This is a genomic window from Rosenbergiella metrosideri, assembly GCF_022602565.1.
Classification (GTDB): Bacteria; Pseudomonadota; Gammaproteobacteria; order Enterobacterales; family Enterobacteriaceae; genus Rosenbergiella; species Rosenbergiella metrosideri.
Genome location: NZ_JALBCV010000003.1, coordinates 1,273 through 58,943, shown reverse-complemented (window position 1 = coordinate 58,943; position 57,671 = coordinate 1,273). Strand labels below are relative to the sequence as shown.

56 protein-coding genes and 1 riboswitch are annotated in these 57,671 nt (G+C 48.3%); of the genes, 19 read left to right on the top strand and 37 right to left on the bottom strand.

The window, feature by feature from the left end; translation table 11 throughout:
* Nucleotides 1-98 precede the first annotated feature (98 nt).
* Nucleotides 99-362 carry a 30S ribosomal protein S20 gene (gene rpsT / locus MKR94_RS04785; RefSeq protein WP_048911476.1) on the bottom strand — a complete coding sequence of 88 codons (264 nt, stop codon included), beginning with the start codon at nt 360-362 and terminating at the stop codon, nt 99-101.
* A 50-nt stretch (nt 363-412) separates the two neighbouring features.
* Between rpsT and MKR94_RS04780 the strand changes: the two genes are divergently transcribed.
* From MKR94_RS04780 to folA, 10 genes are all read left to right on the top strand, one after another.
* Nucleotides 413-607, top strand: a complete 195-nt coding sequence (locus MKR94_RS04780) for a hypothetical protein (RefSeq protein ID WP_241645726.1) — start codon at nt 413-415, stop codon at nt 605-607.
* A gap of 73 nt (nt 608-680) precedes the next feature.
* Nucleotides 681-1,619 (top strand): bifunctional riboflavin kinase/FAD synthetase, encoded by a 939-nt coding sequence (gene ribF, locus MKR94_RS04775; protein ID WP_241646004.1) that lies wholly within the window; start codon nt 681-683, stop codon nt 1,617-1,619.
* 25 nt (nt 1,620-1,644) lie between these two features.
* Nucleotides 1,645-4,461 (top strand): isoleucine--tRNA ligase, encoded by a 2,817-nt coding sequence (gene ileS, locus MKR94_RS04770; protein ID WP_241645724.1) that lies wholly within the window; start codon nt 1,645-1,647, stop codon nt 4,459-4,461.
* Nucleotides 4,461-4,970: a signal peptidase II gene (gene lspA / locus MKR94_RS04765; RefSeq protein ID WP_048911479.1), complete on the top strand. Its 510-nt coding sequence runs from the start codon at nt 4,461-4,463 to the stop codon at nt 4,968-4,970. The genes ileS and lspA overlap by 1 nt, the downstream gene beginning before the upstream one ends.
* A complete protein-coding gene (gene fkpB / locus MKR94_RS04760; RefSeq protein WP_241645722.1) occupies nt 4,967-5,440 on the top strand; it encodes an FKBP-type peptidyl-prolyl cis-trans isomerase in 474 nt (157 codons plus the stop codon). Before lspA ends, fkpB begins: the two co-directional genes overlap by 4 nt.
* Nucleotides 5,421-6,374, top strand: coding sequence for a 4-hydroxy-3-methylbut-2-enyl diphosphate reductase (ispH, locus tag MKR94_RS04755; protein WP_241645720.1), 954 nt, complete (start codon nt 5,421-5,423; stop codon nt 6,372-6,374). The genes fkpB and ispH overlap by 20 nt, the downstream gene beginning before the upstream one ends.
* Nucleotides 6,375-6,519: 145 nt before the next feature.
* Complete coding sequence (gene dapB / locus MKR94_RS04750; protein ID WP_241645717.1) at nt 6,520-7,326, top strand: 4-hydroxy-tetrahydrodipicolinate reductase; 807 nt, start codon at nt 6,520-6,522, stop codon at nt 7,324-7,326.
* Between the two features lie 453 nt (nt 7,327-7,779).
* Nucleotides 7,780-8,928, top strand: coding sequence for a glutamine-hydrolyzing carbamoyl-phosphate synthase small subunit (gene carA / locus MKR94_RS04745; protein WP_241645714.1), 1,149 nt, complete (start codon nt 7,780-7,782; stop codon nt 8,926-8,928).
* Between the two features lie 14 nt (nt 8,929-8,942).
* Nucleotides 8,943-12,167, top strand: coding sequence for a carbamoyl-phosphate synthase large subunit (gene carB / locus MKR94_RS04740; protein WP_241645711.1), 3,225 nt, complete (start codon nt 8,943-8,945; stop codon nt 12,165-12,167).
* Nucleotides 12,168-12,295: 128 nt separating this feature from the next.
* Nucleotides 12,296-12,781 (top strand): type 3 dihydrofolate reductase, encoded by a 486-nt coding sequence (folA, locus tag MKR94_RS04735; RefSeq protein WP_241645709.1) that lies wholly within the window; start codon nt 12,296-12,298, stop codon nt 12,779-12,781.
* Nucleotides 12,782-12,793: 12 nt separating this feature from the next.
* Here folA and apaH read toward each other — a convergent pair whose 3' ends face one another.
* Genes apaH through lptD form a run of 6 tightly spaced genes read right to left on the bottom strand, consistent with a single transcriptional unit; the run spans nt 12,794 to nt 19,533 of the window.
* On the bottom strand, nt 12,794-13,621 hold the full coding sequence (gene apaH / locus MKR94_RS04730; RefSeq protein ID WP_241645705.1) for a bis(5'-nucleosyl)-tetraphosphatase (symmetrical) ApaH: 828 nt from the start codon (nt 13,619-13,621) through the stop codon (nt 12,794-12,796).
* A gap of 22 nt (nt 13,622-13,643) precedes the next feature.
* Nucleotides 13,644-14,021 (bottom strand): Co2+/Mg2+ efflux protein ApaG, encoded by a 378-nt coding sequence (gene apaG / locus MKR94_RS04725; RefSeq protein WP_241645703.1) that lies wholly within the window; start codon nt 14,019-14,021, stop codon nt 13,644-13,646.
* Nucleotides 14,021-14,848, bottom strand: a complete 828-nt coding sequence (rsmA, locus tag MKR94_RS04720) for a 16S rRNA (adenine(1518)-N(6)/adenine(1519)-N(6))-dimethyltransferase RsmA (protein WP_099823627.1) — start codon at nt 14,846-14,848, stop codon at nt 14,021-14,023. Before rsmA ends, apaG begins: the two co-directional genes overlap by 1 nt.
* Nucleotides 14,841-15,833, bottom strand: a complete 993-nt coding sequence (pdxA, locus tag MKR94_RS04715; protein ID WP_241645701.1) for a 4-hydroxythreonine-4-phosphate dehydrogenase PdxA — start codon at nt 15,831-15,833, stop codon at nt 14,841-14,843. Before pdxA ends, rsmA begins: the two co-directional genes overlap by 8 nt.
* Complete coding sequence (surA, locus tag MKR94_RS04710; RefSeq protein WP_241645698.1) at nt 15,826-17,121, bottom strand: peptidylprolyl isomerase SurA; 1,296 nt, start codon at nt 17,119-17,121, stop codon at nt 15,826-15,828. Before surA ends, pdxA begins: the two co-directional genes overlap by 8 nt.
* A 54-nt stretch (nt 17,122-17,175) precedes the next feature.
* Nucleotides 17,176-19,533: an LPS assembly protein LptD gene (lptD, locus tag MKR94_RS04705; RefSeq protein ID WP_241645696.1), complete on the bottom strand. Its 2,358-nt coding sequence runs from the start codon at nt 19,531-19,533 to the stop codon at nt 17,176-17,178.
* 181 nt (nt 19,534-19,714) lie between these two features.
* Here lptD and djlA point away from each other — a divergent pair, with 181 nt between their 5' ends.
* Entirely contained in the window at nt 19,715-20,527 is an 813-nt protein-coding gene (gene djlA / locus MKR94_RS04700) for a co-chaperone DjlA (RefSeq protein ID WP_241645694.1), read from the top strand.
* Nucleotides 20,528-20,556: 29 nt separating this feature from the next.
* Here djlA and rluA read toward each other — a convergent pair whose 3' ends face one another.
* The 3 genes from rluA to MKR94_RS04685 all read right to left on the bottom strand — a co-directional run bounded on the left by rluA (nt 20,557) and on the right by MKR94_RS04685 (nt 26,640).
* Nucleotides 20,557-21,207 (bottom strand): bifunctional tRNA pseudouridine(32) synthase/23S rRNA pseudouridine(746) synthase RluA, encoded by a 651-nt coding sequence (gene rluA / locus MKR94_RS04695; RefSeq protein ID WP_241645692.1) that lies wholly within the window; start codon nt 21,205-21,207, stop codon nt 20,557-20,559.
* A gap of 36 nt (nt 21,208-21,243) precedes the next feature.
* Nucleotides 21,244-24,150: an RNA polymerase-associated protein RapA gene (gene rapA / locus MKR94_RS04690; RefSeq protein ID WP_241645690.1), complete on the bottom strand. Its 2,907-nt coding sequence runs from the start codon at nt 24,148-24,150 to the stop codon at nt 21,244-21,246.
* Nucleotides 24,151-24,294: 144 nt separating this feature from the next.
* Complete coding sequence (locus MKR94_RS04685; protein WP_241645689.1) at nt 24,295-26,640, bottom strand: DNA polymerase II; 2,346 nt, start codon at nt 26,638-26,640, stop codon at nt 24,295-24,297.
* A 154-nt stretch (nt 26,641-26,794) separates the two neighbouring features.
* Here MKR94_RS04685 and MKR94_RS04680 point away from each other — a divergent pair, with 154 nt between their 5' ends.
* The gene (locus MKR94_RS04680) at nt 26,795-26,992 is read left to right on the top strand and encodes a hypothetical protein (RefSeq protein WP_241645687.1); all 198 of its coding nucleotides are present in this window, start codon (nt 26,795-26,797) and stop codon (nt 26,990-26,992) included.
* A gap of 158 nt (nt 26,993-27,150) precedes the next feature.
* On the opposite strand, the gene MKR94_RS04675 is transcribed toward MKR94_RS04680, so the two are convergent.
* Both MKR94_RS04675 and MKR94_RS04670 read right to left on the bottom strand, forming a co-directional pair.
* A complete protein-coding gene (locus MKR94_RS04675) occupies nt 27,151-27,987 on the bottom strand; it encodes an MBL fold metallo-hydrolase (RefSeq protein ID WP_241645685.1) in 837 nt (278 codons plus the stop codon).
* A gap of 193 nt (nt 27,988-28,180) precedes the next feature.
* On the bottom strand, nt 28,181-28,705 hold the full coding sequence (locus MKR94_RS04670) for a sugar ABC transporter (protein ID WP_241645683.1): 525 nt from the start codon (nt 28,703-28,705) through the stop codon (nt 28,181-28,183).
* Nucleotides 28,706-28,865: 160 nt separating this feature from the next.
* On the opposite strand from MKR94_RS04670, the gene MKR94_RS04665 reads away from it, so the two are divergent.
* The 3 genes from MKR94_RS04665 to MKR94_RS04655 all read left to right on the top strand — a co-directional run bounded on the left by MKR94_RS04665 (nt 28,866) and on the right by MKR94_RS04655 (nt 31,580).
* Nucleotides 28,866-29,771, top strand: a complete 906-nt coding sequence (locus MKR94_RS04665; RefSeq protein ID WP_241645681.1) for a LysR substrate-binding domain-containing protein — start codon at nt 28,866-28,868, stop codon at nt 29,769-29,771.
* A 333-nt stretch (nt 29,772-30,104) separates the two neighbouring features.
* Nucleotides 30,105-30,683: a histidine phosphatase family protein gene (locus tag MKR94_RS04660; protein WP_241645679.1), complete on the top strand. Its 579-nt coding sequence runs from the start codon at nt 30,105-30,107 to the stop codon at nt 30,681-30,683.
* A gap of 132 nt (nt 30,684-30,815) precedes the next feature.
* Nucleotides 30,816-31,580 carry a DedA family protein gene (locus tag MKR94_RS04655; RefSeq protein WP_241645677.1) on the top strand — a complete coding sequence of 255 codons (765 nt, stop codon included), beginning with the start codon at nt 30,816-30,818 and terminating at the stop codon, nt 31,578-31,580.
* On the opposite strand, the gene thiQ is transcribed toward MKR94_RS04655, so the two are convergent.
* The 5 genes from thiQ to eat all read right to left on the bottom strand — a co-directional run bounded on the left by thiQ (nt 31,570) and on the right by eat (nt 37,842).
* On the bottom strand, nt 31,570-32,277 hold the full coding sequence (gene thiQ, locus MKR94_RS04650) for a thiamine ABC transporter ATP-binding protein ThiQ (protein ID WP_241645675.1): 708 nt from the start codon (nt 32,275-32,277) through the stop codon (nt 31,570-31,572). The two genes, MKR94_RS04655 and thiQ, sit on opposite strands and share 11 nt — an antisense overlap.
* A complete protein-coding gene (gene thiP / locus MKR94_RS04645; protein ID WP_241646003.1) occupies nt 32,249-33,847 on the bottom strand; it encodes a thiamine/thiamine pyrophosphate ABC transporter permease in 1,599 nt (532 codons plus the stop codon). Before thiP ends, thiQ begins: the two co-directional genes overlap by 29 nt.
* Nucleotides 33,847-34,845: a thiamine ABC transporter substrate binding subunit gene (gene thiB / locus MKR94_RS04640; RefSeq protein WP_241645673.1), complete on the bottom strand. Its 999-nt coding sequence runs from the start codon at nt 34,843-34,845 to the stop codon at nt 33,847-33,849. Before thiB ends, thiP begins: the two co-directional genes overlap by 1 nt.
* Before the next feature lie 43 nt (nt 34,846-34,888).
* Nucleotides 34,889-34,983: riboswitch (TPP riboswitch) on the bottom strand.
* An 84-nt stretch (nt 34,984-35,067) separates the two neighbouring features.
* Complete coding sequence (locus MKR94_RS04635; RefSeq protein WP_241645672.1) at nt 35,068-36,408, bottom strand: aspartate aminotransferase family protein; 1,341 nt, start codon at nt 36,406-36,408, stop codon at nt 35,068-35,070.
* A gap of 66 nt (nt 36,409-36,474) precedes the next feature.
* Nucleotides 36,475-37,842, bottom strand: a complete 1,368-nt coding sequence (gene eat / locus MKR94_RS04630; protein WP_241645671.1) for an ethanolamine permease — start codon at nt 37,840-37,842, stop codon at nt 36,475-36,477.
* A 252-nt stretch (nt 37,843-38,094) separates the two neighbouring features.
* On the opposite strand from eat, the gene MKR94_RS04625 reads away from it, so the two are divergent.
* The 3 genes from MKR94_RS04625 to MKR94_RS04615 all read left to right on the top strand — a co-directional run bounded on the left by MKR94_RS04625 (nt 38,095) and on the right by MKR94_RS04615 (nt 41,560).
* Nucleotides 38,095-39,111 carry a phosphotransferase enzyme family protein gene (locus MKR94_RS04625; protein WP_241645669.1) on the top strand — a complete coding sequence of 339 codons (1,017 nt, stop codon included), beginning with the start codon at nt 38,095-38,097 and terminating at the stop codon, nt 39,109-39,111.
* Between the two features lie 126 nt (nt 39,112-39,237).
* Nucleotides 39,238-40,305: an AraC-like transcriptional regulator QhpR gene (qhpR, locus tag MKR94_RS04620; protein WP_241645667.1), complete on the top strand. Its 1,068-nt coding sequence runs from the start codon at nt 39,238-39,240 to the stop codon at nt 40,303-40,305.
* 70 nt (nt 40,306-40,375) lie between these two features.
* The gene (locus MKR94_RS04615) at nt 40,376-41,560 is read left to right on the top strand and encodes an MFS transporter (RefSeq protein WP_241645665.1); all 1,185 of its coding nucleotides are present in this window, start codon (nt 40,376-40,378) and stop codon (nt 41,558-41,560) included.
* Nucleotides 41,561-41,588: 28 nt separating this feature from the next.
* Here MKR94_RS04615 and MKR94_RS04610 read toward each other — a convergent pair whose 3' ends face one another.
* The 3 genes from MKR94_RS04610 to MKR94_RS04600 all read right to left on the bottom strand — a co-directional run bounded on the left by MKR94_RS04610 (nt 41,589) and on the right by MKR94_RS04600 (nt 44,268).
* Nucleotides 41,589-42,857 carry a mechanosensitive ion channel family protein gene (locus MKR94_RS04610; RefSeq protein WP_241645662.1) on the bottom strand — a complete coding sequence of 423 codons (1,269 nt, stop codon included), beginning with the start codon at nt 42,855-42,857 and terminating at the stop codon, nt 41,589-41,591.
* 111 nt (nt 42,858-42,968) lie between these two features.
* Nucleotides 42,969-43,571: a peroxiredoxin C gene (locus MKR94_RS04605; RefSeq protein WP_048911659.1), complete on the bottom strand. Its 603-nt coding sequence runs from the start codon at nt 43,569-43,571 to the stop codon at nt 42,969-42,971.
* A gap of 115 nt (nt 43,572-43,686) precedes the next feature.
* Nucleotides 43,687-44,268, bottom strand: coding sequence for an acyl carrier protein phosphodiesterase (locus MKR94_RS04600; RefSeq protein WP_241645661.1), 582 nt, complete (start codon nt 44,266-44,268; stop codon nt 43,687-43,689).
* Between the two features lie 99 nt (nt 44,269-44,367).
* On the opposite strand from MKR94_RS04600, the gene queA reads away from it, so the two are divergent.
* Nucleotides 44,368-45,438 (top strand): tRNA preQ1(34) S-adenosylmethionine ribosyltransferase-isomerase QueA, encoded by a 1,071-nt coding sequence (gene queA, locus MKR94_RS04595; RefSeq protein WP_241645659.1) that lies wholly within the window; start codon nt 44,368-44,370, stop codon nt 45,436-45,438.
* Nucleotides 45,439-45,531: 93 nt separating this feature from the next.
* Here the strand turns inward: queA and MKR94_RS04590 are convergent, their stop codons facing one another.
* The 17 genes from MKR94_RS04590 to MKR94_RS04515 form a co-directional block, all read right to left on the bottom strand.
* Nucleotides 45,532-46,590, bottom strand: coding sequence for a YncE family protein (locus MKR94_RS04590; RefSeq protein WP_241645658.1), 1,059 nt, complete (start codon nt 46,588-46,590; stop codon nt 45,532-45,534).
* Between the two features lie 71 nt (nt 46,591-46,661).
* Nucleotides 46,662-48,836, bottom strand: coding sequence for a ferric-rhodotorulic acid/ferric-coprogen receptor FhuE (fhuE, locus tag MKR94_RS04585; protein WP_241646001.1), 2,175 nt, complete (start codon nt 48,834-48,836; stop codon nt 46,662-46,664).
* 698 nt (nt 48,837-49,534) lie between these two features.
* Nucleotides 49,535-50,578, bottom strand: a complete 1,044-nt coding sequence (locus tag MKR94_RS04580; protein ID WP_241645657.1) for a tyrosine-type recombinase/integrase — start codon at nt 50,576-50,578, stop codon at nt 49,535-49,537.
* A 277-nt stretch (nt 50,579-50,855) separates the two neighbouring features.
* The gene (locus MKR94_RS04575; protein WP_241645656.1) at nt 50,856-51,089 is read right to left on the bottom strand and encodes a DUF4060 family protein; all 234 of its coding nucleotides are present in this window, start codon (nt 51,087-51,089) and stop codon (nt 50,856-50,858) included.
* Between the two features lie 167 nt (nt 51,090-51,256).
* Nucleotides 51,257-51,661 carry a hypothetical protein gene (locus MKR94_RS04570; protein ID WP_241645655.1) on the bottom strand — a complete coding sequence of 135 codons (405 nt, stop codon included), beginning with the start codon at nt 51,659-51,661 and terminating at the stop codon, nt 51,257-51,259.
* Nucleotides 51,658-52,200 carry a phiTE_072 family protein gene (locus MKR94_RS04565; RefSeq protein ID WP_241645654.1) on the bottom strand — a complete coding sequence of 181 codons (543 nt, stop codon included), beginning with the start codon at nt 52,198-52,200 and terminating at the stop codon, nt 51,658-51,660. Before MKR94_RS04565 ends, MKR94_RS04570 begins: the two co-directional genes overlap by 4 nt.
* Nucleotides 52,194-52,703, bottom strand: coding sequence for a hypothetical protein (locus MKR94_RS04560; RefSeq protein ID WP_422047504.1), 510 nt, complete (start codon nt 52,701-52,703; stop codon nt 52,194-52,196). Before MKR94_RS04560 ends, MKR94_RS04565 begins: the two co-directional genes overlap by 7 nt.
* Before the next feature lie 55 nt (nt 52,704-52,758).
* The gene (locus MKR94_RS04555) at nt 52,759-53,226 is read right to left on the bottom strand and encodes a single-stranded DNA-binding protein (protein WP_241645652.1); all 468 of its coding nucleotides are present in this window, start codon (nt 53,224-53,226) and stop codon (nt 52,759-52,761) included.
* Entirely contained in the window at nt 53,219-53,785 is a 567-nt protein-coding gene (locus MKR94_RS04550; RefSeq protein WP_241645651.1) for a hypothetical protein, read from the bottom strand. The genes MKR94_RS04555 and MKR94_RS04550 overlap by 8 nt, the downstream gene beginning before the upstream one ends.
* Nucleotides 53,785-54,606: a PD-(D/E)XK nuclease-like domain-containing protein gene (locus tag MKR94_RS04545; RefSeq protein WP_241645649.1), complete on the bottom strand. Its 822-nt coding sequence runs from the start codon at nt 54,604-54,606 to the stop codon at nt 53,785-53,787. Before MKR94_RS04545 ends, MKR94_RS04550 begins: the two co-directional genes overlap by 1 nt.
* Nucleotides 54,606-54,926, bottom strand: a complete 321-nt coding sequence (locus tag MKR94_RS04540; RefSeq protein WP_241645647.1) for a hypothetical protein — start codon at nt 54,924-54,926, stop codon at nt 54,606-54,608. Before MKR94_RS04540 ends, MKR94_RS04545 begins: the two co-directional genes overlap by 1 nt.
* A gap of 112 nt (nt 54,927-55,038) precedes the next feature.
* Nucleotides 55,039-55,173, bottom strand: coding sequence for a hypothetical protein (locus MKR94_RS16945; protein ID WP_277755601.1), 135 nt, complete (start codon nt 55,171-55,173; stop codon nt 55,039-55,041).
* Between the two features lie 19 nt (nt 55,174-55,192).
* Nucleotides 55,193-56,239, bottom strand: a complete 1,047-nt coding sequence (locus tag MKR94_RS04535) for a coiled-coil domain-containing protein (RefSeq protein ID WP_241645645.1) — start codon at nt 56,237-56,239, stop codon at nt 55,193-55,195.
* Nucleotides 56,240-56,383: 144 nt separating this feature from the next.
* Nucleotides 56,384-56,605 carry a DUF551 domain-containing protein gene (locus MKR94_RS04530; RefSeq protein ID WP_241645643.1) on the bottom strand — a complete coding sequence of 74 codons (222 nt, stop codon included), beginning with the start codon at nt 56,603-56,605 and terminating at the stop codon, nt 56,384-56,386.
* Nucleotides 56,606-56,717: 112 nt separating this feature from the next.
* Nucleotides 56,718-56,912, bottom strand: coding sequence for a hypothetical protein (locus MKR94_RS04525; protein WP_241645641.1), 195 nt, complete (start codon nt 56,910-56,912; stop codon nt 56,718-56,720).
* 48 nt (nt 56,913-56,960) lie between these two features.
* Entirely contained in the window at nt 56,961-57,188 is a 228-nt protein-coding gene (locus MKR94_RS04520; RefSeq protein ID WP_241645639.1) for a hypothetical protein, read from the bottom strand.
* A 12-nt stretch (nt 57,189-57,200) separates the two neighbouring features.
* On the bottom strand, nt 57,201-57,671 hold a 471-nt coding region (locus tag MKR94_RS04515), incomplete at its 5' end, for a pentapeptide repeat-containing protein (protein ID WP_422047499.1).

The following is a 57,671-nucleotide window of genomic DNA, read 5'->3' as shown; positions in this document are numbered from 1 at the left end:
AGCTTTGAGTGATTGATGAGACGAGAGATGAGTTGGGGAAGTAGACACAAAAAAACCGACCAGAGGTCGGCTTTTTAAAGAACATCAACGTGTGGCGATTAAGCCATTTTGTTGATTTGTGCAGTCAAGTTAGCTTTATGACGTGCAGCTTTGTTCTTGTGGATCAGGCCTTTAGCAGCTTGACGGTCCACGATTGGTTGCATTTCGTTAAATGCGTTTTGTGCAGCTTGCTTGTCGCCAGTCGCGATTGCAGCGTAAACTTTCTTGAGGAAAGTACGCATCATAGAGCGACGGCTAGCATTGTGTTTGCGACGCTTTTCAGATGTTACCGCGCGCTTCTTAGCTGATTTGATATTAGCCAAGGTCCAACTCCCAAATTAGTTCTTTATGGACAAATCAAAGGTCGAGGACTATGCCTTTTGTCCCTTCGTTTGTCAATGGATTTGTGCAAATAAGCGTCGCTTACATCGCGGCGCTCGGTTACGTAATTGATGGCGCAGGATTCTACCAGTTTCCCACCATTGAATACAGTCTTTCGCAACAAAATTGTGCGGAATTTACGCCCAATAGCGATTCACTGGATAAAAAGGGCAAAACTAGTGCGTAAAGCCGACATCAACGGGTTAATTTTGAACGCTGAACAAGGTATAATCGGGCATTTTCAGCAAATCGAGTTTGCCATGAAGTTTATCCGTGGGCTACATAATCTCACACAGCATCAACAAGGTTGCGTTTTAACGATTGGAAACTTTGATGGCGTACATCGGGGGCATCAAGCTTTGCTGCGTCATTTGCGGCAAGCAGGTTCGCACCGACACTTACCCGTTGTGGTGATGGTTTTCGAACCCCAGCCTTTAGAGCTCTTCCAACCTGAAGCAGCCCCGGCGAGGTTAACGCGCCTGCGTGAGAAACTAGAGCATTTAGAAAAGTTTGGTGTGGACGAAGTGGTCTGCATTAATTTTGATCAAGATTTTGCGAAGCTTACAGCAGAGAACTTTATCAGTGAACTTCTGGTAAAAAGACTGAATGTGAAATTACTCGCGATTGGCGATGATTTTAGATTTGGCGCTGGTCGTCGCGGTGATTTCCTGCTATTACAACAGGCAGCCACACAATATGGTTTTGATGTTGTCAGTACTGAAACCTATATTGAACAAGGTAAACGTATCAGTAGCACCGCCGTGCGTCAGGCGTTAGCTAACAGCGACTTCTCACAGGCAGAAATTTTACTCGGCCGTCCTTGGTCTATCACCGGACGTGTGGTGCATGGCGATGCCCTAGGTAGGACACTGGGGTTCCCGACAGCCAATATACCGTTAAAGCGTCGAGTGACTCCGGTAAACGGTGTTTTTGCGGTAGAAGTCTATGGCGTCGATGAGCAACCCCTCGCAGGAGTCGCTAATATTGGTACTCGCCCAACGATTAAAGGAATTCGTCAACAACTTGAGGTCCATCTACTTGATACACAGAGAGACCTATACGGAAAACGAATCCAAGTAGTGATTAAACATAAAATACGTGATGAGCAACGATTTGCATCCCTAGACGCGTTGACACAACAAATTGCGCAGGATGTGGAAACGGCCAGAAATTATTTCGTTCAACGAACAACGGTGTAATCCCGAAACCTGGAACTAAAATCTAATGAGTGACTATAAATCAACCCTGAATCTTCCTGAAACAGGTTTTCCAATGCGTGGTGATTTAGCAAAAAGAGAACCAGACATGCTTAAGCGTTGGTACGCCGATGATCTCTACGCGACCATTCGTGCAGCGAAGAAAGGGAAAAAGACCTTTATTCTGCACGACGGCCCTCCGTATGCGAATGGCAATATTCATATCGGTCACTCAGTTAATAAAATCCTTAAAGATATTATCGTGAAATCTCGCGGTATGGCGGGCTTCGATGCCCCATACGTTCCAGGCTGGGATTGCCATGGTTTACCGATCGAGCACAAAGTTGAGCAAATGATTGGCAAACCGGGTGAGAAAGTGACCGCTGCGGCGTTCCGCCAAGCCTGCCGTGACTACGCTGCAGAACAAGTAGAAGGCCAAAAGAAAGATTTTATTCGCCTAGGTGTTCTTGGCGACTGGGATCGTCCTTACCTTACGATGGACTTCAAAACCGAAGCCAATATCATTCGCGCATTGGCTAAAATCATTGGTAATGGGCACCTTCATAAAGGGGCTAAGCCGGTCCAGTGGTGTTTAGATTGCCGTTCTGCATTAGCCGAAGCGGAAGTTGAGTATTACGACAAAACCTCACCTTCTATCGACGTTCTGTTCAATGCCGTCGATGCGCAAGCGGTAGCGGAAAAATTTGGCGTAGCCGCGGACGGCCAAGCGATTTCACTGGTTATCTGGACCACCACGCCTTGGACCTTACCTTCTAACCGTGCCATCTCCTTAAATGCTGAGTTTACCTATCAGCTGCTTGAGGTTAATGGTCAACGTATTATCTTAGCAAAAGATTTAGTCGAAGCGGTTATGACTAAAATCGGTGCTGAGAGTTGGCAAGTATTAGGCGAATGCCAAGGTGAAGTGTTAGAAAACCAACGCTTCCAACATCCATTCCTCGATTTAGAGGTTCCAGTATTATTGGGCGACCATGTCACCTTAGATGCTGGTACGGGTGCCGTACACACCGCGCCAGGTCACGGTCCAGAAGACTACGTGATCGGTCAAAAATATGGGATTGAAACAGTAAACCCGGTTGGCGGTGACGGCTGCTATCTGCCGGGTACTTATCCAGGTCTGGATGGCATCAATGTGTTTAAAGCAAACCCATTGGTGATCGATATTCTGCGTGAAAAGGGTGCGTTACTGCATCTTGAAAATCTTCACCATAGCTACCCGCACTGTTGGCGCCATAAAACGCCGATCATCTTCCGTGCCACGCCACAATGGTTTATCAGCATGGACCAAAAAGGCCTGCGTGCGCAATCTTTGAAAGAGATCAAAGGCGTGCAGTGGATCCCAGATTGGGGCCAAGCGCGTATTGAATCCATGGTAGAGAATCGTCCTGACTGGTGTATTTCACGTCAAAGAACGTGGGGCGTACCGATGTCACTGTTTATCCATAAGCAGACGGGGGCAATCCATCCAGAGACCTTAGCATTAATGGAAAAAGTTGCGCTGCGTGTCGAGCAAGACGGTATTCAAGCATGGTGGGATCTGGATAGTGCCGACCTGCTCGGTAGCGATGCGGACGACTACGAGAAAGTGCCTGATACGCTGGATGTGTGGTTCGATTCAGGATCGACCAGCTGTAGCGTAGTCGATGTTCGCCCTGAATTTAATGGGCACAGTGCCGACATCTATCTGGAAGGTTCAGATCAGCACCGTGGCTGGTTTATGTCATCGCTGATGATCTCCACCGCAATCAAATCGAAAGCGCCTTATCGTCAAGTTTTAACCCATGGTTTTACCGTCGATGGACAAGGCAGAAAGATGTCTAAATCAATCGGCAACACGGTCAGTCCACAAGATGTGATGGATAAGCTTGGCGCGGATATTCTGCGTTTGTGGGTCGCCTCAACTGACTATTCAGGTGAGATGGCGGTTTCCGACGAAATCCTAAAACGATCGGCCGATGCGTATCGTCGTATTCGTAATACGGCGCGCTTCTTATTGGCTAACTTAACCGGCTTCAACCCAGAAACGGATCAAGTTGCCCCGGAAGAGATGGTGGTCGTGGATCGTTGGGCGGTTGGCCGTGCGTTAGCGGCACAACAAGATATCATTGCTTCCTATGAGAAATATGATTTCCATGAGGTAGTACAACGCTTAATGCATTTCTGCTCAGTAGAAATGGGATCGTTCTATCTCGATATCATCAAAGACCGTCAATATACCGCGAAGGCGGATGGTTTAGCTCGTCGTAGCTGCCAAACCGCGCTATGGCATATTGTTGAAGCGCTGGTTCGCTGGATGGCACCAATTCTCTCCTTTACGGCTGATGAAATCTGGGGACACCTAGCGGGTGAGCGTGAAAAATATGTCTTTACCGAAGAGTGGTATCAAGGGTTATTCGGCTTAGCAAATGATGAGCCGATGAACGACGCCTATTGGGACCAGTTGTTAAAAGTCCGTAGCGAAGTTAACAAGGTTATCGAACAAGCGCGTTCAGATAAAAAAGTGGGGGGAGCCTTAGAAGCCTCAGTGACCCTCTTTGCTGAACCTGAACTGGCTGCACGCCTTAACGCCTTGGGTAATGAGTTACGCTTTGTATTGCTCACCTCGGAAGCACAAGTTGCTGACCTCGCGGTAGCCTCAGATGAAGCGGTCCAGAGCGAGCAAGTTAAAGGGCTGCGTATTCTGCTTGGTAAAGCGCAGGGCGAGAAATGTCCACGTTGCTGGCATTACAGCAATGACATTGGTACGAACGCTGAACAGGCACAAATTTGTGGCCGCTGCTACAGCAATGTGGCAGGAAACGGTGAAGAGCGTAAGTTTGCCTAATGAAAAAATCTTTATGTTCGACTGGGCTACGTTGGTTATGGGTGATGGTACTTGTTATCGTCGTTGATTTATCCAGTAAATACTGGGTAATGACCTCAATGCAACTTCACGAATCTCGTGCGCTAATACCGTTCTTTAACCTCTTTTATGCGCATAACTATGGTGCAGCATTTAGCTTCTTAGCGGATAAGGGCGGGTGGCAGCGTTGGATGTTCGCGGCCATTGCCGTCGCTATTGCGGCCTCCTTGCTGCTAATGATGTACCGTAGCCGTGCTGAGCAGAAACTGGCCAATATTGCTTACGCAATGATTATCGGTGGAGCGCTAGGTAACCTCTTTGACCGAGCTTGGCACGGTTTTGTTGTCGATTTTATCGACTTCTATATTGGCGATTGGCACTTCGCGACCTTTAACATCGCCGACTGCGGCATCTGTGTGGGGGCCGCGCTGATCGTGCTAGAAGGTTTCCTACCTAAGCCGCAGGCCGATTCAGCCGAGGACAAATCATGAGTGAGCGTATCGTTTCGGCGGACAGTCGCGTAGTGGTGGAACTCGTTCTTACCCTATCAGATGGGTCCGTGGCAGAATCGACCAAAGCGAACAAAAAACCGGCTCTGCTAACCTTGGGTGATCAGTCTCTTTCTCCAAAGCTGGAGGCTGAATTACTTGGGTTAACGGTAGGTAGCCAACATAAATTCAGCTTAGCGGCGGAAGATGCGTTTGGTGAAAGTAATCCTGATCTGGTGCAGTACTTTTCTCGTCAATCCTTTATGGAGGCGGGGGAGCCAGAAGTCGGGGCCATTATGCTCTTTAGCGCGATCGATGGCAGTGAAATGCCAGGTATTGTACGTGAAATTTCTGGTGATTCGGTTACCGTCGATTTCAATCATCCGCTAGCAGGTCAAGACATCACCTTTGATATTGAGATCATTGATATCAATCCCGTGATGGAGGAGCAGAATGAAAATCTTACTGGCTAATCCACGTGGATTCTGTGCTGGCGTTGATAGGGCAATTAGTATCGTTGAACGTGCCCTAGAAATGTATGGTGCACCGATCTATGTGCGTCATGAAGTCGTTCATAACCGGTATGTCGTCGAAGGATTACGTGAACGCGGTGCGATCTTTATTGAGGAGATCAGCGAGGTGCCAGATGGTGCCATTCTCATTTTCTCTGCGCACGGCGTTTCACAAGCGGTACGGGCTGAAACAAAAGCCCGGCAACTGACCATGCTATTTGACGCCACCTGCCCGCTGGTAACTAAGGTACATATGGAAGTGGCTAGAGCCAGCCGTAAAGGGACTGAAGCGATTTTAATCGGTCACGCTGGGCATCCCGAGGTGGAAGGCACCATGGGGCAATACAGTAACCCAGAAGGGGGAATGTATTTGGTTGAATCGCCCGACGATGTCTGGAAGCTGACGGTTAAAAATGAAGCTAACCTCTGCTTTATGACGCAAACGACCTTATCAGTGGACGATACCTCCGATGTGATTGATGCCCTTCGCCAACGCTTTCCGCTAATTATTGGTCCACGCAAAGACGATATCTGTTATGCCACCACTAATCGTCAAGAGGCTGTTCGACAATTAGCAGACGAGGCAGACGTGGTATTGGTCGTTGGATCTAAAAACTCATCAAACTCTAATCGGTTGGCTGAGTTAGCGCAACGGGCGGGCAGGTTGGCACGACTTATCGATAGTGCTGAAGATATTAATCCGCAATGGTTAGAGAACATCAGCTGTGTCGGCGTCACGGCGGGGGCATCTGCTCCTGATATTTTGGTCCAACAGGTCATTACGCGTCTGATGGAGCATGGTGGCGAACCGGCAATCGAGCTTCCGGGAAGAGAAGAGAATATTTTCTTCGAAGTCCCTAAAGAGCTTCGTGTTCCGGTTAAAGAAGTGACTTAAGGCTCGCCTCGTACGATAGAAACCAGCTCCTTCAGAGCTGGTTTTTTTTGGTCAAAATACCACGGGTCTCGCTAATTTACGCTGGAGTTAGCCTAATAGGCCCGTTATGCTGAAGGCAGAAAATAATAGAGATAGGGTTTTTGTTATGGCTGCAACACGTATTGCTATCATCGGCGCAACGGGCCGTATGGGGAAACAATTAATCGAAGCGGTTCACGCGGACGATTCCGTTCAACTGGGTGCAGTGATTGTCCGCCAAGGCTCATCATTAAAGGGATGCGATGCAGGCGAGTTAGTGGGTATCGGCTCACTGGGTATCGCGATCGCGGATGATATTCACCAAGTCATCGACGATTTTGATATTTTGATCGATTTTACTCGTCCAGAACTCACTATCGATCTGTTAACACTTTGTCGTCAGCACCATAAATCAATCGTGATTGGCACAACAGGGTTTGATGAGGCAGGTAAAAAACAGATCGCTGAAGCGGCTCAATCAATCCCAGTCGTGTTTGCGGCTAACTTCAGCGTCGGCGTTAACCTTATGCTGAACCTCTTGGATCAGGCTGCTAAGGTGATGGGGGACTACACCGACATTGAAATTGTCGAAGCGCATCATCGCCATAAAGTCGATGCACCTTCCGGGACTGCATTAGCCATGGGGGAAGCGATAGCTACCGCAATGGATTGGTCACTGGATGAGCATGCTGTCTACGCAAGAGAAGGGATTACCGGCGAACGGAAGGCCGGAACTATTGGTTTTTCCACGATTAGAGCAGGCGATATTGTAGGTGAGCATACCGCTATTTTTGCAGATATCGGAGAGCGGATAGAGATAACTCACAAGGCTTCAAGCCGTATGACCTTTGCTAAAGGGGCGGTTAAATCTGCATTTTGGTTAAGTGATAAAAAACCTAAGCTTTACTCAATGAAAGATGTGCTTGGTTTTTAGTTAAAGTGTAAAGTTGAGTTTTTAACTCACTGATATATCGGTATTTTAATCTATAAATGCCGATTTAATATTGCTTTTTATATTTTTTATACTCAGTTAGTTATTTTTTGTTATTTTTGTTTTTTTATTTTACCAAATGGTCTGGTTTTACCGCTCTATTGTTTACTTTATCGCCTACCCACTGCGTTCTAGACATTTTTTCGTTAATTCTTTCACAGCAAACGTTTTTTTTGACCAGATAAGATCCTTTTTCATCGTGAAAATGAAGAAATTGAGATGAAAGGCGTAAAAAAAATAAATTAATTACTCTTCAGTATAGACATAAGTCCTAGGGATCATTAGAATGCCGCCAATTTGCCAAAATCCAGATAGGCAGGCATTTTTGCGTTGATTTAATCTTACTGATTGAATTAATATGCATGAACAGTGACTATTTATTCCCTGGAGGAAGTTTTGACTAAGTCAGCAATTTTGGTTCTGGAAGACGGAACCGAGTTTCACGGCCGGGCGATCGGCGCATTGGGATCGGCAGTTGGAGAGGTCGTTTTCAATACATCAATGACCGGTTATCAAGAAATCCTTACTGATCCTTCCTACTCCCGCCAAATCGTCACTCTCACTTATCCTCATATTGGTAATGTCGGCACCAACCCAGCCGATGCAGAAGCTTCTTCCGTCCATGCACAAGGCTTAGTTATTCGTGACCTACCGCTTATTGCCAGTAACTATCGCAGTACCAGCGATTTATCGTCCTACTTAATCCAACACAATATTGTGGCGATTGCGGATATTGATACCCGTAAGCTGACACGTCTTCTTCGCGAAAAAGGTGCGCAAAATGGCTGTATCGTTGCCGGGGATAACCCAGATGTTGCCTTGGCGCTAGAAAAAGCGAAAGCGTTTCCAGGCCTGAAAGGAATGGATTTAGCGAAAGAAGTCACCACTTCTGAACGCTACACGTGGAAGCAAGGAAGTTGGACACTAGAAAATGAGCTACCGGATGCGCGTGATGAGTCCGAGCTGCCTTGGCATGTGGTTGCTTACGATTTTGGAGCGAAACATAATATCTTACGTATGCTGGTTGACCGTGGCTGTAAGCTGACCGTTGTACCGGCACAGACCTCTGCAGAGGAGGTCCTAGCCCTTAATCCCGATGGGATTTTCCTGTCTAACGGCCCAGGGGATCCAGAGCCTTGTGACTATGCGATTAGCGCAATTCAAGCGTTTCTTAACACAGACATCCCAGTCTTCGGTATTTGCCTAGGACATCAACTGCTTGCATTGGCGAGCGGTGCGAAAACGGTAAAAATGAAGTTGGGCCATCACGGTGGTAACCACCCGGTCAAAGACTTCGATAATAACGTTGTCATGATCACTGCGCAAAATCACGGATTTGCGGTAGACGATCAGCAACTGCCAGAGTGTTTGCGTGTGACCCACCGCTCACTGTTCGACCATACTGTGCAAGGGATTCACCGTACCGATAAGCCGGCTTTCAGCTTCCAAGGTCACCCAGAAGCGAGCCCTGGCCCGCATGATGCAGCACCGTTATTCGACCACTTTATTGAACTTATCAATGCTTACCGCGGCGCTAAAGCGTAATCAGGAGAGAAGCAATGCCAAAACGTACTGACCTCAAATCTATCCTGATCCTAGGTGCTGGACCGATTGTTATCGGTCAAGCCTGTGAATTCGACTACTCGGGCGCACAAGCCTGTAAAGCGTTACGCGAAGAAGGTTATCGGGTTATTTTGGTTAACTCCAACCCGGCGACCATCATGACTGACCCAGAGATGGCCGATGCGACCTATATTGAGCCGATCAACTGGCAAGTCGTGAGAAAAATTATTGAAAAAGAGCGTCCGGATGCCGTATTACCGACCATGGGCGGTCAGACAGCACTGAACTGTGCGTTAGAGCTTGAACGTCAAGGTGTCCTTGAAGAGTTCGGCGTCACCATGATTGGGGCGACGGCAGACGCGATCGATAAAGCCGAGGACCGTCAGCGTTTTGATAAGGCGATGAAAAAAATCGGCTTAGACACCGCACGTTCCGGTATCGCACACAGCATGGAAGAGGCCTTAGCGGTCGCTGAAGAGGTGGGCTTTCCTTGTATCATCCGTCCTTCGTTTACTATGGGCGGTACGGGAGGCGGAATTGCCTATAACCGTGAAGAGTTTGAAGAGATTTGTGAGCGTGGCCTCGATCTCTCACCGACCAATGAATTATTGATTGATGAATCACTGATTGGTTGGAAAGAGTACGAAATGGAAGTGGTGCGTGACAAAAATGATAACTGCATCATTGTCTGTTCGATTGAAAACTTCGACGCAATGGGGATCCATACCGGTGACTCCATCACTGTTGCGCCTGCTCAGACGCTAACGGATAAAGAATATCAAATCATGCGTAACGCCTCGATGGCGGTTTTACGTGAGATTGGTGTTGAAACGGGTGGCTCAAACGTCCAATTCTCGGTTAACCCAGAAAATGGTCGCTTGATTATCATTGAGATGAACCCACGCGTATCACGCTCCTCCGCATTAGCCTCTAAAGCGACCGGCTTCCCGATTGCGAAAATTGCGGCCAAACTGGCGGTCGGCTACACCTTAGACGAATTAATGAATGATATTACAGGCGGACAAACTCCGGCATCATTCGAACCGTCTATCGACTACGTTGTTACCAAAATTCCTCGCTTTAACTTCGAGAAATTTGCAGGGACCAATGACCGTCTGACAACGCAAATGAAATCTGTTGGCGAAGTGATGGCGATAGGCCGTACTCTGCAAGAATCCATGCAAAAGGCATTACGTGGACTTGAAGTTGGAGCGACTGGTTTTGACCCGAAAGTCGATGCTGACGATGTTGAAGCCTTAACCAAAATCCGCCGCGAACTGAAAGATGCCGGTGCAGATCGTATCTGGTACATTGCCGATGCGTTCCGTCACGGTATGTCGGTTGAAGGCGTGTTTAACCTAACCAATATCGACCGTTGGTTCTTGGTGCAAATTGAAGAGCTGGTACGCCTTGAAGTACAGGTTACCCGCGGCGGCGTTCAAATTCTTACCGCTGACTTCCTACGTCAACTTAAGCGTAAAGGGTTTGCCGATGCGCGGTTAGCGACCTTAACTGGTGTGGCCGAAGCAGAAATTCGTAAATTACGTCAACAGTATAACCTTTACCCAGTCTACAAACGTGTCGATACCTGTGCGGCTGAATTTGCGACAGATACGGCGTATATGTACTCCACTTATGAAGAAGAGTGTGAAGCGCAGCCAGACAGTGACCGTGAAAAAATTATGATCTTGGGCGGTGGCCCAAACCGTATCGGTCAAGGGATCGAGTTTGACTACTGCTGCGTGCATGCGGCTTTAGCGCTACGTGAAGACGGCTATCAAACCATTATGGTTAACTGTAACCCTGAAACGGTCTCTACAGATTACGATACGTCCGATCGTCTCTACTTTGAACCGGTGACGTTCGAAGATGTATTGGAAATCGTCCGTATCGAAAAACCGAAAGGGGTTATCGTACAGTACGGTGGACAGACGCCACTGAAGCTGGCTCGTGCCTTAGAAGCGGCAGGTGTACCAGTAATTGGTACCAGCCCTGATGCCATTGACCGAGCGGAAGACCGTGAGCGTTTCCAACAAGCGGTTGACCGTTTAGCGTTAAAGCAACCTGCGAATGCTACCGTCACTGCACTTGAGCAAGCCGTTGAGCGCGCGGCGAGTCTGGGCTATCCATTGGTGGTGCGTCCTTCTTATGTCCTCGGTGGCCGTGCGATGGAAATCGTTTACGACGAGCAGGACCTGAAGCGTTACTTCCAAACAGCAGTGTCTGTATCGAACGATGCCCCTGTTCTTCTTGACCGCTTCTTGGATGATGCTGTCGAAGTCGATGTGGATGCAATTTGCGATGGTGAGCGAGTCTTAATTGGCGGCATCATGGAACATATTGAGCAAGCGGGAGTTCACTCCGGTGACTCAGCCTGTTCCCTGCCAGCTTATACACTTAGCAAAGCGATCCAAGATGTCATGCGTAAGCAAGTTGAACAATTAGCCTTTGAACTTAATGTTCGAGGACTGATGAACGTTCAATTCGCGGTTAAGAATAATGAGGTCTACCTGATTGAAGTTAACCCGCGCGCAGCGCGTACTGTCCCTTTTGTCTCGAAAGCGACAGGCGTACCGTTAGCGAAAGTGGCGGCGCGTGTGATGGCAGGAAAAACCTTGGCAGAGCAAGGCGTGACGGAAGAAGTCATCCCGCCTTACTACTCGGTAAAAGAGGTTGTTCTTCCCTTCAATAAATTCCAAGGTGTTGACCCAATTCTTGGGCCAGAGATGCGCTCGACCGGGGAAGTGATGGGCGTTGGACGTACCTTTGCTGAAGCCTTCTCTAAAGCGATGCTGGGGGCGCAAGCGACGATGAAGAAACAAGGTCGTGCGTTACTTTCGGTACGCGAGGGCGATAAAAAACGCGTTGTCGATTTAGCGGCAAAATTAGTGGAATTCGGCTTTGAGTTGGATGCGACTCACGGTACCGCAGTCGTACTAGGTGAAGCGGGTATTAACCCTCGCCTTGTTAACAAGGTGCATGAAGGTCGTCCACATATCCAAGACCGTCTGAAAAATGGTGAGTACGCTTATATCGTTAACACTACGGCCGGACGTCAGGCTATCGAGGATTCACGCTTAATTCGCCGCAGCGCATTGCAGTATAAAGTGCACTACGACACCACGATGAATGGTGGATTCGCCACGGCGATGGCGCTGAATGCGGATCCAACAGAGCGCGTTATCTCTGTACAAGAAATGCATGCTGAGCTGAAAGCTTAAGCCTTAAAATCACGGCCTCGCAATGAGGCCGTTTATTTTTTTAAAATCCATTTTTTCCTCCTCATCCCTCTCGACTATCTCCACGCCTTCTCGTATGATTGCGCGTCTTTTATGCAGAGAGTGCAACTATGTTAAGCCTAATCGCCGCGATGGCAACCGACCGTATTATCGGTAATGAAAATCAAATGCCCTGGCATCTTCCCGCCGATTTCGCGTGGTTTAAGCAGCAAACTCTGGGTAAACCTATCATCATGGGTCGCAAGACATTCGAGTCGATTGGTCGTCCGCTACCAGGCCGGAAAAATATCGTCATTAGTCGTCAGGAACAACCTGCGCAAGACAATGTTTTTTGGGTAACCTCTATCGACGCGGCAATTGCCTGTGCCGCGGAGGCAGGAGAAATTATGGTTATTGGTGGCGGGAATCTCTATCAGCAACTTTTGCCTCAGGCAAATAAGCTGTATTTAACCCATGTCGATGCTGAGATTGAGGGGGATACCCAATTTCCGGAATACGATCCTGACCAGTGGGAATCGGTCTTCAGCGAATTTCGAGATGCAGACGAGGCCAACCACTATGGCCTATGTTTTGAGATCTTAGAACGCCGCGCTTAGTCGCTCGCCGGTCTATTCATCGGCTTTCTGCTGTGCAGAGGGCTGATGAAAATAGCGACCATCTTCCCAACGTAGAAGCGTTAATTCGCCACCCCAGCAGCATCCGGTATCAAGACCAATAACATTACTTGGCGTACCTTTGCCTTCCAACGAGGCCCAGTGACCAAATACAATGGTAAACTCTTCGGATAACTGCCGAGGTATATCGAACCAAGGCTTTAACGGCGGCGTCGCGTCTTCTGGTTTTTCTTTACAGATCATATCCAACTGACCGCCAGGAAAACAGTAGCGCATTCGGGTTAAGGCATTAGTGCTAAAGCGTAAGCGTGCTAATCCGCTGAGATTTTCCGACCAATTATTGGGCATATCGCCATACATGGCATCCAGTAACAGCGGGTAGCTATCGCTCGCAAGCACGGCTTCAATATCCCCCGCACAACGCTGTGCGGTCTCTAAATCCCATTGCGGGGTAATCCCCGCATGCGCCATAATCAGCTGTTTTTCATGATCGATTTGCAGTAACGGCTGGCGGCGTAACCAATTAACTAATTCGTCGCAATCTTCGGCCTCAAGCAGCGGCTGTAATCGATCCTTGGATTTATTTTTACTGACCCCAGCGTAAACAGCCAGTAAGTGAAGGTCGTGATTTCCTAGTACAAGTCGCACTGCATCGCCGAGCGATTTGACTTTCCGTAATACCTGCAATGAATCCGGGCCACGCGCGACCAAGTCACCGGTCAGCCATAATTCGTCCTGGGCCGGATCGAAAGCGACCTGATCCAATAATTGGCAGAACTCTTGGTAGCAGCCGTGTATGTCGCCGATTAAATAGGTACTCATCTTCACCCTTTAGAAAATTAGCTTAGTGCAGGGCACCTTCTACGGCTAATAGAAATGGTGGGATTGGGGCTTTAAATTCGCTGCCATCCTCATTGCGCATCAAGTAGTGGCCTTGCATCGTACCGACTGGGGTCTCAAGCATTGCGCCGCTGGTATAGTTAAAGCGCTCGCCAACCTGTAAAGTCGGCTGTTTACCAATGACACCTTCACCTGCCACCTCAGTAATTTTTTCGTTACCGTCCGTGATGAGCCAATAGCGTTCAAGCAGCTGCATCGGTTGGTCACTGTGGTTCTCTAAAGTAATAGTGTAGGCGAATTGGTACTGGTTGGCATCCGGCGCCGAGTGCGCCGGAAGATAATGAGTGGTTACGCTAATCGTTAAGGTGGTAGTGTCCGACATTATTCCTCACGAGCTTGCTGGGGAGGGTGTGCTGTTAACCACTGAGCCAGCTGACAATATTGAGCAACAGTAACATTTTCTGCGCGAAGAGTGCCGCTAATTCCGAGCTGATCGAGCACTTCCGCACTGAAAAGGTGGCCTAGGCTATTACGCAGTGTTTTACGACGTTTTCCGAATGCCTCTAAGGTAATACGCCCCAGTACGCGCACATCGACCTCAGGGTACGGTGACTGTTGATGAGGGACTAAGCGTACGACTGCCGAATCCACTTTTGGCGGCGGCGTAAAGGCATGAGGGGGGACTTCAAGTACCGGGATCACTTGGCAATAGTATTGTGCCATGACCGTTAAGCGGCCGTAGGCTTTACTGTCTGGGCCAGCGACTAAACGGTTCACCACCTCTTTTTGCAGCATAAAATGCATATCTTTGATGGCTTTGGTAAAGCTAAAAAGATGGAACATCAGAGGCGTCGAGATGTTATAGGGTAAGTTACCGAACACCCGTAAAGATTGTCCTTTTTGCTCCGCCAGTTCACCAAAGTTAAAGGTCATTGCATCTTGTTGGAAGATAGTCAGTTTAGGACCTAAAAAAGGGTGTGTTTGTAAACGGGCGGCGAGGTCACGGTCCAGCTCGACAACGGTTAGCGCATCGAGGCGCTCGCCAACGGGTTCGGTCAGGGCGCCTAGACCTGGCCCAATCTCGACCATAGCATCCTGTTTGGTCGGATGAATGGCGGCGACAATGCTCTCAATGACATAGCTGTCATTGAGGAAGTTTTGTCCAAAACGTTTGCGGGCAAAGTGCCCCTGATGTACGCGATTATTCATTACTACTCTTAATCATAGTGATAGCAAGGCGAAGTGCAGTGATAAAGCTGCCGCTATCCGCCTGGTGTGTACCGGCTAAGTCGAGGGCTGTGCCATGGTCGACGGAAGTCCGGATAAAAGGTAAGCCGAGAGTGATATTCACGGCTCGACCAAACCCTTGATATTTAAGGACTGGAAGACCTTGGTCGTGATACATGGCGAGTACCGCATCCGCCTGCTGTAAATATTTCGGTTGAAATAATGTATCAGCAGGAAGGGGGCCACTCAGCCGCAGGCCCTGCTGCCGTAATTCAGCCAATACCGGCTCAATCACCTCAATCTCTTCCCGCCCCATATGACCATTTTCGCCCGCATGGGGATTGAGACCACTGACGAGAATATGGGGATCTGAAAGACCAAATTTACGACGCAAGTCGGCATGCAAGATAGTAATTACCTCGCGTAAGCTCTGTTGCGTGATTGCGGCAGCGACATCTTTTAACGGCAGATGCGTCGTAGCAAGGGCCACACGCAGCTCCTCTGTCGCTAGCATCATCACCACCCGTGGGGTTAATGATCGTTCAGCGAAAAATTCAGTATGGCCAGTAAAAGGGATACCCGCATCATTGATAACGCCTTTATGCACAGGACCGGTGACTAAAGCGTTGAATTCACCGTGTAAATTCCCATCACATGCACGCGCGAGCGAGTCCAGCACATATTGGCTATTCGCAAGATCGAGTTGGCCCGGTTGTGGCACGGCGGGTAAGGGAATAGAGCAGAGCGTTAAGGTTCCAGCAGCTTGGGGCTGCGCAGGCTCTTGCGGTTGATAAGGGTGTAAGGTCAATGGGAGGCCAAGCATTTCAGCACGTTGTAACAGCAACGCACGGTCGGCACAGACAACCAACTCGACGGGCCAGGCCTGTTGTGCTAATTGCACAATCAGGTCTGGGCCAATCCCGGCGGGTTCGCCGGGAGTGATAGCAATACGAGGAGTATTAGCCATTTGAGTCTAAGATTTTAACGTAAGCAGAGGCGCGTTCTTCCTGCATCCAAGTTTGCGCTTCTTCGGCAAACTTACGATTGAAGAGAATACGGTAAGCCCTGTCTTTTTCGGCTTCATCAGTCTTATCAACTTGGCGAGTCCCTAACAGTTCAATCAGATGCCAGCCGAAGGAAGAACGTACCGGTTGGCTAAGCTTATTCGGCGATAAGTGCATCAGTGCGTCACGGAAAGCAGGATCATAAATGGTTGGCGATGCCCAACCTAAATCACCACCTTGGTTTGCCGAGCCTGGGTCATCAGAGTTTTGGCGCGCAGCATTCGCAAAGGTGGTTTTACCACTGCGGATATCGGCGGCAATTTGTTCAATCTTGGCACGCGCTTGATCGTCGTTCATGATCGGTGACGTTTTGACTAAGATATGACGAGCGTGAACCTCTGTGACTGAGACGTTTTTACTCTCGCCACGCATATCGTTCACTCTGATGATATGGAAGCCAACGCCTGAGCGGATTGGACCAACAATATCGCCTTTTTGCGCAGTGCTTAACGCTTGGCTGAAGAGGGAAGGGAGCTCTTCGATTTTGCCCCAGCCCATATTCCCGCCTTTTAGCGCTTCAGGTGATGCAGAGTAGGTCACGGCCATCTTACCGAAGTTTGCCCCACCTCGTAATTCACCGACTAACTTTTTCGCGAGGTCTTCTTCATCATCAACTTGTTGTTGCGTTGGATTCTCAGGAAGAGGCAGCAGAATCATACTCAGGTTCATCTCGGTACCTGGCACATTCTGCGCAGCAACTTGCTTCGCTAAGGTATCGACTTCTTGCGGTAGAATGGTGATGCGACTACGTACTTCGTTATTTCTCACTGCAGCAATCGTCATTTCATGACGGATTTGCGTGCGATAGGTCGCATAGTTCATCCCGTCATAGGCTAAACGACTCCGTAACTGATCCAGCGTCATATGGTTCTGGGCAGCGATATTTTGAATGGCCTCATCGACCTCTTGATCGCTAATGTTTACACCCGCGCGCTGGCCTTGTTGCATGATAATACTATCCATGATCTGACGCTCGAGAATCTGATGGCGCAGCGTGGCATCATCCGGCAACTGCTGACCCGCTTGGCGAGCTTGGCTTTTTACGGAAGACATCATGTTATCGACATCACTTTCAAGCACTACACCATTGTTGACAACGGCTGCAACTTTATCAATGACTTGAGGCGCTGCGAAAGCATAACTTGCATTCGCCATTAAAGCGCCCAGCATCAGGAGTTTCCAATTCTTCATACATTTTCCATCGTTAAGACCGCAATGCGGAAATTACCGGTTATCGACTAATGATTAAAACGTTGGCTGATAAGGGATAATTCCCTGAGTCCGCATTTCTGCGGTACCTAGACCGTAATTAGCCCCTAACCCTCTGAACTCTATATTAAATGAGATCTGATTGTCGTACTCGCTGGTATCGTTTTGCCAGCCATTGATCTTACGTTCATAACCCAAGCGCACCGCATAGCAACATGAGCTATATTGCACGCCAAGCAGCTGTTCAGCCGGTTTACTATTACGTGTATCATAATAGTAGGCCCCAACAACAGACCATGCATCAGCAATTGGCCAGCTAGCGGTGGCTCCCACTTGCGAGATCCCGTTCTTATAGATTGGGCTCGTGGTATAGATTGAGTTATTCATCGCGCGAGCAATGTATTCAGGGCTACTATAGCGATAGCTCAGTTGTATCACACGGTCACTATCTTGGCGGTATTCGATACCGGCATTACCTTGCGCCACGTTATTTAAGTGGGTGTCATACTGTAGACCCCCGCGTAAACCCCATTGGTCAGTCATGCGCCAGTAAGTGTCACCAGCCCAAATAATACTTCCCGTATCATTATCATCCGACGGGTCACCCGTACGTGAGCGAGTGAACGCGTAGATTTGACCTACGGAGGCATTAAAACGTTCAACTAAATTTTCATCATAGATACGCGTCGTAACCCCGGTCGCCAATTGGTTGGTCGAGGCAATACGATCTAATCCACTATAAGTGCGATCGCGGAATAGGCCAGTGTAGTCGGTTTGTAATAATGTTGAATCGTAGGGGTAGATATTATTTTGGTTACGATAAGGCGTGTAGAGATATTGAACACGTGGTTCTAATGTCTGCGTATAGCCTTGCGCCCAATCCATATCACGATCAAAGACTAGCTTACCGTCCACTTTAAACTGTGGCAGGGTTCGGTTCACCGAGCTTTTTAGGTTATAATCGCTACCGTTAGGAAGCTCATCAGCGTGTTGCAAGTTATCTTGCTGGTAATGGGTCGCCAGTAATTTCGCTTCAGTATTTAAGCTTGCCCAGCCGTTAGAGAGCGGCAAGTCAATCGTTGGCTCAATGTGTAGTCGCGTGGCGCTAGGTAAGCGCGAGTTCGTATTGGTAAAGCGCGCAAACTGACCATAGACGTGGGTATCGAAAGGTCCGACATCATTCTGATAAAGATTCACATCTAGCTGCGGTAAGGTGCGGTAGATGCTGGTATCGAGCTTGTTAAAGGTCTGGAAATCCCGCGTCGACAGCGTCGCATCCCAATTTTTATCCGCATAACCAAAGCTGAATTTTTGGTCTGCATACCCATCAGTCGAGCTATAATATTTTGAGTCGAGATCGTTAAAATAATAACGGTCACTGACTTTGGTGTAATTAACATTAAAGCGCCAGTGCTGATCGTAGACCCCACTGTGTTGCCAATAGAATAACCAACGTTTAGAGCTGTCACCGTCGGCGATCCCTCGAGCACTTTTTTGTTTATCGTACTCATTATCGGAACCGAGATAGTCAAACTCCATGAGTCCCGCGCCTAATACGGAAAGATAACGGAATTCGTTTTGTAATTGTACACCGCGTTTACTCATATAATGCGGCGTTATAGTGGCATCCATCTGAGGCGCGATATTCCAGTAATAAGGCAACATAAATTCGAAGCCGTTTTTACTGCCATATTTCGCATTAGGCACTAGGAAGCCGGAGCGACGGCGATCGCCGATAGGCATTTGCAGATAGGGGCTATAAAACACCGGTACTGAGCCGATTTTGAATCTCGCATTCCAAATTTCCGCCACCTCTTCTTGGCGGTCTTCAATAATTTGCGAGCCAACAACGCTCCAGCTATTGGAATTCGGTAAGCAGGTGGTGAAGCTACCATTTTCTAGAATAGTATAGCGGTTGTTACCGCGTTGCTTCATCTGTGCACCCGTCCCACGTCCCTGACGGTCAACCATCTGATAGTTGCCGTCCCAAACATTAGTATCTTTGGTATTCAGGTTGGACCAAGCTTTAGGACCCTTTAAGATAACTTGATTATCGTCGTAGTGAACATTCCCCAGTGCGTCCACCGTACGAGTAGGGGTGTTTTGCCCCGATTGCTGACGTTGATGGAGTTGAACTTGGTCAGCACGAAGTCGGCTATTCCCTTGATTAACATCTACTTTGCCGTCAAAAATCGCATCGTCAGGGTAATTACCTTTCACACTATCTGAATGGATAGTGACGGGCTGCGTATTTGGGTCACTTTTCACCAGCGGACGATTATAAGAAGGCACGCCCAGCATACATTGCGACATCAGGTCGTCAGCAAGCGAATACTGGCTGTATAGGGCTGAACCAATCATAGTGGCCAGCAATGTAGGTAGTCTTTTATTCATACGCGGTATCTAAGATTCCGTAAGTTCTGGCAAGGGGCCAGCAGTCCGATAAAGAGTAACGTACCGAAAGTATCAGCGCCAGCGATAATCGAGATTAAGCTGGTTTAGCGATAGGCGGTTTAGTAAATGACGGGTATGATAATCGAAAATGAAAACATTAGCATGACGAATTGAGGAGTTTATGCGCTACCGAGGCAAAGTAATTGGTTTTTTATTAGGACTCTTTTCAGGGGTAGGGTTTTGGGGCATCGTCGGTGGCTTACTCCTCGGGCATCTTGTCGACACGGTAATGTCCAATTTTGCTGGAAATTTTAACGGCGCTGCTCACTCTAGACAGAATCTCTTTTTCATCACGACCTTCCAAGTGATGGGACACTTAACCAAATCCAAAGGCCGCGTCACGGAGGCGGATATCCAGTTGGCTTCAACCATTATGGACCGTATGCAGCTGCAAGGTGCCTCACGCCAACTGGCGCAGCAAGCCTTTCGTGAGGGCAAAGAAACCGATTTTCCGTTACGCCAAAAATTACGCGAATTTAGACAAGCGTGCGTGGGACGGGTTGATTTAATTAAGATTTTTCTGGAAATCCAGATTCAGGCAGCTTTAGCTGATGGTGAGCTCCATCCGAATGAGCAGCAAGTCTTATATATTATCGCGGAAGAGCTGGGCATTTCTCGTCAGCAGTTTGAGCTGTTTATCCGCATGATGGCCGGTGGAAGCCATTTTGGCCAACAAGGCTACTCGCAACAGCAAGGGGGCTTTCGCCAAGCGCCTCAAGGGCCGACTCTGCAGGACGCTTGCTCGGTATTAGGTGTTTCCCCAGAAGATGATGCCTTAGCCATCAAACGCGCCTATCGCAAATTAATGAGCGAACATCATCCGGATAAGTTAGTGGCTAAAGGGTTACCCCCAGAGATGATGACGCTTGCTAAAGAAAAAGCGCAAAAAATTCAATCGGCGTATGAGCTCATCCGTAGCCAGAAAGGTTTCTAGTCCCTGACGCGCAGAATAACCTGCAGAGCCTAAAACTCTGCAGGTTGTTTAAAGGTCATACTGTTTCCAAATACAGGGTGCGTAATGGTGAGACGCTCTGCGTGGAGCAGTAATCGCGAAGCTAATGCTTTCGCTTCCGGCGAAGCATAAAAGTAATCTCCCAAGATGGGATGTCCCATCGCAAGCATATGTACGCGTAGCTGGTGAGAACGGCCAGTGATCGGCTTTAGCTGGACACGACAGCTTACGTCATCGCGCGCGAGAACTTCCCACTCTGTTTGTGCCGCTTTGCCGGTCTCGAAACAGACCTTCTGTTTAGGACGATTCGGCCAATCGCAAATTAAGGGTAAATCGACTAACCCTTCATCCGGGACGAGTTGCCCCCATACCTGAGCGATATAGGTTTTAGACGGCTCTCGCTCACGGAATTGGCGCTTTAATTCGCGCTCAGCAGCTTTAGTCAAGGCAACCACCATCACGCCGCTAGTGGACATATCGAGGCGATGGACGGACTCGGCGCCGGGAAAGTCACGCTGGATACGCGTCATAATACTGTCGTTATGTTCCGGTAGACGCCCCGGGACGGACAGTAAACCACTCGGTTTATTGACCACGATAATGTGCTCATCCTGATAAAGGATATGCAGCCAAGGTTCTAGGGGGGGATGGTAAGCTTCCATTTTCTATCCTAGAGGGGGGTGCCCCCCTCACGATTATTACTGATGGGTCACGACGATCAAGCGTAAAGCATCTAAACGCCAGTTCGCTTGCGATAAGCTGTCGAGGACTTCTTGACGATTATCGCGCAGTGCATCGAGTTCATCTTCTCGAATGTTAGGGTTAACGCTTTTCAGCGCTTCCAAACGTTCCAGTTCTGCTGTTAACTGTTTCTCCGCCGACTGCTGAGCCTCGGTAATAACGGCTTGCGCACTCGCGCTGACCAATTGCTCGCCGGTCGTCAGAATTTGGTGCACCTCTTGTTGCACGGCATTCACCAGCTTGCTGCCGGTGTGACGATTGACCGCATTCAATTGGCGGTTAAAGCTTTCGAACTCGACCTTATCCGCTAGGTTGTTACCTTTGGTATCGACCAAGAGGCGTAGTGGGGTAGGCGGCAGGAAGCGAGTCAGTTGGAGTTGTTTAGGCGCTTGTGCTTCCACCACGTAGATCAATTCCAGCAGTAGGGTTCCCACCGGTAACGCTTTATTTTTCAATAATGAGAGCGCACAGCTTCCGGTATCACCCGATAGGATGAGATCCAGACCATTTCGAATAAGTGGATGTTCCCAGGTGATGAACTGAGTGTCTTCACGCGATAACGCTTGGTTACGGTTAAAGGTAATCGTACAGCCGTCTTCCGGTAACCCAGGGAAATCTGGGACTAGCATATGATCGGAAGGCATGAGCACAATTAAGTTATCGCTTCGGTCTTCTTGGTTAATGCCGACAATATCGAACAGATTCAAGGCAAAGTTAACCAACGCGGTATCGTTATCTTGTGCGGCAATCTCATCAGCAAGGCGTTCCGCTTTCTCGCCGCCATGGGAATGTAGCTCTAATAAACGGTCTCGCCCCGATTCCAGCTGTGATTTCAGGTCGTCATGTTGTGCACGGCATTGCTCGATAAAGGTCTCTAACCCTTCATCTTTTTCCGGCGCAACTAAGAACTCTAATAGCTGGTCATGCACGCTATCGTAAAGGGTTCGGCCGGTCGGGCAAGTACTTTCGAAGGCGTCTAACCCTTCATGGAACCAGCGTAATAATACGGCTTGTGCGGTATTTTCCAGCCATGGCACCATAATCTCGATATCGTGGAGTTGTCCAATACGGTCCAGACGACCAATACGTTGCTCTAAAAGATCAGGGTTGAACGGCAGATCAAACATTACCATTCGGCTGGCAAATTGGAAGTTACGCCCTTCGGAGCCAATCTCTGAACAGAGCAGTACCTGTGCACCTTCTTCTTGCGAAGCAAAGAACGCTGCGGCTTTATCTCGTTCGATAATCGACAATCCTTCGTGGAAGACGGCCGCACGGATCCCTTCACGCTCACGCAGTACTTGCTCTAGCTGAAGCGCAGTTGCTGCTTTTGCACAGATAACGAGGACTTTCTCTTTACGGTGTTCCAGTAGATAATTAATTAACCACTCTACTCGAGGATCAAACGCCCACCAGGTGCCGTTATCCCCTTCGAATTCTTGGTAGATCTGCTCGGGGTAAAGTAAGTCACGCGCCCGCTCATCTTTACTCTTACGTGCCGACATAATGCCAGACACTTTTATGGCGGTTTGGTATTGGCTTGGCAGCGGTAAACGCACAGCATGCAACGCGCGTTTAGGGAATCCTTGTACCCCTTGGCGGGTATTACGGAAAAGAACGCGGCTCGTGCCGTGACGGTCGGTTAACATCTTAACTAGCTGCTGGCGGGCCACCAAGCGTTCGTCGCTGTCACTGTTCGCTTGTAGGATCAGCGGGCGAATATCTTGCTCTTTGATCAGCCCATTGATCAGGGCGATTTGTGACTCGGCTAGTGACTCTTCGGCCAATAAGCTGGCGACGGCTTCGGCAACGGGTTGGAAGTGACGCTGCTCTTCAACGAAGGCATCGAAATCGTGGAAGCGATCCGCATCAAGTAGGCGTAGGCGAGCAAAGTGACTTTGCATACCTAACTGTTCTGGCGTAGCGGTCAACAGCAGAACACCGGGCACGACGTCGGCCAGTTTTTCAATGACTTGATATTCACGACCGGGCTTGCCTTCGCTCCAAGCGAGGTGATGTGCCTCGTCGACTACCATTAAGTCCCAGTCGGCTTCTAGCATATCTTCTAGGCGCTGTTTATTTTTGCACACAAAATCCAGTGAGCAGATCACCAATTGTTCGGTGAAGAAAGGGTTAGCGCTATCAAAACGTGCTTCGTTATACCGCTCATCGTCAAACAGCGAGAAATGGAGGGTAAAGCGGCGCAGCATCTCGACCAGCCACTGATGTTGCAGTGTTTCGGGAACGATGATCAATACGCGCTCAGCACGGCCAGCCAGCAATTGCTGTTGGATGATCATACCGGCTTCAATGGTTTTGCCTAGTCCGACTTCATCAGCAAGCAGTACACGTGGCGCGTGGCGGCGTCCGACATCTTGCGCGATATGTAGCTGGTGGGGAATTAAGTTAGTGCGCATCCCGCGCATGCCACTGGTCGGTAAACGGTATTGTTCGCTTTGGTACTTTCTTGCGCGGTAACGTAGCGCGAAGCGATCCATCCGGTCCAATTGTCCAGCAAACAGACGGTCCTGTGGCTTACTAAAGATCAGTTTACTGTCTAACATGACTTCGCGTAACACCACGTCGGTTTCCTGAGTGTCGCTGCGCGTGCCGATATAGGCCATTAGGCCGTTTTCATCACGTACCTGGTCAACCACCAATTGCCAACCCTCGTGGCTGGTGATGGTATCGCCCGGGTTAAACATAACGCGAGTGATGGGAGAATCATTGCGGGCATAAAGTCGGTTTTCGCCGGTGGCTGGGAAAAGTAAGGTCACCATGCGCGCATCGATTGCCACGACGGTTCCCAGTCCAAGTTCACTTTCTGTATCACTAATCCAGCGCTGACCAAGTGTAAAAGGCATAAATTTTGCTCGATTCTCTTAATTATAGGGATGTATTCATTCACGGATAACGGGCCAAACACGGTTCACCACCCTGGTGGTGGAAGAAGGCCTGGTTATTTTGAAGGGCGCTATGGTACTGGAAGGCGGAGGATTCGTCACCTATCAAAATAGTCCAAGTTGCCCAGTCATGACATTTTCAAAATTGCCGCCGACAAATCCGAGAATACCTTCTGCGACCGGCTGCAATTGCTTAGTTAAGTAATGAGTATAGTCGAGAGGTGCGGTCATTGCCGTGAGCGGCTCTGGGCCAGCGAGCGTGATGACATAACGAATTGCACTACCGCGTCGGAAGTTCGATTTTTGTCCTTGTGCGAGGGCGGCCTGTTCGGCCAGACGGGCGGCACGCACATGTGGAGGGATATTCTTTTCGTAGTCGGCCAGTGGACGACGTAAGCGTTTTTTATAGACCAGCTGATCGTCTAACTTACCCGCTAAAAGTTGTTGCACGGTGTGTTGCACGTACTCTTCCCAAGGTTGATCGCGAAAAATAAGGCCATACAGTGTCTGTTGGAACTGTTGAGCAAGGGGTGTCCAATCGGTACGAACTGTCTCTAACCCTTTAAAAACTAAACGTTCCTCGCCGTGATCGGCCACTAAGCCTGCATAGCGTTTCTTACTGCCTTGCTCGGCACCGCGGATGGTGGGCATTAAAAAACGACTAAAATGGCGCTCGTACTCGATCTCTAAGGCACTCTCTATCCCGAGTTGCTGCTGCAAGGTCTGTTGCCACCATTGGTTGATTACAGCGACGAGCCGCTGACCAATCGCGTCAGCTTGCTGTGGATCGCAGTGCTCACCGAGTGAGATAAAGGTGGAGTCAGTATCCCCATAAATAACGGTGTAGCCTTGTTGTTCGATCAGTTGCCGAGTCTGTTGCATGATATCATGTCCCCGCAGAGTAATTGACGAGGCAAGACGCGGATCGAAAAAACGGCAAGAGGGCGTACCAAGTACTCCGTAAAAAGCATTCATAATAATTTTCAGTGCTTGGGATAGCGGGGCATTTTTCTCGCGCTTGGCTTTTTCACGCCCCTGCCAGATCTGTTCGACAATCGCCGGTAAACAATGCACTGTCCGTGAAAACTGTGCTGAGAGGTAGCCTGGCACGGAAGGACCAGGATCGGCCAAGCCGACGATTAAGCCTACTGGATCGATCAGAAAAGTTCGGATGATCGAGGGATACAGACTTTTATAATCTAGCACAATCACTGAACGGTAGAGACCGGGCTGTGAGTCCATCACAAATCCCCCTGGACTCTGTTGCGGTGCAATATCACCGAGATTAGGGGCTACAAATCCTAAGCGGTGCATACGGGGCAAGTAGAGATGGGTGAACGCGGCGATCGAGCCGCCGTGGCGATCGGCAGGCAGACCGTTGGTACTGGCGCGTTCCAGTAAAAAGGCCATTAGTTCGGTTTTTTGAAAAATACGCGTCACCAATTCACAATCTTTCAAGTTATAGCGGGCAAGCGCCACTTTGTCTTGGCGGAAGCGCTGATTGATCTCGTCCATTCTATCGTGTGGTGTCGCGCTATCTTTACCTTCCCCCAATAAGTGTTGGGAGACATTTTCAAGGCTAAAAGATGGGAAGTCCCAGAACGCTGATTTTAACGCCTCGATGCCATCGATTATCCAGCGCCCGGCAGCCTGTGCGCTGAATACCCCGGGTTTGAAGCCGTGCTCTTGCCAAACGAGTAAGCCACCACCACGGCCTAACTTGAGAGGTAGACCAAATCGTTCAGCCTCACGGTGCAAGATGCGCAGATCGAATTGAATAACATTCCAGCCGATCAGTACATCCGGATCATGCATGGCCATCCACTGGTTGAGAGCATGGATCAGCTCCGGTGGGTGGGAGACATAGGTTAGGGTAAAGTCCGGCTGTTCTTCGCTTGGGGTAGGTGGCCCGAGCATATAGACTTGCCGCTGTCCGCAACCTTCTAAGCCAATACAGTAAAGCTCCCCGCGCTCGTTGGTTTCGATATCCAGCGATACCCATTTTAGGGTTGGTCGGTAGTCGGGATGAGGTTTTAGCCGGGTCGGCTCAGCGGCGGTACTATGACCTATCCAAACGGGCGCGGTGATAAAGCGCTCCATCATATAGCGGTCCGTAGGACGAATATCCGCCTCATAAAGCGGGATAGCTGCCTGCGCGAACTGCTGAGTAATGGCTTTGAGTGACCGTTGCTGATTTAGGTAAAGCGTCGTTTGAGGGCGGTGAGAGAAATCTTTCAGTGCTGAATCGTGTAGGGTAATGCCTCGCTGGTCAGCCAGTAGGGTTTCTACTTGATTACGATATTCGGTTGGGAAAAAAGCGGTTGCCCGCTGCAAAGGCACCGAGACAGAGCGAGGACCTTGATCGGTCGCTAGCCAAAAGGAGACTTCAACACCCCGGGGGGTATCGCGCCAATGACGGGTTAAGATAAAACCGGCCGAAACAGTCTCCATATCGCTTCCTCATGATTACGCATTCAGTAGACAGTATAAGCTAGCTGGAAAAGGACTACAGGGCTTTTAGTGGGGGAGGTTTCGGTGGGGATGGGAGAATAGGTGATATCTCCAATTATCAAGTAAGCGTAAATTCAGTTTTCGAGGTGTTCTTATGAACGGCTCTGTTGTCCATTGTCCTGCTATCACTCTGCGAGAGGGGGCTGTCACGCCTATCATCCCACCGGGCATAACCGTTTTCTCTGGATCATGTCATACCGTAGAAAAACTCAAAATTGACAGTGACACCTCTATTCTCAGTGTAAAAATACTCGCCAAAGTTACCCTATTTACTCATACCATCCGTTATTAAAAGGATAAAAGTGATAGCTGTAGAAGCGATGCCAGAGAGGCCGCCTAAAATAAAACTCTGGCCGCTAAAACTGTCACCTTAACGTTAGATAGAATAATTGAACGCTGAGAACCTGTATGGAATGCTTAGTCCTGAAAACGACCTTATAAATTTATCAATTAATTTATATAGGCGATGCAGTAACCATTGTCCTCTTTGTGAATAAAGGAAAAACCTCTCTGCCCTAAGTGCATACCGGCAATAATCACTTTTTCCTTCACAGCATGCTCCAATATCTTCATTCTTGTTTCTTTTGCTTGAACAGGGTCATTATCAAAAAGAATGGATACCGTTGGTTGAGCGAGTTGAATGTGAGGGTAATGGACGATATCTCCCCATATTAATAACGATGTACAACCAGATTCGATAAGAAATCCGGTATGGCCTGGAGTATGGCCAGGTAACCAGACCGGCATAATAGCCTCAGCAATGTTCTCATCGTTAAAGAAAGAGACTTTTCCAGCATAAGCCTCTAATGTCTGGCGAACTAACCTAAAATTACGCCTCCCTCTCTCATCCGCCAAAGTGAATTTTTCATCATCTAGCCAGTGCTGTGCTTCAAGAGGATGAAGGACTATGTCTGCAACGTTAAAAACGCGTCTATTTTCAGCGTCAAGTAGACCTCCAATATGATCGGGATGGCAATGAGTCAATAGAATAGTATCGATATCGTTTGGGCTGATACCAATCGATGCAAGATTTTCTTTAAGTTTCCCTGCCATACTATTACCTTGACCTATACCCGTATCGACTAAAATAACTCTGCCATTACCTTGAATGAGATAGCAATTTATATGAATATCATCAGGCTCATCGATTCCAGAATGATGTTGGATAATTTCTGCATCATTACGGTCAATACCTGAAAGTAAATCTATGCTTGACGTCATATCTCCGTCATTAATTGCCGTTATTTTAAAATGGCCAATTTGATAAAATGGAAAATAATTTCTCATTAATGCCTCGGAATCAGTGATGGGAATTTGATTTAACTAATATTTAAACGAGTAAAGGGTACGAGGTGAGGGAATTATACGATTTTGAATTTAACTTTCTCACGATAGTCGTTATCTTTCGATATTTAAACAGTTAAATAAGATAACTCTCGCAATGTTATTTACCCTTAAAGCATTATGTATAATAAGCGTGCTAGATTATCAGGCTCTGCAGTTGTTGTGTCATAGGCTCATAGATACTTACCGATGCTATCTCTATGAACAGTTGGGCTATTTCTTCGGGAACGCTATAAATAATACGATATTCAGGGTATTTTTCTAATCCTACTGCGTACAATTCCGTCTCGCTTAATCTCGTTCCTAACATTGAAAAGTCTATCTTTTTTGTACTTATCATTAATCGTTTATCAGCTGAAACTGTTGGAGCATCACCCTCCGTCTCATAAAGGTTACGATGCCAGTCATTAATATTTTTTTGCCAGCGAGAGAAGTTTCCACCGCCTTTAAGATGGTAATCTTCGCTGTTTAAAACCTTTGCATTGTCAATGGTATGAATGGCCAGATAGGTAGGATAACCTTCTTTGATAGCGCGAAATCGTTGAGATGTCTTGAAGCCAGCAACAGATATTAATGCCGGGAGTTTTTGTTGGCTGTAGAAAAAATTCCATTCATCTTCACTTTCTGAATCATTATATGAACATTCCACGATATAGAGCACAGGCTTACCCTCGTTTATATTTTTAATAAAAGCAGTGTTAAATAATGATTTTCATCATGATATAAATTTATCAACGTGCTTTAAAACGATTAAATTTCATGACTTAATGACATTAAGTCACGGTAGGCGAGTTACAAAGACCAAATGGGAAAACAGAACTATGCGCAGAAAATTACCTAGCACAACATCTCTGAGAGCCTTTGATGCTGCTGCTAGACACGGTAATTTCTCCAAGGCGGCAGAAGAGTTATCGTTAACAGAAGGTGCAATTAGTCGTCAGATCGCACGTCTTGAAGCCCTACTTAACTGCAAGTTATTTGACCGTATGGGGAGTAGAGTAAAGCTTAATCCTTTAGGCATTAATTATGCGCATCATGTGAGCGAATCCCTGTATCGGATGGAAAGAGATGCTCAGTCCATAATGGGCATGCCTGAGGAAAGTCGAAGTTTTGATATAGCGGTTTTACCCACTTTTTCAAGCCGCTGGCTTATTCCTCGACTTAATAAATTCAATCAGTTATATCCAGATATAACGCTAAATTTAGCGGCGCGAGCAGATCCGTTTATTCTTTCTGGAAGTGGTTTTGATGCGGTCATTCATTATGAACACTCTGCGTGGGCAGGTATGCGTGTACAATTTTTATTTCAGGAAATTTTACTTCCTATTTGTCATCCTGCACTGTTAAAAAATGATTGTATCGACCAACCGTTAAACGAACTACAGCTTATTCACAGACGACAGAACCACGATGCATGGTTTCAATATTCCCAAGAGAGTGGAATTCGTCTAGATAATCTGATGAAAGGGAGAAGGTATGACCTTCATGAAATGGCTATTTCTGCTGTCATCGCTGGACAAGGTGTCGCATTGGTTCCTAGGATGTATGTCGAGAATGAACTCAATAACGGTTCGATTATTTCTCCTTGGCCAAGCTCAACCAAGCTGAGTAAAAAATTCAGCTTAATTAAACCTAAGGAAACAGGGATTAACGAAACGGCTTTAGAATGTTTCGAGCGCTGGTTATTGTCGGAAGTTGATACGCTGACTAACGTGAATAGAAACTAAGAGTATTGCAATAGAGAGCTGGAATTTTGGGGAATGGCTCTAATTGGTTGAGTAAGTGAGATAGTAAGCCTTTAAGATACTGCCATGGCCAGCGTGACGATTTATTGTTCGCACGGCGACGTCGTACTGTCTTACCTTCATGATCAATCCCCTAATGGTTTCCCCATCACTTGCGGGCATGACAAAATACGTTCTGATAGAATCCTCGTAACATAGCTTAGAAATAGGCGCCACTTCCTCAATCAATATTAAACATCCCGGTAAGCGGTGACTGTCATGACATGGCAATCGGTTATAGTCATTCAATATCATTTCTGGCTGGAGGATTGAATTTTGCGTAATGTCTTTTTTCTTTTACTACTGGTGGTGGCCGCGAACTGCCATGCAGAGCGGACCTTTGTTTTCTTCCGTCATGCAGAAAAACAGATGAATTTTAGTGGCCAGCTCTCGTGCCAAGGATTAAACCGTGCATTGCGTTTACCCGCGGTACTCGTCCCTCGCTATGGTAAACCGGACGGACTGTACGCCTCGGCACCCATTGAAGAGAAAGAGGGCAGTTCAATTCGTGCCGTTGCGACACTGATGCCGCTCGCTATTCAGACCTCTGAGAGCATAGGTTTACAATTTCATGCGCGCGATACGCATGCCTTAGTCAGTCGCTTGTTAGCGAGCGATAACCATCAAGTAACTTATATTGCCTGGGAGCACGATCACTTAGTTGACGCGGTAAAAGAACTGGTGGCGAGTACAGGAGGGGAAAACGTACAGATCCCATCCATTTCGCCGTTTGATTATGATTCCATTTATCTGGTTAAGCTTGATAAGCATCGTCGATTTAAGTCGTTTACTCTAGAAAAAGAGGGGTTAAACCATTTACCGACGGCGTGCGTCAACCCTATCGAGCCAGAGTGAAGCGTAAAAGTGGAACAGGGTTCGCTAAGGCGTCAGCGATTTTGTTTCGGAGTGTTTTAATATCGGTAACTTCACTTGACGTGGTCGGTACAGACCGCAACAATCCGAGCTCGAGAATTACGAGGAAAGTTAATGGAAGCTTGGATCCAACATTTATTAGAGCAATCGGTCGGCTGGGCGATAGGCGTTGTTGCGGTTGTGACCTTTTTGGAGTCCTTAGCCCTAGTTGGCTTAATACTACCTGGAACCGTTATGATGGCTTCGCTCGGTGCACTCATTGGTAGCGGGCACATCAGCCTCTATCCAGCATGGGCAGCAGGTTTTATTGGATGCTTGGTGGGGGACTGGCTATCGTTTTATATCGGTTGGAAATTCCAAGGTCCGTTACATCGCTGGAAGTATTTACAGAAACATCAAGCCCTGCTCAACAAGACCGAACACGCATTACATAATCATAGCGTCGCGACCATCTTAATTGGCCGCTTTGTCGGGCCTACGCGTCCGCTTATCCCGTTGATTGCCGGCATGCTAGAGCTCCCAGCGAAAAAATTCTTACCCCCCAATCTTGTGGGATGCATCTTATGGCCACCCATCTACTTGCTACCAGGTATTCTTGCGGGGGTGGCGATTGATGTGCCTGCTGGCGCACAAGATAGTCTATTCAAATGGTACTTAGCCGGGGTGGCAGTGCTGGTTTGGGTCAGTGTTTGGCTTACTTGGCGCTGGTTACGTCCGGCTAAAGACGAGGTCGCTAAGGGCTGGTTAACGGCCGCACGCCTACGTTATCTTGCACCAATCACGGTGGGGATTACTGTCATTGCCTTATGTCTATTGCTTCAACATCCAATGATGCCAATGTTTGGTCACTTATTGTGGAAAGTATTTATTAGCCATTAGCAGGCGATACCCCTAACATTCTGGCGGCTTCACTGTCGCCTTTTTCCAGTTGCTGCCAGCTCCCACTCCAGGCGACCTCTCCTTGGTCAATCACAATACAGCGATCGGCAAGAAAACGTGCGTCCGCGAGTTGGTGCGAGACCATCACGAGAGTTAATTGATTCTCCTGACATAGCGCCTGAGTAAGGACTAACATTTCTTGGCGAAGGGCAGGGTCTAAGGCCGAAAAAGGTTCATCCAGTAGCAGTAAAGGCTGTTCGCGTAATAGACAGCGGGTCAACGCAACACGTTGTCGTTGCCCACCGGAAAGCTGCGAAGGTAACCGATCCATCAGGGGTAATAGGCCGGTACGATCAGCTAATGCTAAAAGCTTCTCTTTCTGGACGGCAGATAGACGCATGGCAGGGGATAACCCGAGGGCGAGATTCTGTCTAACGGTCAGGTGGGTAAAAAGATTATTTTCCTGAAACAGTATCGACAGCGGTCGTTTGGCTGGCACCAAGGTCGTCACGTTCTGATCAGCAATCCATACCTCTCCTTGGCTGGCAGTGATGAAACCGGCAATGAGATTGAGTAGTGTGCTTTTGCCCGCACCGCTAGGGCCCAATATCACCACCCGTTCCCCCGCCGAAACGGATAAGGTAAAACTTAGAGGCTGTTGTGGGTAATCACAACTTAGTTGATTTACGGTGAGCATCACGGTCCGCCAAGGTTTCAATAAGGATAAAAATCAGGAAGCATAACAGCAATAAGAGTAGTGCAGTCACCGCCGCCTGTTGCGTTCGGTAAGCGCCCATCTGCTGATACAGGTAATAGGGTAGCGTTTGAAAATCTTGGCTACCGAACAAGGCAATCACACCGAAATCGCCCATCGACATTAATGAGGCGAACGCAAAGGCTTGTAGCAGCGGCTGTCGCAGTGTTGGCAACTCAATATGACGTAACCGTTGCCATCCCGTTAAATTCAGTGAGAGACACAGACGGCTATATTGATTCGCCAAGTCACGCATCGGGCTCTCGAGTAACTTACTAGCATAGGGTAATGCCATCAAAGTATTGACGATAATGACCAGATAGGCGGGTGAACGATCAAGTCCGATGGTTTGATTGAGGATCAGAAAAGCCCCTGTCGCGAGAACAATGCTTGGTACGCCTAAAATAAGCATTGCACTGGCTTCAAGACAGCTGGCCCAGCCATGCTGCTGCCGTCGACGGTATTCCCGTGACGTCCACAATATCATCAGGGTAATACTGACACTGAGCACGCCAGCGACGATAGCAATCTTGAGTGAAAGCGCGAGGGCTTGCCATAGTGCTGGGTCGGTTAAGGCTGTAAGCGTCTGCGGACCGATGCCGGCCGTGATGACCGCGATAAGGGGCGGGATCAGAAATAGAACCAGAACCAGTAACACTACCGCGTCGGTAATAGCGGCCCCTAGACCTTCCACTTTATGCTGCCAAGTCTGGCGTAGAGTGACCTCATGGGCGCGAAGCGGGGTCAACCAATGGCTGCATAATAATAGCCCACCGCAGCAGCACAATTGAATAATGGCGAGTAGCGCAGCGCGACCCGGGTCATAATCGAAGTTTAATGCTTGATAAATTGCCAGTTCCAAAGTGGTTGCTTGAGGACCTCCGCCTAAGGTCAAGACAATGGCGAAGCTGGTGAAACAGAGCATAAAGATCAGCACAAAAGCCGGGAAAAGTTGCCGTTTTAACCAAGGCCACTCAAGAAATTTAAACAGATTCCATCCTTGGACGGCTAATTGATCGGCCAGCTGTCGCTGCTCATTAGGGATCTGCTGTAAGGCTTGTAATAACAGGCGAGTGGCGAGCGGTAAATTGAAAAAGACGTGGGCCAGTAGAATCCCACTCAGTCCATAGGGGCTAAAGGTATAATCGATGCCGAGTCGATGGCACAGCATGGCAAGCCAGCCTTCACGGCCGTAAATAGTCATTAAACCGAATACCGCGACCAATACCGGCAGAATTAAGGTCATGCTGGCAAGGCGTAACAGCAAAACCTTACCGGGAAAATGTCGCCGCAGTAATGCTCGGGCAATGGGGATCGCCAAACCGACGGCGATAAGGGCCGAGAGCGAGGCCTGTTTAAACGAAAACGCGATCAAATGATGGAGGTAGGCGTCTTCCAGTAGTCCCGTCAATGAGGGCAAGGGGGCGGCAAACAGCAGCGCGATAAGCGCTGCGCTAAGACAGACCAGAATAGCGAATGCCGCAATGCTGCCGGGTAGACGCCAACAATTCATTAGCGCGAAACAGCCATCTGCCACGACTCGACCCACGATGCGCGGGAGTCGGCCACTTGTGACGCACTATATTGTAGGGCTTGATGTGGTACCGGAAGCTGCTCGATCGCGGCTGGTAGCGGCTGATGCGTTGCCGGGTACATCCAGTTACCCGTTGCCAAGGTTTTTTGGAAATCATTAGACAGCATAAACTGCATAAATTGATGGGCGATCGCCGGTTGTGGGCTTTTCGCTAACTGGCCCGCAACTTCTACCTGTAAATAGTGGCCTTCTGAGAAGTTCGCGGCGGCGTAGTCATTATTGTGCTCCTCCATAATGTGATAAGCCGGTGAAGTGGTATAGCTTAGCACCAAGTCAGCTTCACCTTTTAAAAACAGCCCATACGCTTCACTCCAGCCGCGAGGAATCGTTACCGTCTTTTTCGCCAGCTGCTGCCAGGCTTGGGCGGTTTTATCGCCAAATACATGGTTCATCCATAATAAAAGCCCCAGTCCTGGAGTACTGGTGCGGGGATCTTCATAGATCACGCGCCACTTCTCAGGGCTTTCGACTAGCTCATGCAGACTTTTCGGCGGGTGGGGTAAACGTTTTTTGTTATAAACGAAAGCAAAGTAGCCGTAATCGTAGGGGATAAAAGTCTTGTCGGTCCAGCCATTGGGAACCTTAAGCTTTTGCGTATCGATATTGGCGGGGGCAAAGAGGCCGGTTTTGGTCGCGCTTTCTAACAGATTGTTATCCAGTCCCAACACCACATCCGCTTTACTGCGCGGGCCTTCCATTCGGAGGCGATTAAGCAGCGAAATACCATCTTCTAGGGTGACATAATGCAAAGTACAGCCACACTGTTTCTCGAAGGCGGCCTTAATGGCTGGACCTGGCCCCCACTTTGACGCGAAAGAGTCATAAGTATAAACCGTCAATACAGGCTTAGCCGCCAAGGCGGGCAGTGCGGTAAGAGCCAATACTAACCCTGAAAAAAATTTTTTAGTTGGAAACACTTTGCGCTCCTAGAAAAATATTGCTCGTTGGCGCAAAGGATCTGAGAAAGGTTCGCTCAAATCCCTCCGCCGGTATTAACCGGATCAGGTTCTACGGGTGTCTCTCAGCAGTTGGTGACTGCACCCCGTTGAGTCTGAGCATTCTAGGCAATTATTGAGTCAGAGGAAAGCAAAGATCATGAAAGGACGCGCAGCCAGAATTGACTGCGCGCGGAAGAGCGATTAAGGACAGAGCTGTTCTAGTGCGCGATCGAGACCGCCCACTAACCAGTCGATATCGGCGGCTTGGAAAGCCAGAGGCGGGCGCAGTTTCAGTACGTTACCGTAAGGACCGGCAACGGATGTGAGGATCCCTTGATCCCGCAGACGCTCGATTAAGTCTAGGGCTAACGCCTTATTCGGTTGCTTAGTTTCTGGATCGGTCACCAACTCGAAGCCAATAAAGAGTCCTGCGCCACGCACATCGCCGACACAGCGATACTTTTGTTGTAGAGCGCGTAGCTCTTCAAGTAGTCGAGCGCCCATCACGCGGCTATGCTCTTGTAAGTTCTCTTCTTGAATCACCTTTAATACGGCTTGTGCGGCCGCCATTGAGACAGGGTTACCGCCAAAGGTATTGAAGTAAGGGATATGATCACTAAACGAAGCAAGTACATCACTCTTCGCAAAGAGTGCCGAGACAGGGATCCCGTTCCCCATCGGTTTACCCGTGGTGATAATGTCCGGCACGACGCCGTGACGCGCAAATCCCCAGAAGGTTTCCCCTGTGCGAGCAAATCCCGGTTGGACTTCATCGGCAATGAAAATACCGCCATTCTGATGAACGACATCAATCGCCGCTTTAAGAAAGCCCGGAGGATTCGGTAATACCCCATCCGACGAGAAGATTGAATCGGCAAGGAAGCCCGCAAACTTGATGCCGTTCTGTTTCATGTCATCGATCTGTTTTTGGATCTCATTGGCAAACCACAGGCCCGGATCGTTCGGTGTTAAACGATAAAAATCGGGCGCAGGCACCACGCGAGTGGTCGGTGCGAGTGCTTGGCCACTGCCCAGCGCGGGAGAGGCACCCGAGGTTAACTCACTGGTACCGTGATATGCCTCTTGGGTGACGATGATCCCGGAACCGCCACTAAAGGATTTAGCAACGCGGATGGCCAGATCGTTGGCTTCCGAGCCAGTACACATATACATCGCACGATCGATCTCTGCCGGGGTGGTCGCTAAGATGGATTCGGTATAGTTTAAAATATTCTCGTGTAGGTAGCGGGTATGAGTATTAAGCTGCTGCATTTGCTGGCTCACCGCCTCGACTACCGCAGGATGGCAGTGGCCTATACTGGCAACATTATTGTAGACATCTAAATATTTTCTACCCTCTGCATCCCATAAATATTGTCCTTTCCCTTTTACCAGATGGACCGGATTACGGTAAAACAGGCGGTAGGATTCACCAAGGATCCTATCGCGTTTATCTGTGAGTTGACGGATTTCAGGGCGTAATGCCTCAGCATGTTCAGCGCGAAAGCTGTTAGTATCCATAATGGTGGAACGAGTGGTCATTATCTACTCCTTGCACTGCAGTCATCAGTAAGAGGTCACAGATAGGGACGCAGCCCTATCTTGGGATTATTCGCTTTCTATCATGTTGAGATTGATCGATGGGCTGGTTTGGCGTCTCGCCTTAGTTGTCAAGAAATAGAGGTAACCGAGAACCATAATTCCCATAAACAGGCCACCAATAACCGGATTGAACCAGAGCATAGTGATAAAACAGATGATTGAGAGGACTAATGCAATCCCCGGGATTACGGGGTAGCCCGGCGCACGGTAGCTGCGTTCAAGCGTTGGGGCAGTTTTTCGCAAACGGAATAGGCTTAACATACTCATGATATACATTACGTTAGCCCCGAATACTGCCATGGTAATCATGGCGGCCGTTAGACTCATACCTTGTAGCATCATGCCATCGTTACAGACCACAATCATCCCGATAATCCCTCCGGCGATAATGGCGCGATGCGGGGTTTGAAAGCGACTGAGCTTACACAGTGAAGCAGGTAAATAGCCGCCACGAGAGAGGGCAAAGAATTGGCGAGAGTAGCCAAGAATAATGCCATGGAAGCTGGCGATCAGGCCGAATAGTCCAATCCATACCAGCATATGCATCCAGCGGGAGTGTTCGCCGACAATCATTTTCATCGCTTGCGGGAGTGGGTCATTAATCCCAGATAGGGCACGCCAGTCGCCTGCACCACCCGCAAACAACATGACACTGATGGCTAGGAACACAAGGGTTAAAATACCGGTCACGTAGGCAATAGGGATGGTCTTTTTAGGATTTTTAGCCTCTTCTGCGGCCATCGCTGCGCCCTCAATCGCCAAGAAAAACCATATCGCGAAGGGGATCGCCGCGAAGATACCGGGTAGAGCGGCCATCGAGAAATGCTCTTGTCCCGACCAGCCATGGGCGACGAAATGACTCATGCTAAACCCTGGGGAGACAACGCCCATAAAGACCAGCAATTCAAACACGGCTAATAGCGTAACGATGAGTTCAAACATCGCGGCTAATTTTACACCAAGAATATTCAGTCCCATAAAGACGACATAAGCGCCCAATGCGGCATATTTAGGATTGAGGGTTGGATATTGCACATTGAGGTAAGCACCAATTGCCATCGCGATGGCAGGGGGGGCAAAGACGAATTCGATCAGTGTCGCGAGACCGGCAATCAAGCCACCTGTGTCGCCAAACGCGGCACGGCTGTAAGCAAAAGGGCCACCCGCTTGTGGAATCGCTGTCGTCAGTTCGGTAAAACTAAAGATAAAGCAGGTATACATCACCGCGATAATTAATGTTGTGACTAGGAAGCCGAGCGTTCCTGCCACACCCCATCCATAACTCCAGCCGAAATACTCACCTGAGATCACCAGCCCTACGGCAATCCCCCATAAATGGAGTGCCCCCAGTGTTGGTTTTAATGATGTCGTCATAGTTAACCCCATTAGCATGATTGAAGACGTTCTTGCAGGTTGATGCTGCGTTTCGGAAGATAATGCAGTGCTTAACGGTGAGAAACTTGACCGGAAAAGACAGTTTGTTGTCACCCAGCGTTAATTCATTGCGTAAAAAGTAACACCTGTACTCTCGAGTCAACTTTCCCTGTTTTATCGTCAAGCTCACGGAGGTCACTCTGGTGGATGCTACTTCTTACATTAGGTTCTAACGCTGTGTAGGAGAAGATGATGAGTGTGAAACAATACGATGCCCTCGACCAAGCGGTATTACTGCATATTGCGAACCATGTCGTGCAAGCCTATCCTCCGCTACAGAACGCGGAAATCAAATTATTATGCCGTTCAGAAAACGCGACTTTTTCGGTGATGGCTCAAGGAAAACGTTATGCGTTGCGTTTGCATCGGGGGAATTACCATCAGAAAGCGGCTATCGAAAGCGAGCTATTATGGTTAGATGCCCTGCGTGCGGAAGGGATCCAAGTACCAGAAGCCCTGCGAGATGGGCAAGGTGAACGTATTCAAACTTATGTCTTATCGCCGGATGAACAGCGCCATGTCGTAGTTTTTCACTGGATTGAGGGCGAGATGCCGACCAGTGAGGTGTCTCCGGATGCTTTCAAACAGTTGGGCGAGATTACGGCGCGGTTACACCAACATAGCCGTCAGTGGCAGCGCCCGGACGATTTTCAGCGTTTGCGTTGGGACCACGATTCAATGGTAGGCCGCAGCAGTCATTGGGGAGATTGGCGTGATATCAGAGATCTGTCGACTCGTGATCATGATCTTATTGAAACAGTGATCGCCGATGTGAGCGCGAAACTAAGCCGTTATGGCCAACATAGCGATCGTTTTGGATTAATCCATGCCGATCTGCGTCTCACCAACTTATTGTTGGAACGTGGTGAGACGCGGGTAATTGATTTTGATGATTGTGGATTCGGCTGGTATTTACATGATCTGGCGGCGGCGATCAGTTTCGTCGAACATCATCCCTCTGCACCGTTGTGGCTCGATGGCTGGATCGAGGGGTACCAGCGTATTCACCATTTTAGCGACGATGACTTCGCGATATTACCTGCCTTATTAATCCAACGGCGTATTCAATTGACCGCATGGTTAGGCTCGCATTGCGAGACCGAGATGGCGAAAAGTGTGGCGCAAGGTTGGTCGGCACAGACGCTAGGATTATGTCGCACCTATTTGGAGGGGAAGCAGCGACCCATCGGTCAAACTGCGCACTACTGAGGTGCAAAAAAGCGCACGTCTTCTCGTTATGGTGATGACAAGTCTATGTTATGTTGCAAAATTTACTCTTGGTATAAAGTTTGCACTAGAACGTATATCGTTGCGATTATCCATGAGGTCATCACCATGCAATCATTATTCACTTCCTCTCAGCAAGCCGCTCATCATGGCGTATTAGCGGCAGCCGCGAGTGGACTGAGCCAATTTATTACGCATCAAGGCGGGGATATTGATCGGGTGTTTGGCCTGAGTGGGATCGACCCAGAATTACTGGGAAACCCAACCATGAGCTTAAGTTTAGTCAATTACTGTCGTGTTATGGAAGTTGCAGCTAAACATTCTGGCATCGATAACTTCGGCCTTTATTATGGTAAACAATTTAAGCCGCAATCCTTAGGATTGATCGGCTATATCGGCATCTGCTCAGCCACCTTAGAACAAGCGTTACGTAATGTTGTGCGTGCTTTCCCCTATCACCAACACGATACTCTGATTCAATTAGTGGATAAGGGTGATAGCTGGCAACTGCATTATCAAGTGCGTCACGGCGCAATCCTTCAACGTCGACAAGATGCCGAGTTAACCCTTTGTATGTTCTTAAACTTGATTCGTCATGCGCTGGGCAGTCACTGGGCACCGAGAGAGATCCATTTCGAACACCCGCGGCCCGCGGCATGGCATGAACATTGTAAAGTTTTCGATGCCCCGATCTGGTTTGACCAACCGACTAACTGCATGGTGATCCCGAAAAGCGATGGTCTACGCTGTATGCCTGATAGCGATCCGATGTTATTGACGGTGACTCAAGATGCCATTCGCCAATTAAATGGCCATGTCTCGACTCAGCCCTTAATCGATCAGATTCGGGTTCAGGTCCAGCTCGCGATAGGGCAGGGTGAGCCGGAACTTGAACAGATTGCTGAACAGGTTGCGATGACGCCTTGGTCACTGCAGCGGCGGTTACGTCAAGAGGGCGTCAGTTTTACCGGATTGGTGGATAAAGTGCGCGGGGAGATGGCGATGAGTTTTCTGCAACAGCCACATATATCGGTGACGGATATGGCATTGTTACTTGGCTATTCGGAAGTGAGCGCCTTTTCGCGGGCGTTTAAACGCTGGTTCGGTACCAGTCCTCGCCAATGGCGTCAGTCGCAAACGGAAAGGCGTTTTGCGGATACCTCGATCATTCTGTAAATGCTATGATAAATGCCTCATGTTGACCCATGCCTTACCGCAGGTAGGGCGTTAGTCTTATAGGCCATTTATGCAATCTTTTACCCCGCCCGCCCCGAAAGGGGGAAACCCCGTTTTTATGATGTTTATGCTGGTGACCTTTTTTGTCAGCATCGCTGGAGCGTTACAGGCACCTACCCTCAGTCTTTATCTCAGCCAAGAGTTAGCGGCTAAACCGTTTATGGTGGGGTTATTTTTCACCATCAATGCCGTGACGGGTATTATTATCAGCTTTATATTAGCCAAACGCTCAGACCGCAAAGGGGACCGTCGGCGCTTATTGATGTTTTGCTGCGCGATGGCCATCGCCAATGCGCTGATGTTTGCTTTTGTGCGTCAATATGTGGTGCTGATTACTTTAGGACTGATCCTTTCAGCATTAACCAGCGTCGTCATGCCGCAACTCTTTGCCCTGGCCCGAGAATATGCCGATCGCACTGGCCGCGAGGTAGTGATGTTTAGCTCGGTGATGCGGGCGCAAATGTCGTTAGCCTGGGTGATTGGCCCGCCGATCTCCTTCGCGCTGGCACTAAACTATGGGTTTATTACCCTCTATCTTGTCGCCGCGGCGCTATTTCTGTTGTCGTTGATATTAATTAAAACGACCCTACCTAGCGTACCTAGGCTTTATCCGGCAGAGGATTTAGCGAAAAGTGCAGCCAGTGGCTTGAAACGGACGGATGTGCGATTCCTGTTTGCGGCCTCGGTGCTGATGTGGGTCTGTAATCTGATGTATATCATTGATATGCCGCTTTATATCAGCCACAGCTTGGGTATGCCCGAAAGTTTTGCAGGGGTGTTGATGGGGACCGCCGCAGGGTTAGAGATCCCAGTGATGCTGCTGGCTGGCTATTTGGCCAAACGGGTCGGTAAACGGCCCTTGGTGATCGTCGCGGCGGTATGTGGCCTACTGTTCTATCCCGCCATGCTGATATGTCACCATCAAACAGGGGTATTAGTGATCCAGCTGCTGAATGCTGTCTTTATTGGGATTGTGGCAGGATTGGTGATGCTGTGGTTCCAAGATTTGATGCCAGGGAAAGCGGGGGCGGCGACCACCTTGTTTACCAATTCTGTTTCGACGGGGATGATCTTCGCTGGGCTCTGCCAAGGGCTTTTGAGTGATCTGCTGGGACATCAGGCGATTTATGTTTTAGCAACCGTACTCATGGTTATCTCTCTACTGTTGCTGTTGCGCGTTAAAGAACAAGCATAATATCAGGGGGCCTGCAGGCCCCCTCATCTTAACTATTGCGTTGTAGATCGGTCCGGCCTGGCATAAGTGCCCTTATATCGGTACCGGTTGGGGTTTGATGGACGCGTAATTCAAAGGCAGGCAGTGCCGCGTAGAGATAGTCGAAAATATCGCTTTGGATCGCTTCATACTCTGCCCAGACAACTGTATTGGTGAAAGCATAAATCTCAATAGGTTGACCGTTCTCGGTGGGCGCTAGCTGCCGCACCATAAGCGTCATATCTTGTCGTATCTGTGGGTGCGTCTTCAACCAATTTTCCAGCCAAATACGAAAGGTGCCGATATTGGTCAATGCACGATGATTGAGTAACGACGCATTTTGATTATCGCGCTGGGTGTTCCATTGACTGATCTCTTGCTGCTTATTTACTAAATAGGGGCTGAGTAAATGGGCTTGTCCAAGTCGGTCGATCTCGGTCTCCGATAAGAAGTGAATGCTGGTGGTATCAATATTGACGCTACGCTTTATACGTCTGCCCCCCGATTCTGACATCCCTCGCCAGTTTTTAAAGGAGTCGGAAATTAAGGCATAAGCGGGAATAGTAACGATAGTTTTATCCCAATTATGCACTTTAACCGTGGTTAAATTGATATCGATGACTGCACCATCCGCACCGTATTTTGGCATATCCAGCCAATCGCCAATCTTCAGCATATCGTTAGCGGACAGCTGGATTCCGGCGACCAAGCCAAGAATGGGATCGCGAAAGACCAACATCAGTACGGCGGTCATAGCGCCCAAGCCTGTTAGCAAGGTGCCGGGCGACTTTCCTAATAATAGCGAAATCATCAAGATAGCGATTAAAATCGCCATAATTAATTTAATACTTTGGAAGATGCCCCGCAGCGGGATCTGTTTGGCAAATTCACTTTTGGCCGTCACCGCTTGAATAACATCGAGCAGTGAGAAGGCGATCAGTAAGCTGAAGAGCATCACCCACAGTTGGCAGAGAGTGGTCAGCGCGACGAATAGCATACTCTGTGGGTCAAATAGGATATGCAGGAATGTCTGAAACAGCACGCCCTGTAATAGCCAGGTCGCACGATTAAATAAGCGATGTTTAAATAACGATTTTGGCCAAAGGTGTTGGCTCTTTTCTGACTGTTTTTTCAGTATCGGTAACAGCAGTTTATGAAGTAAAAGGTGAATAATCAGAGAGATGAAAATCATCGCGGTAAGCATGAGTAGCGTTGCGATAATATCGGTGTACTGAGTAAGACCTAGGGTCTGAAGCCAATGTTGTAGTGGAAGTTGCATAATCATCCTAGAAAGGGCAACGCTAGCAAAAGGGCTGCAAAGAGATAGTTTACGGCGCGACAATTCCTTACACGAAGTGAGTGCCCCCTAACGTCTTAGGGGGCAAGGCGATTATAACTTCGCCGCGTTTTGAGACAGGTACTTCGCAACACCTTCTGGTGATGCACCCATGCCTTCTTTACCTTTTTCCCACTGTGCAGGGCAGACTTCGCCATGCTCTTCGTGGAATTGCAGCGCGTCAACCATACGCAGCATTTCATCAACGTTACGGCCAAGTGGCAGATCGTTCACGACTTGATGACGAACCACACCGTCTTTGTCGATTAAGAATGAACCACGTAGGGCAACACCAGCTTCTGGGTGTTCGATACCGTAAGCTTGTTGAATCTCACGCTTGATATCGGCAACCATCGCGTATTGCACTTTACCAATACCGCCGTTTTCGATTGGCGTGTTACGCCATGCGTTGTGCACGAACTCTGAGTCGAAAGAAACGCCAACGACTTCCACACCGCGTTGCTTGAATTCAGCGTAACGCTTATCGAATGCAATCAGCTCTGAAGGGCAAACGAAAGTGAAGTCCATTGGCCAGAAAAAGAGTACGGCAGGTTTACCGGCAATGTGCTTATGGAAGTTAAAATTCTCAACAATCTCACCGTTACCTAAAACTGCCGCAGCGGTAAAATCAGGGGCTGAACGAGTCACAAGTACCATACATACTCCAAGTGTTAATGAATAAAATCGTTTTAGGACACAGGCTCAAGATGAGCCGATCCTGCGTCTGTTGCGCGAAGGCAGTGTATCAGAACCCAAGAAGTGGCGGGGGACTTTAAAGCTGTTTTTCTGTTGCCTGTGCCATTAATCGGGGATAAAAACGGTAAAACAAGGCTTCCAATTCGCGATAGTGGGTTATGAAATCTTGATAACAGTTAGCCAACATTACGAGGCGCGGTCGGCGCTGCGCCATTTGCCGAAAAACGTTCTCCAGATTCTCCAGCTCGGCATAGCGTTCTAGCCAACGTTGCTGCCAGATAAGACGATTAAGATGTTGGAAATTATCAGGCGTCTGAGCCAAATCGCGAGCAATGGTCTGTTCAGCCACGGCACAGAATTCGGCTAAGCTTTGCTGAGGATGGAAGGCTGACCAGTCGCGGGCTAAAAAATGATCCCAAATCACATCCAATGCGATGGGGGCGACGCGGCGAGTTTCCGGCGTAAAGCGTTGTTTCGCTTCACGGACCTCTGGCAAGTGATCAGAAAGACTGTCCAGCCGACGGTGCATTTGGATCCCAGCCACAATACTATCCGACCAGCGGCCAGCGGGATCGCCACGGACAAAGTCCGCCAGTAAATTACCGGTGAGGGAGCTGCTGGCGAGCTGGGCGAGGTGGAGATGAGCGAGAAAATTCATGCTGCCATTATTACCTGAGTTGCCCTAAAAGCCAAAGGTTCTGTAATGCCCCCTTTTCCGTTACACTGTGCGCCTAAATTTTTATCGGAATAAGTCACCATGCGCGTTGCTGATTTTAACTTTGCTTTACCTGAGTCGTTAATTGCCCATTATCCACAACCTGAGCGGAGCGCTTGCCGACTGCTATCGTTAGACGGGCCCTCGGGAGAGTTACAGCATGGCGTCTTCACCGATGTTCTGGATAAGTTACAACCCGGTGATTTGCTGGTATTTAATAATACTCGGGTGATCCCCGCTCGGGTCTATGGTCAAAAAGCCAGTGGCGGTAAGCTTGAGATGCTGGTGGAGCGGATGCTTGACGATAAGCGGGTCTTAGCCCACGTTCGTGCTTCGAAAGCACCGAAGCCGGGCGCGGAACTGCTATTGGGTGACGCTTTAGCTGTACGGGCCACCATGGTCGCTCGTCACGATACGCTGTTTGAAATTGAGTTTCATGATGATCGCGAGGTGTTAGATATCCTCAACCATATCGGCCATATGCCGTTGCCGCCCTATATCGATCGTCCCGATGAAGAGGCTGACCGCGAGCTTTACCAAACGGTTTATAGTGCGAAACCAGGTGCCGTCGCCGCTCCGACAGCAGGGCTGCACTTCGACCAGCCTTTATTGGACGCATTACGTCAAAAAGGGATCGAAACGGCTTTTGTCACCTTACATGTGGGGGCGGGGACCTTTCAACCAGTGCGGGTTGAGAGCATCGAAGATCATATTATGCATGCTGAATACGCTGAAGTCCCGCAAGAGGTGGTGGATGCCGTATTGGCCTGTAAAGCACGAGGGAATAAAGTGGTTGCGGTGGGGACGACCTCGGTACGTTCTTTAGAAAGTGCGGCCAAGGCGGCGGAGAACGCGCTTATCGCGCCTTTCTTCGATGATACGCAGATCTTTATCTACCCGGGCTATCAGTATCAAGTTATCGATGCGTTAATTACCAATTTTCACCTGCCTGAATCGACGCTGATTATGCTGGTCTCTGCCTTTGCCGGCTATAAAAACACGATGCACGCCTATCAGCAAGCGGTGGAACAGCAATATCGTTTCTTTAGTTACGGTGATGCGATGTTTATTACCCAAAACCCGCAAGCGGTCAATGAGGTGATGGACGACTAAGGAAGCACCCCTATAATTAAAAAGGGGCTAATTTAAGCCCCTTTTTTAGGTGTAAGGTTTTAAGGCAGGATAGGAAAGGCCTTAAGCCCCCGGTTAATTCAGCGAAATTTTCGCCACGCTATCTGGACCTTTGGTGGTGTTATCTTCGTTAAAGTCCTGTTTGATGGTGACATACAACGAATTACCGTCAGGTGACACCAGCAGGCTGTTGGGATGACCGCCGAATGACCAAACGTGTTTTGGCGTTAGGCTGGTGGCATCCAGTTGTATAACCTTTTTCGATTCACGCTGGCTAATATAAACCTCGTGGCGTTTTACATTAAACTTTATCCCTAAGGCATCACCTGGGAGTCGCTTAATCACTTTTCCAGAATGTTCATCAAAGACTAAAGTCGTCTTGCCTTCGGAATTATCGGTGACGAATAAACGTCCCGTAGTAGGATCTTCCGCCATATTGAGGAACAGGTACTTCTGTCCATCATCAGGTTTCCAGCGATGTTCAATTTTATTATTCGTAGGATTGATAACCGCTATTTCGCCACTACCACTTGCCGCATAAATACGTTGAGTTGATGGGGAATAGATTATCCCTGTTACCCATTTGCCGACATTGTCTATTTTCCCTTTCAAGGTCATGGTTTGGGCATCGACAATCGAGATATAACCGGGATCGGTAACACGACCTATATAGAGTTGGTTGTTGTGGAAGAGGATTTCCCGCGCACCAATAGGATCGCCATCTTTGTCTTTACCTTTAAAAAAGAGGCGTTCGATAACCTTTCCGGTCAGGGCGTCAACTTTAGAGACCCCTCCATCAAGCGAGTTGGTGGTGTAGAAGAACTGGCCCTTGTCATCAATAGCCATACCAAAATTTTTAAGGTCCGTATGCGTTTCACCGGTGATGGCGAGAGTGGTGGGATCCAAACGATAGATCACGCCACCATTAACGTCTTTAAAACTTTGTGCACTCGCAACATAGAGCTTATTTTGTCCGGGAATCAGGGCCAATTCATATAAGCCATCACCCAGTTGCCGCTCTACAGGTGAGGAGGCTACGGATGGTGCTTGTTGGGCGAAGGCTGTCGGTGCCGTCAGGGTGGTCATTAAGAGTGCCGAGTACAATGCTTTAAGTGAGGGAAAGCTTCCTCTCATACTAAACTCCTTGATTAACTTCAAACCGGTAGAGATAAACGTCCTGACGGGCAGGACGTTAGCCTGAGTAATTAAAACTGATAGGATAAGCTGATTGAGACGTTACGGGGCTCACCGTAGACATCATTGTTCCTATAAGTGTAATAAGTACGATCGAAGAGGTTGTTAATATTAGCTTGTACCGCAACCTGCTTGTTGATCTGGTAACGCGTAAACAGGCTCGCTAAAGGATAGCTGCTTTGATATACCCGTTGGGTGCTGCCATCAGGGGCGGCAACGTCCCAGAACACTCGGTTTTGCCAAGTAATCCCGCCGCCAACCGTCAGCTCGGGCAGAGTAGGGAGCTGATAGCGGCTAAAGAGTTTGAAGACGGTTTGCGGCTGATTACTATTGTAGCGTCCGGTAGAGTCCGTCGCGACATAGCGGGTTGCGCCGAAGGTCATTTGTAGGTTATCGGTGATGGCACCGTTTAACTCAAACTCCGCCCCCTTACTGCGAGCGCCTTTGGTCGCAACATAGGCTTGCTCGCTGCTATTATTGACATAGACGCCATCTTGTTCCTGACCCACATTATTTTGTTCGATACGGAAAATAGCGAAAGTCGCGGTGAGTCGTCCATCATCCCACGCTGATTTTAGTCCCGTTTCGTAACTTTTACCGGTAATCGGTGATAAATAATGGCCGGTACTATCGCGATAGGTTTGCGGCTGGAAGATAGAGGTATAGCTGGCATAGGCTGACCAGGTATCATTGAGGTCATAAATAATACCGGCATATGGCGTCAGATTGTTTTTTTCCATATCGCCGCTCGAACCATCGTTACGATATTGGGTATAACGCGCTCCGACTATTAAGGCTAAAGGATCGGCAAGTGAAAAGCGTGCAGCAGTATAGGCAGACTTTTGACGAATGATGTCATCAGCGTTTTGATACCAATCCCCCCAAGTCGGTTGGGCGATATCGCCGTTCCAATGATTAGTAAAGAGACCAATATCACTGCTGGTAATCTCGCTGCCATCTTCACTAGTTGTTCCGTTACTGCTATAGGTAGCATTATGCTGGCGACTGTAATTTACCCCGATCATCAGTTGGTGTTGACGACCCAACAGTGTAAAGGGGCCACTTGCATAGCCATCCACAGAGGTCAGCTCACGTTTCCCACGATCTTTACTGCCAAAGCCGTCAGCCCCTCCACCAGTATCTCTATCGGGCATACTGAGATAGCCAACATACAGCAGTTTATCGCTGAAGGTGTTTTCAGCGTGGGTACCGTTTAAGTGGGCGATCCAACCGTTGTCGAAATGATGTTCTAGGTCGGCATAGAGTTTACGCACAGTGGTGTGATAATAGGTCCAGTCGGCGGCGGAATTGAGGCCTCGTCGATAGTGCGTCAGTGTTCCGTTACTGTAGAAGACCGGATTTCCTCCCCAAGTCGGGTTACTGGTATCGGCATCTTGATAGTCGTAGGCGAGAGAAAGCGTGGTGCGTTCACTTAAGTCCGCATCAATTGCTGCATAGAGGAATTTGGTGTTTTTGGTGTAGCGATCCAGCCAGCTATCTTGGTTCTGATAACCGGCAATCACTCGGCCACGTAGCGAACCGGATTGGTTAAGGGGAGTGGAAAGATCAGCGACATACCGTTGCTTCTGCCAACTGCCATAACTGGCTTGTAAATTACCGGTAGCCGTCTTACTGTCAGCATGCTTGCGCACCATATTCACCGAGGCAGCAGGGCTACCCGCCCCGGTCATCAGCCCCGTTGCCCCGCGGACGACTTCAATCCGATCGTAAATTGCGGTATCTGACGCGGTATCGCCGTAGTTCCATGAATCCCCCATCGCGGTGGGAATACCGTCAAAGGTGAAGTTAGTGATCTTAAAACCGCGGGAATAGTAATAGGCCCTTTCACTGTCATCCTGTTCGCTAGTGATCCCTGTTGTATTGTTCAACACATCGTTAATCGTTTGAAGTTGTTGATCCTGCATGCGCTGCTGGGTGATCACGCTTAACGATTGTGGGACATCGCGTGGTGTCAGCAGTAATTTTGTTCCGGCTCGCGTGGTTTTAACCTGATAGTCCTGTTTACTCTGGTCGTCAGTGTTGTCGGTAGTTGCGCCGTAGACCACCACGTCTTGTTGTGACGCATTGGTGGCTGAACCGGTTGTGTCGGCAGCCTGTGCTTCAGGAGATACAATAAGTGAATGGATAGAGAGCGCTAGTAGCGACAGTGTGAATACCCTATTCATCGGTGGTATGTGGTGTGCAATAAAACAGGCTGGCCTTCTGCAAGAAGCAGACATAGTTATCCCTATAAATCGAAAAGATTTAGATGCTGTGTGCCTTTATTGTTAGTTGATGGCAGAGAAGACAACAATTAATGGCAATGCGTGTAAATGAGAAGGCTAATCATAATCATTAGTTTTACTGTAGGAAATGATTATTTTCTTCAATTTGTAATAGTTTTGACGATGTAGGAAAACCCTATATTTAATAAGGATTTGTGGCGTAAGTACGTTGATTTGAACTCATTATGAGGGAGAGTGATAAATAATTCAGTGAAGTATTATTTATCTTTAATTCAGCGTAATAAGATGAAGATAAAAGAAATTGCTGGATAGGCGGAATTTTTGCCGTGAGTCGTTCAGTCATGTGAGCGGGATAAATAAAAAACGACTGAACGCAACGCTCAAGGGGGATTGGCAGTAGGCGGCGGGATAGGGAAATCATCAACTTTATGGTAGCATCCTAGCGCGGAAATTAACTGTGTCGAAATTTAGTCTTGAACAAGGACTAAACCGGCACAACATTGCAAAGATTAACACGGACGAATGGACTCACGTCCCGTCGATTTCTGGTGTGTAACTCGTTGCATCTAATCAGACTGTTTCTCTGATGTGTTTCTTTGCTAGGAAATTACAAGCTAGAATTAAAGCCATTTAAATCATTAACTTACGAGTGATATTTTTGGCTGTGATAGCTTGTTATTTTCGGACTGTGCCAAAAATGTGACAATGCCGCTAAATTTGCTCAAATGTTCGCCAGATAAGTGAGCATATTTATTTACCATTTCCAACTTCTCCCAACCACCCATTTCTTTCAGTGCCATTAGCGGTGTTCCATTCTGTACGTGCCAACTTGCCCAAGTGTGTCTCAGGTCATGGAAGCGGAAATCTTCAATACCTGACTTCTTTAATGCGTTGGCAAAGTCGTTACGGTTAATCGATGGGGTAAAATCACCGTTAGTCGTAAACGGAAAATCTCCAATGCGCGGAAGATTATTTAGCAAGTCGATAGTTTCATCGTTCAGCGGGAGCGCTCTAGCCCTACCAGACTTCGCGTTGTCCGCTGTAACGACTGCTACCCTGCCAACTAGATTTACACTCTCCCACCTCATTGTGAGTATTTCACTCATCCTCGCACCGGTCATTAAAGCGAATGAACAGACAGCCTTCATCCAATCATGACTCAGGTTATCAATAAGCACTCTAGCTTGATGCTTCTCAATCCATCTAACCCTTACCTTTGGCTCTCTCAGCAAAGGGACATACGGGACTTTATCAATCCATCCATTCTTATAAGCCAAAGAGAAAGCCCGCATTACGAATGAGCGGTAACGGTTCTTCGTTGCGTTAGATAGCGGCTTTCGTGTCCTGTAGCAGTGAGTGGGAATTGCATCAGTAATGCGCTCTCCTGAAATTTTCGACAACTCTTTGCCAGAGAAATAGTTAATAAAGTAACGGGCGTAAATCTGCTTATTCTCATAACCAGACTGCCCGTCAGCATCACGCAGGGCCAGTACCATGAGTTCATCAAAGTATCTCTCTGGCTTCTTCTCCAGGTGAGAAACCTGCCAAAGCTCATGCTTTAACTTGTCGTGTAGTTGCTGGGCCTTATTTTTCTCTTGGGTTTTAGCAGATTTTCTAACTCTGCTGCCATCTGGCGCTGATATGTCGATCCAGTACGTTTTACCTCTTCTATATATCGGCATTGCGATTCCTCTTTCTTTTCCGCAATAGCCAGCCTGATGGCATTATTACCACCACGCTGAGATAACTTAAAGTTGTTAATTGAATCATTGTCCGCACGCCAAGAATTACCAACCCGAAACATGAAGTAAGCTTCGGGCTTCTTCCTTATGGTGTGAGGGGAGACGCTTATCTTTTTCGCGTATTGATTTATTTTCATAAACGCCATAATTTCTCCTTTACCTTCCCGCAGACATGACGATGCCGCCGATTATCGATGCGGGAATAGGGTGGGTTGATTTATTGTTCGTGGTGAACTCTTGATAGGTTCCTGCATCCGGTGATTACCGTTGCGGATATGGTTGTCTTTCTTGTTACCACTTCGATTTGATAATGTCGGTCACGATACCCGACTGAGTACACGACATGGTGATACTTGTTGCCAGTTCCGTACTTTAATCGGTGCTTATCAATGGCTGCACTGTCGACCACAATATGCACTGGCTCGGTATCACCGCGAATAACTTCACGCACTGGAACTCCTTCTTACTTCACCACACACAAGATCATGCTTAGGCTGAATATCTTTCATGTCCTGATATGCCCTCCAATAGCCAACATAAGAAGAATTAGGGCACAGATGAATCCAGCCCCTAACAATCCGCAGACAATTGAAAAATGTAATATCGATAAAGTAACCATCACTCCCCCAATCCGTTTAGGCGTTTGATTTCGTTCTCATACCATGAAAATCCACACCTAAACCCATCAGAAAGCTGGCTAATACCTTCTGATTTTGTTCTTAAGCCATGCTTCTTTAATCCATCTTCACATGAATTATCATCTGGCAGCTTAATCTCCGGCACTGGCGGGGCGGTGTAAAGTGGGTAAGACCCAACTTCATGCTCACTGCACAAAACCGTATAGATTTTATCCTCGACATCACTATCTACAGCATATAGGAATGTCTCTGCCGTTAGTGATGCTAGGGCTATCTTGAATATATCTTCTTCATCACTACAGCCACCGTATACTACATGAGATGCTAGCCGCGCTCTGGCGTAGTTAGCCAACTCTTCACGCTTCTCTTGTGTTAATGCAATCATGCTGCCTCCAATTCAAGTTCTTTAAGCCCCGCGCGAACTGCATCAATTATTCTTGATAGGTATTGATATTTAGGGTTCGGAATGGTAGGCCAGCCAGCATAGAATGGGTCATCGCCAAATAGGTTCAATAGGCAATTCGCTAGTTGGTAATTGCAGACCTTCTCCTTCACGTCTCCTGAGCCGATAGATTCATCCCACATATCACGAGCCTCAGTGCTATTTATCTCATTAGACCTACGGAGTTTGATTATTTCTTTCTGGACGAAATTAATATTTTCTTCATTATCGTCATCAATGGTGCTTTCTAGCGACCTATCAAAATAGCCGATAAGGTAATCATTGCTGACTCGTTGAATAAATTCTTGAACCGTATCACCACCCATAGCAAACCAAGCACCTGTCCATGCCTGAACGTAACAAGTGACTGTAATCCTTCCCTTTCCGGGCTCGTAGTTTTCAATCATTACCCGAATCGGGTCTAGCCTCTCAGCACCAGTTATGGTTAGTGAAAGAACGTCATTTTTTTTAACAGTTAACATGCTGCCTCCACTCGCTTAAAATCGACTATCCATTCCCACTGTTCACCATTGCGCTCTACCCGAATATCAGTAATCTCAAGCGTTATACGGGAAGCCCATCGGGGCATATGGATTGATGGCACTTTCTGACCATCACCATTACGATAGTGAAATAGGGTTCCCCACTTTTCTATGTGTTGGTCAGCGTATTCAATAATTTTGATCTCATTGTCTGCCGGATAGGCAACTGCTCTGATTCCATGAGGGGTAGATCTAGTTGCATAGCAGGTTTCTCTTACCCATAGGCGATCACCTACCTTACCTAAAGGGCATCTACAGTGAGCAAAATTACGATTAGTTTCTCTGTCGTCACTGCCTGCACCAAAAAGCGCGCCTTTCCAAGAAAACCCAGACCGCTCTGTAAGTTCTGGTTGAGGGCTTATAATTCTTCTTGTCTGCGCTTTACGCCCATCAAGAATGGCTCTAACCATTTCACCGTTGAAGATGATGCCGCGCTCTTTAATTTGCTTATCCACTTTGCTCTCCACTATAAGTTAGCCTTCCTTGGCGATGGGGTTGCTAGAATGGGATGTCGTCGTCAAAGTCCATTGGTAGGTCATTGCTATGAGGCGGTATTGAGTTCTGAGGCTGTTGCGGCTGTCCTTGTTGCTGATTGCTATTTGATTTCTGGCCTTCCTGCTTACCACCTAGCATCTGCATAGTACCGCCGACATTCACTACAACTTCCGTGGTGTAGCGGTCTTGGCCTGACTGGTCTTTCCATTTGCGAGTTCTTAACTGGCCTTCGATGTAAACCTGTGAACCTTTACGCAGATATTCCCCGGCAACTTCTGCCAACTTTCCAAACAGAACTACTCGATGCCATTCTGTGATTTCCTTCTGCTCGCCTGACTGCTTATCACGCCAACTTTCCGAAGTGGCCAGAGTGATATTGGTGACAGCCCCACCATTTGGCAGATACCGAATTTCAGGATCTTGTCCCAAGTTTCCGACGAGTATTACCTTGTTAACCCCACGACTAGCCATTGTTAACGCCCTCTAATTCTGATTTTCTGGTTTGATATACTTTGTCTAACTTGGCTAGTGATTCGCTATCATCCTTCAGTTTTTCTCTTACTTTTGGATAAATTGCTTCAAGGCGCTTCAATGGAGCCTTGATCGCCTCCTCGGAAAACCAACTTAAAGGGCACGTTTTTTGAACCACAAGCTTTTCAACTCTGTGCTCAACACGTTTCCCCCTAGACACGGTGAGCATTAGCGAGAAATTGTCCTCTACATCGCTCATGGCCTTCACCTTAATCCCGCCAACGGCAACCCCACCAAACCGCACTGAAGCATCGCCAGCAAGTGTTAAAGATTTACCTACCCACGTATGACCATCATTACCCCAACCGCCAATTAGAACTCGACGCATTGACTTAGAGGGTTTGTAGGGGCGCCCGTCATACCCTTCCAAATCGATAAATACTGGCTGCTCTTTATTTCCAGCTCGAACAGATTTAATTACTGCTGTAATGTTGCTGCTCTGGACGTCCTCAAAGTTAAGCTGGTCAGAGCGAGGAATAATTGTTTGTGATAAGTCCATTAGATAAGTACCTCGTCGTCATACTCTTCGTCGAAGAGATAGGAAGGGATGTTTATTTCAGATGATGGGAGAACTATTCCCTCATATCTGGCTGATTCGTTTTCCATGCACTCGGCTAGTTTTTCGAGAGACTCAAACATCTGCTTTCTTCCCTGTTCGAGAGAGTCTTCACCGATGAAGTACATGCAGTTTTGATAAGGTGCTTTATTCTGTAGTGCGAAGAAGCAGAACTGATTTAATTCTCTGCCAGTGGTAAGCCTCAAAACGTGAAGATAAAAGGCTGCTTGGATATGGTAATGCCACTTCCCGAAGTCCTGACTAAATCGCCGTTCCGTGGCGTCTTGGCAACTTTTCACGTCTAAGGGGTAAGGATATAACTCCGATAGCCTATCGAAACGGCACTTTAGGTCTAACCCGGTCACGTCACACTTGGCAAACATCGATACCTCTGAATGTCCAGGTGAGCGCATATAATCTATAAAGTCAGGATTCATGCGCGCTGACTCGACCATCTTATTTACCGTTTCGACTTCGCTACCTACCAGAATGAAATCGGCGCCGTAATCCTTTACTGCTGATTTGTAATCAGGTGAGCGTCTATCCAGCCCATCGGCAAGCTGGTAGAAATCACGCTTAAATACATCTGGCTCAAGTATTGCTGCGTGAATGGCGCTCCCTATGTGCGCCGACTTACCTCCTTTGAATGGATTAAAGTAGAGGTTTGCCGGGCTAACACTAATTTGCTTTACCGAAGTAGAGCCTATTGCTGGGTCAGCGTGGTAATCGGCATTTGAAAGGCTGTGGTAAATACCGGGCTCCATTACGCAGCCCCCCGGTAATCCTTGCGATGGTCATGAATCTCTAATGCGTACTCAGCGATAACTCGTGATTCAACCATCTTATAAAGACAGTCCATGCCGTCTTCTTGTGCCTGCATATCGTGGTCGAATAGAAACCCTACGGCTTGCTCTGTGTAGTCTGTAGCGCCTAACTCAGTTAAAAGCTGAGTGATTGGGTTTGATTTGATAGGTTCAATAACGCTGTCGGTACGCTGCTTGATGATTTCGTTTGCTTCACGATTAGAGCCTGACCTGAGGTCTGCGATAATCTGCTTTATCTCTCTCACGTCCTGAGTGTTCACTTTGACCTCCAGAAGTCAGTAACCATTGCCGAAAATCCTGCATCGTCATTTGGGTAGATATGAACCGAGCCGTTAAACGCTATGACCAGTTCAGAATTTTGGATGATGTATGTCACGCATAAGCCTCCGGTCTGGCCGCATCGTTAACGAACTGCTGAATGCGGTCTAATTGAGTGGTAGTGAATTGTTTAAATCGATTAAATAGGTTGGTAGCAGCGCCAATGACGCCGCCGATGAACGTTTTCATTGGCGATACTCCGATATGATTAATAATTGATTTTGGTGTGTGGTACTGAGCCATCTTTAATAGCTGTTAAGGTGCTGATTGCTTGTTCTCGATTGAGGCCAACAACATTAATTAGAGCGTTTACTACATCGGTTCCGATGCGCTTACGGTGATTTTCGTCAGCCTGACGTCGCTCGTTTTCATCCTTAAGGCGCTGTTCTTCTGCTAGACGTTTTTGCTCAGCCTCTCGTGCTTTACGGCGTTCTGCTTCGATAGCTTCCTGCTTCTCACGCTCGGCATTTTCCTTGGCTTCACGGGCTAGTCGTTCACTGCGTTCTTGCTGCTCTTTGGCTTCACGCTCAGCGCGCTCTTTAGATTCTTTGGCCTGACGCTCTGCACGTTCTTTCTCAGCGATGCGGTCACGCTCAGCTTGCTCAGCCTTGGCCTTTAGCTCAGCTTCGCGGCGGGCTGATTCTTCACGCTCACGCTGTGCCTTTTCTTCTGCCTCACGCTTAGCACGTTCCTCAGCTTCACGGGCGATACGCTGCTCATACTCAATGCGTTGCTGCTCAGCGATGCGGGCTGATTCTGCTCGGTCACGGTCAATCTTGTCGTTCATGAGCAGGGCGATTTCGTGGTCTGATTCGATACGCTCAGCGAGTGCCTTATCAAAGGCTGCGTTCATCTCCAGAGCTTCGGCATGGTCAGCGTTGAACTTGTCTTCGGCTTTAATTCGTTCCTGCTCAGCTTCCCAATCGGTAACTGGCTGACGAATCTCGATAGCCAATTCGTCCAGTGCTTCACGAATCTTCCGACGGCTAGCATCAACCAATGCAGGGCGCTTTTTCATTTCCGCGACTAATGCCTTGCCAGCATCATCAATAGCTACCTTTGAGCTGCGGACGGTAGCCGCCATGCTGATATATGCCTTTCTCCCCTTAGCTGTGTTTAGGTCACCCACGACTGATTTAGCTTTACTGCGAACTTCTTCAATCAGCCGGTCGGTGTAATCCTCACTAATAAACGCCGCCTCAAGGTCAGTTGATGACTCGGGCAGGCTATAAAGCTGTAATTCAGTGCTTTCCATATTCACTCTCCTGAATGTTTGTCATATAACCGCCCACTCATTGAATAGGCGCTGATATGAGGGCGAAAAAAAGCACCCGTAGGTGCTTAAATCTTTTAGGGCAGTATTACCCACATAGCCCACTCTTAAATGAGCTATAGGGGGTCACCCGGTAGGTGGGGTAGGTAATGGCATCCAGTGGGTATAACTAAGCAATGGCTCGTACATTGATTCTCTTAGCCACCAACCTCGACCCCTTGAATCCTCACCACAATAAAACTCAACATCACCATCAAATTGGACGATAATCGGATAACCCTCAATATGGATGCCAATGACATCAACTCGTGAATCTGGCATCTGCTCACTACACTTAATCCACTCCATCACCAACCCCCGTTAAAGTAACTAATCACACCCCAAGTAAGCATCCCAATAACCGTTGACCAGAACGCTATCAATCCCGCCGTGAGAATCATGTAGAACCGATGGTTATCTGTCATTGCATAGTCCCCGTTGGCTCCATGTACTCAGGAAACTCCATGTAATGACCTACGAAGCCTTTCTTAATGTTGCGAGTGTTACCGAGTGGCTCGAACTCGAATCGCGCCTCTACAGGGTTGTAGTAAGCAATATACGGTGCCAGTGATTTCTTATGTCGGCATGGGAAGCCAGTGCCATCGCGTTTAATCATGATTTACTCCCATTAAAATTTACCAACCATCCTGAATTTCCGGACAGTTCACTTAATCTCATCGCGCAGAACTTCCAGCTTGGTTATCGCTGCAAGATATGCTCGTTCGTAATAAATATTCAGGCCATGCAATTTGCTCTGCCGTAACTCGTCCCGAATCATCACAATAGCCTCGTTGATTACCTCTATCTTTCCGTCCCTGATGGCCTGATTGCGTGGCTTGACTCTTTTCTTTGGCAGGTTTCGAAAGCAAGATGGCATATATGGTGTTGTCATATTTCACCCTCGTTAATCTACATCTTTATTGTCAGTATCCGGCTCATTAAGCCATTCCGGCCTATCACCCTTGCCAAGATAAAAATCAATAACATCCAGCAGGCGAGGGTAGAATTTCAGAGCTTTTCTACCGTCCATTTTCACAATTTCCCGCTTGCTGAATTTTCGCCAGTCATCAATGCTATGATTCTGGCACCCTGCTCGTAGATACTCCCCGCATGTAATCGTTACCGCGTAATCCATTCCCATGATTACATATGTGTGATCTGGCAGGTTGGCATCGCTCAGGTCGGCACCGTACAGGTTGGCACCGCGCAGGTTGGCATCGCTCAGGTTGGCACTGCTCAGGTCGGCACCGCGCAGGTTGGCACCGTGCAGGTTGGCACCGCGCAGGTTGGCATCGCTCAGGTTGGCACCGCGCAGGTTGGCATCGCTCAGGTTGGCACTGCTCAGGTCGGCACCGCGCAGGTTGGCACCGTGCAG

Bases quoted from the DNA above. Each gene is read 5' to 3' on its own strand.
- MKR94_RS04780 (WP_241645726.1), top strand. From the start codon at position 413: ATGCCTTTTGTCCCTTCGTTTGTCAATGGATTTGTGCAAATAAGCGTC.
- ribF (WP_241646004.1), top strand. From the start codon at position 681: ATGAAGTTTATCCGTGGGCTACATAATCTCACACAGCATCAACAAGGT.
- ileS (WP_241645724.1), top strand. From the start codon at position 1,645: ATGAGTGACTATAAATCAACCCTGAATCTTCCTGAAACAGGTTTTCCA.
- lspA (WP_048911479.1), top strand. From the start codon at position 4,461: ATGAAAAAATCTTTATGTTCGACTGGGCTACGTTGGTTATGGGTGATG.
- fkpB (WP_241645722.1), top strand. From the start codon at position 4,967: ATGAGTGAGCGTATCGTTTCGGCGGACAGTCGCGTAGTGGTGGAACTC.
- ispH (WP_241645720.1), top strand. From the start codon at position 5,421: ATGAAAATCTTACTGGCTAATCCACGTGGATTCTGTGCTGGCGTTGAT.
- dapB (WP_241645717.1), top strand. From the start codon at position 6,520: ATGGCTGCAACACGTATTGCTATCATCGGCGCAACGGGCCGTATGGGG.
- carB (WP_241645711.1), top strand. From the start codon at position 8,943: ATGCCAAAACGTACTGACCTCAAATCTATCCTGATCCTAGGTGCTGGA.
- folA (WP_241645709.1), top strand. From the start codon at position 12,296: ATGTTAAGCCTAATCGCCGCGATGGCAACCGACCGTATTATCGGTAAT.
- apaH (WP_241645705.1), bottom strand. From the start codon at position 13,621: ATGAGTACCTATTTAATCGGCGACATACACGGCTGCTACCAAGAGTTC.
- apaG (WP_241645703.1), bottom strand. From the start codon at position 14,021: ATGTCGGACACTACCACCTTAACGATTAGCGTAACCACTCATTATCTT.
- rsmA (WP_099823627.1), bottom strand. From the start codon at position 14,848: ATGAATAATCGCGTACATCAGGGGCACTTTGCCCGCAAACGTTTTGGA.
- pdxA (WP_241645701.1), bottom strand. From the start codon at position 15,833: ATGGCTAATACTCCTCGTATTGCTATCACTCCCGGCGAACCCGCCGGG.
- surA (WP_241645698.1), bottom strand. From the start codon at position 17,121: ATGAAGAATTGGAAACTCCTGATGCTGGGCGCTTTAATGGCGAATGCA.
- lptD (WP_241645696.1), bottom strand. From the start codon at position 19,533: ATGAATAAAAGACTACCTACATTGCTGGCCACTATGATTGGTTCAGCC.
- djlA (WP_241645694.1), top strand. From the start codon at position 19,715: ATGCGCTACCGAGGCAAAGTAATTGGTTTTTTATTAGGACTCTTTTCA.
- rluA (WP_241645692.1), bottom strand. From the start codon at position 21,207: ATGGAAGCTTACCATCCCCCCCTAGAACCTTGGCTGCATATCCTTTAT.
- rapA (WP_241645690.1), bottom strand. From the start codon at position 24,150: ATGCCTTTTACACTTGGTCAGCGCTGGATTAGTGATACAGAAAGTGAA.
- MKR94_RS04685 (WP_241645689.1), bottom strand. From the start codon at position 26,640: ATGGAGACTGTTTCGGCCGGTTTTATCTTAACCCGTCATTGGCGCGAT.
- MKR94_RS04680 (WP_241645687.1), top strand. From the start codon at position 26,795: ATGAACGGCTCTGTTGTCCATTGTCCTGCTATCACTCTGCGAGAGGGG.
- MKR94_RS04675 (WP_241645685.1), bottom strand. From the start codon at position 27,987: ATGAGAAATTATTTTCCATTTTATCAAATTGGCCATTTTAAAATAACG.
- MKR94_RS04665 (WP_241645681.1), top strand. From the start codon at position 28,866: ATGCGCAGAAAATTACCTAGCACAACATCTCTGAGAGCCTTTGATGCT.
- MKR94_RS04655 (WP_241645677.1), top strand. From the start codon at position 30,816: ATGGAAGCTTGGATCCAACATTTATTAGAGCAATCGGTCGGCTGGGCG.
- thiQ (WP_241645675.1), bottom strand. From the start codon at position 32,277: ATGCTCACCGTAAATCAACTAAGTTGTGATTACCCACAACAGCCTCTA.
- thiP (WP_241646003.1), bottom strand. From the start codon at position 33,847: ATGAATTGTTGGCGTCTACCCGGCAGCATTGCGGCATTCGCTATTCTG.
- MKR94_RS04635 (WP_241645672.1), bottom strand. From the start codon at position 36,408: ATGACCACTCGTTCCACCATTATGGATACTAACAGCTTTCGCGCTGAA.
- eat (WP_241645671.1), bottom strand. From the start codon at position 37,842: ATGACGACATCATTAAAACCAACACTGGGGGCACTCCATTTATGGGGG.
- MKR94_RS04625 (WP_241645669.1), top strand. From the start codon at position 38,095: ATGAGTGTGAAACAATACGATGCCCTCGACCAAGCGGTATTACTGCAT.
- qhpR (WP_241645667.1), top strand. From the start codon at position 39,238: ATGCAATCATTATTCACTTCCTCTCAGCAAGCCGCTCATCATGGCGTA.
- MKR94_RS04615 (WP_241645665.1), top strand. From the start codon at position 40,376: ATGCAATCTTTTACCCCGCCCGCCCCGAAAGGGGGAAACCCCGTTTTT.
- MKR94_RS04610 (WP_241645662.1), bottom strand. From the start codon at position 42,857: ATGCAACTTCCACTACAACATTGGCTTCAGACCCTAGGTCTTACTCAG.
- MKR94_RS04605 (WP_048911659.1), bottom strand. From the start codon at position 43,571: ATGGTACTTGTGACTCGTTCAGCCCCTGATTTTACCGCTGCGGCAGTT.
- MKR94_RS04600 (WP_241645661.1), bottom strand. From the start codon at position 44,268: ATGAATTTTCTCGCTCATCTCCACCTCGCCCAGCTCGCCAGCAGCTCC.
- queA (WP_241645659.1), top strand. From the start codon at position 44,368: ATGCGCGTTGCTGATTTTAACTTTGCTTTACCTGAGTCGTTAATTGCC.
- MKR94_RS04590 (WP_241645658.1), bottom strand. From the start codon at position 46,590: ATGAGAGGAAGCTTTCCCTCACTTAAAGCATTGTACTCGGCACTCTTA.
- fhuE (WP_241646001.1), bottom strand. From the start codon at position 48,836: ATGAATAGGGTATTCACACTGTCGCTACTAGCGCTCTCTATCCATTCA.
- MKR94_RS04580 (WP_241645657.1), bottom strand. From the start codon at position 50,578: ATGCCGATATATAGAAGAGGTAAAACGTACTGGATCGACATATCAGCG.
- MKR94_RS04570 (WP_241645655.1), bottom strand. From the start codon at position 51,661: ATGATTGCATTAACACAAGAGAAGCGTGAAGAGTTGGCTAACTACGCC.
- MKR94_RS04565 (WP_241645654.1), bottom strand. From the start codon at position 52,200: ATGTTAACTGTTAAAAAAAATGACGTTCTTTCACTAACCATAACTGGT.
- MKR94_RS04555 (WP_241645652.1), bottom strand. From the start codon at position 53,226: ATGGCTAGTCGTGGGGTTAACAAGGTAATACTCGTCGGAAACTTGGGA.
- MKR94_RS04550 (WP_241645651.1), bottom strand. From the start codon at position 53,785: ATGGACTTATCACAAACAATTATTCCTCGCTCTGACCAGCTTAACTTT.
- MKR94_RS04545 (WP_241645649.1), bottom strand. From the start codon at position 54,606: ATGGAGCCCGGTATTTACCACAGCCTTTCAAATGCCGATTACCACGCT.
- MKR94_RS16945 (WP_277755601.1), bottom strand. From the start codon at position 55,173: ATGAAAACGTTCATCGGCGGCGTCATTGGCGCTGCTACCAACCTATTT.
- MKR94_RS04535 (WP_241645645.1), bottom strand. From the start codon at position 56,239: ATGGAAAGCACTGAATTACAGCTTTATAGCCTGCCCGAGTCATCAACT.
- MKR94_RS04530 (WP_241645643.1), bottom strand. From the start codon at position 56,605: ATGGAGTGGATTAAGTGTAGTGAGCAGATGCCAGATTCACGAGTTGAT.
- MKR94_RS04525 (WP_241645641.1), bottom strand. From the start codon at position 56,912: ATGATTAAACGCGATGGCACTGGCTTCCCATGCCGACATAAGAAATCA.
- MKR94_RS04520 (WP_241645639.1), bottom strand. From the start codon at position 57,188: ATGACAACACCATATATGCCATCTTGCTTTCGAAACCTGCCAAAGAAA.